Annotated in this window: 49 protein-coding genes and 2 pseudogenes (2 of these 51 only partly in view); 30 read left to right on the top strand and 21 right to left on the bottom strand. The window is 67.8% G+C overall.

Annotated elements, in window-relative coordinates; all coding sequences use genetic code 11:
- Positions 1 to 141, top strand: the end of a protein-coding gene (locus NP80_RS04075) for a hypothetical protein (protein ID WP_006404456.1). It extends 249 nt beyond the left edge of the window; 141 of the gene's 390 nt are visible here — the last part of the coding sequence; its start codon lies beyond the left edge, outside the window; it ends in the stop codon at positions 139 to 141.
- Between the two features lie 145 nt (positions 142 to 286).
- Here NP80_RS04075 and NP80_RS04080 read toward each other — a convergent pair whose 3' ends face one another.
- Positions 287 to 1765, bottom strand: coding sequence for an aminotransferase class V-fold PLP-dependent enzyme (locus NP80_RS04080; protein WP_035488005.1), 1479 nt, complete (start codon positions 1763 to 1765; stop codon positions 287 to 289).
- A gap of 537 nt (positions 1766 to 2302) precedes the next feature.
- Between NP80_RS04080 and NP80_RS31875 the strand changes: the two are divergent.
- Positions 2303 to 2474, top strand: a pseudogene (locus tag NP80_RS31875) (short-chain dehydrogenase); the annotation flags it as partial.
- A gap of 27 nt (positions 2475 to 2501) precedes the next feature.
- Here NP80_RS31875 and glmS read toward each other — a convergent pair.
- Entirely contained in the window at positions 2502 to 4331 is a 1830-nt protein-coding gene (gene glmS / locus NP80_RS04095; protein WP_035946418.1) for a glutamine--fructose-6-phosphate transaminase (isomerizing), read from the bottom strand.
- 157 nt (positions 4332 to 4488) lie between these two features.
- Between glmS and NP80_RS04100 the strand changes: the two genes are divergently transcribed.
- The gene (locus NP80_RS04100; protein ID WP_035946422.1) at positions 4489 to 4986 is read left to right on the top strand and encodes an Lrp/AsnC family transcriptional regulator; all 498 of its coding nucleotides are present in this window, start codon (positions 4489 to 4491) and stop codon (positions 4984 to 4986) included.
- Between the two features lie 40 nt (positions 4987 to 5026).
- Here NP80_RS04100 and NP80_RS04105 read toward each other — a convergent pair whose 3' ends face one another.
- Both NP80_RS04105 and NP80_RS04110 read right to left on the bottom strand, forming a co-directional pair.
- A complete protein-coding gene (locus NP80_RS04105) occupies positions 5027 to 5560 on the bottom strand; it encodes a methylated-DNA--[protein]-cysteine S-methyltransferase (RefSeq protein ID WP_006409685.1) in 534 nt (177 codons plus the stop codon).
- Positions 5557 to 7035 carry a DNA-3-methyladenine glycosylase 2 family protein gene (locus NP80_RS04110; RefSeq protein WP_045593096.1) on the bottom strand — a complete coding sequence of 493 codons (1479 nt, stop codon included), beginning with the start codon at positions 7033 to 7035 and terminating at the stop codon, positions 5557 to 5559. The genes NP80_RS04105 and NP80_RS04110 overlap by 4 nt, the downstream gene beginning before the upstream one ends.
- 326 nt (positions 7036 to 7361) lie before the next feature.
- Here NP80_RS04110 and NP80_RS04115 point away from each other — a divergent pair.
- A pseudogene (locus NP80_RS04115) lies at positions 7362 to 8659 on the top strand (MFS transporter).
- 49 nt (positions 8660 to 8708) lie between these two features.
- Here NP80_RS04115 and NP80_RS04120 read toward each other — a convergent pair.
- Positions 8709 to 9812: a LacI family DNA-binding transcriptional regulator gene (locus tag NP80_RS04120; protein WP_006411614.1), complete on the bottom strand. Its 1104-nt coding sequence runs from the start codon at positions 9810 to 9812 to the stop codon at positions 8709 to 8711.
- An 88-nt stretch (positions 9813 to 9900) separates the two neighbouring features.
- On the opposite strand from NP80_RS04120, the gene NP80_RS04125 reads away from it, so the two are divergent.
- Positions 9901 to 10734 carry an NAD-dependent epimerase/dehydratase family protein gene (locus NP80_RS04125; protein WP_006411618.1) on the top strand — a complete coding sequence of 278 codons (834 nt, stop codon included), beginning with the start codon at positions 9901 to 9903 and terminating at the stop codon, positions 10732 to 10734.
- A gap of 67 nt (positions 10735 to 10801) precedes the next feature.
- On the opposite strand, the gene NP80_RS04130 is transcribed toward NP80_RS04125, so the two are convergent.
- From NP80_RS04130 to NP80_RS04150, 4 genes are all read right to left on the bottom strand, one after another.
- Complete coding sequence (locus tag NP80_RS04130; RefSeq protein WP_006404446.1) at positions 10802 to 11122, bottom strand: DUF1330 domain-containing protein; 321 nt, start codon at positions 11120 to 11122, stop codon at positions 10802 to 10804.
- Positions 11123 to 11225: 103 nt separating this feature from the next.
- A complete protein-coding gene (locus tag NP80_RS04135; RefSeq protein ID WP_006397763.1) occupies positions 11226 to 11546 on the bottom strand; it encodes a hypothetical protein in 321 nt (106 codons plus the stop codon).
- A 524-nt stretch (positions 11547 to 12070) separates the two neighbouring features.
- Positions 12071 to 13699 carry an NADP-dependent glyceraldehyde-3-phosphate dehydrogenase gene (locus NP80_RS04145; protein WP_035948050.1) on the bottom strand — a complete coding sequence of 543 codons (1629 nt, stop codon included), beginning with the start codon at positions 13697 to 13699 and terminating at the stop codon, positions 12071 to 12073.
- 477 nt (positions 13700 to 14176) lie between these two features.
- A complete protein-coding gene (locus NP80_RS04150) occupies positions 14177 to 15130 on the bottom strand; it encodes a LysR family transcriptional regulator (RefSeq protein WP_006404443.1) in 954 nt (317 codons plus the stop codon).
- 220 nt (positions 15131 to 15350) lie between these two features.
- Here NP80_RS04150 and NP80_RS04155 point away from each other — a divergent pair, with 220 nt between their 5' ends.
- The gene (locus NP80_RS04155) at positions 15351 to 16379 is read left to right on the top strand and encodes a DUF1338 domain-containing protein (protein ID WP_006411605.1); all 1029 of its coding nucleotides are present in this window, start codon (positions 15351 to 15353) and stop codon (positions 16377 to 16379) included.
- 79 nt (positions 16380 to 16458) lie between these two features.
- On the opposite strand, the gene NP80_RS31205 is transcribed toward NP80_RS04155, so the two are convergent.
- From NP80_RS31205 to NP80_RS31360, 4 genes are read right to left on the bottom strand one after another with little or no spacing between them, the layout of a single operon-like run.
- Positions 16459 to 16617 carry a hypothetical protein gene (locus tag NP80_RS31205; protein WP_006411612.1) on the bottom strand — a complete coding sequence of 53 codons (159 nt, stop codon included), beginning with the start codon at positions 16615 to 16617 and terminating at the stop codon, positions 16459 to 16461.
- Positions 16607 to 16804: a CsbD family protein gene (locus NP80_RS04160; RefSeq protein WP_006397770.1), complete on the bottom strand. Its 198-nt coding sequence runs from the start codon at positions 16802 to 16804 to the stop codon at positions 16607 to 16609. Before NP80_RS04160 ends, NP80_RS31205 begins: the two co-directional genes overlap by 11 nt.
- Positions 16805 to 16860: 56 nt before the next feature.
- A complete protein-coding gene (locus NP80_RS04165; protein ID WP_006397771.1) occupies positions 16861 to 17208 on the bottom strand; it encodes a BON domain-containing protein in 348 nt (115 codons plus the stop codon).
- Positions 17209 to 17266: 58 nt separating this feature from the next.
- Entirely contained in the window at positions 17267 to 17428 is a 162-nt protein-coding gene (locus NP80_RS31360) for a hypothetical protein (protein ID WP_006404440.1), read from the bottom strand.
- Positions 17429 to 17670: 242 nt separating this feature from the next.
- Between NP80_RS31360 and NP80_RS31655 the strand changes: the two genes are divergently transcribed.
- The 5 genes from NP80_RS31655 to NP80_RS04190 all read left to right on the top strand — a co-directional run bounded on the left by NP80_RS31655 (position 17671) and on the right by NP80_RS04190 (position 22786).
- The gene (locus tag NP80_RS31655) at positions 17671 to 18024 is read left to right on the top strand and encodes a hypothetical protein (RefSeq protein ID WP_226823177.1); all 354 of its coding nucleotides are present in this window, start codon (positions 17671 to 17673) and stop codon (positions 18022 to 18024) included.
- Positions 18021 to 19553 (top strand): helix-turn-helix transcriptional regulator, encoded by a 1533-nt coding sequence (locus tag NP80_RS04175; protein ID WP_006404436.1) that lies wholly within the window; start codon positions 18021 to 18023, stop codon positions 19551 to 19553. Before NP80_RS31655 ends, NP80_RS04175 begins: the two co-directional genes overlap by 4 nt.
- A 189-nt stretch (positions 19554 to 19742) precedes the next feature.
- Complete coding sequence (locus tag NP80_RS04180; RefSeq protein ID WP_006397776.1) at positions 19743 to 19934, top strand: CsbD family protein; 192 nt, start codon at positions 19743 to 19745, stop codon at positions 19932 to 19934.
- 394 nt (positions 19935 to 20328) lie between these two features.
- Positions 20329 to 21480 carry a branched-chain amino acid ABC transporter substrate-binding protein gene (locus NP80_RS04185; protein ID WP_006404434.1) on the top strand — a complete coding sequence of 384 codons (1152 nt, stop codon included), beginning with the start codon at positions 20329 to 20331 and terminating at the stop codon, positions 21478 to 21480.
- A gap of 133 nt (positions 21481 to 21613) precedes the next feature.
- Positions 21614 to 22786 (top strand): NAD(P)/FAD-dependent oxidoreductase, encoded by a 1173-nt coding sequence (locus tag NP80_RS04190; protein WP_006404432.1) that lies wholly within the window; start codon positions 21614 to 21616, stop codon positions 22784 to 22786.
- A 152-nt stretch (positions 22787 to 22938) separates the two neighbouring features.
- Here the strand turns inward: NP80_RS04190 and NP80_RS04195 are convergent, their stop codons facing one another.
- Positions 22939 to 23736, bottom strand: a complete 798-nt coding sequence (locus tag NP80_RS04195; RefSeq protein WP_006404431.1) for a DinB family protein — start codon at positions 23734 to 23736, stop codon at positions 22939 to 22941.
- Between the two features lie 383 nt (positions 23737 to 24119).
- Between NP80_RS04195 and acnB the strand changes: the two genes are divergently transcribed.
- The 3 genes from acnB (at position 24120) to NP80_RS04210 (ending at position 28520) form a co-directional block, all read left to right on the top strand.
- Positions 24120 to 26705 (top strand): bifunctional aconitate hydratase 2/2-methylisocitrate dehydratase, encoded by a 2586-nt coding sequence (acnB, locus tag NP80_RS04200; RefSeq protein WP_006397781.1) that lies wholly within the window; start codon positions 24120 to 24122, stop codon positions 26703 to 26705.
- Between the two features lie 410 nt (positions 26706 to 27115).
- Positions 27116 to 28315, top strand: coding sequence for an aminotransferase-like domain-containing protein (locus tag NP80_RS04205; RefSeq protein WP_006404429.1), 1200 nt, complete (start codon positions 27116 to 27118; stop codon positions 28313 to 28315).
- A gap of 10 nt (positions 28316 to 28325) precedes the next feature.
- Positions 28326 to 28520 (top strand): hypothetical protein, encoded by a 195-nt coding sequence (locus NP80_RS04210; protein WP_006411615.1) that lies wholly within the window; start codon positions 28326 to 28328, stop codon positions 28518 to 28520.
- 21 nt (positions 28521 to 28541) lie between these two features.
- On the opposite strand, the gene gcvA is transcribed toward NP80_RS04210, so the two are convergent.
- Positions 28542 to 29435, bottom strand: coding sequence for a transcriptional regulator GcvA (gcvA, locus tag NP80_RS04215; RefSeq protein ID WP_006411619.1), 894 nt, complete (start codon positions 29433 to 29435; stop codon positions 28542 to 28544).
- A 134-nt stretch (positions 29436 to 29569) separates the two neighbouring features.
- Between gcvA and NP80_RS04220 the strand changes: the two genes are divergently transcribed.
- The 3 genes from NP80_RS04220 to NP80_RS04230 all read left to right on the top strand — a co-directional run bounded on the left by NP80_RS04220 (position 29570) and on the right by NP80_RS04230 (position 32128).
- Entirely contained in the window at positions 29570 to 30274 is a 705-nt protein-coding gene (locus tag NP80_RS04220) for an SDR family oxidoreductase (protein WP_006404426.1), read from the top strand.
- Between the two features lie 271 nt (positions 30275 to 30545).
- The gene (locus NP80_RS04225) at positions 30546 to 31589 is read left to right on the top strand and encodes an alpha/beta fold hydrolase (protein WP_035948047.1); all 1044 of its coding nucleotides are present in this window, start codon (positions 30546 to 30548) and stop codon (positions 31587 to 31589) included.
- A complete protein-coding gene (locus NP80_RS04230) occupies positions 31589 to 32128 on the top strand; it encodes a cytochrome P460 family protein (RefSeq protein ID WP_006411058.1) in 540 nt (179 codons plus the stop codon). Before NP80_RS04225 ends, NP80_RS04230 begins: the two co-directional genes overlap by 1 nt.
- Before the next feature lie 161 nt (positions 32129 to 32289).
- On the opposite strand, the gene NP80_RS04235 is transcribed toward NP80_RS04230, so the two are convergent.
- The gene (locus tag NP80_RS04235) at positions 32290 to 32904 is read right to left on the bottom strand and encodes a LysE family translocator (RefSeq protein ID WP_006411064.1); all 615 of its coding nucleotides are present in this window, start codon (positions 32902 to 32904) and stop codon (positions 32290 to 32292) included.
- Positions 32905 to 32959: 55 nt separating this feature from the next.
- Positions 32960 to 33913: a LysR substrate-binding domain-containing protein gene (locus NP80_RS04240; protein ID WP_035487990.1), complete on the bottom strand. Its 954-nt coding sequence runs from the start codon at positions 33911 to 33913 to the stop codon at positions 32960 to 32962.
- 143 nt (positions 33914 to 34056) lie between these two features.
- On the opposite strand from NP80_RS04240, the gene NP80_RS04245 reads away from it, so the two are divergent.
- The 3 genes from NP80_RS04245 (at position 34057) to NP80_RS04255 (ending at position 37387) form a co-directional block, all read left to right on the top strand.
- Positions 34057 to 35226 (top strand): M20 aminoacylase family protein, encoded by a 1170-nt coding sequence (locus tag NP80_RS04245; RefSeq protein ID WP_006411065.1) that lies wholly within the window; start codon positions 34057 to 34059, stop codon positions 35224 to 35226.
- Positions 35227 to 35296: 70 nt separating this feature from the next.
- On the top strand, positions 35297 to 36079 hold the full coding sequence (locus tag NP80_RS04250; protein ID WP_006411053.1) for an ABC transporter substrate-binding protein: 783 nt from the start codon (positions 35297 to 35299) through the stop codon (positions 36077 to 36079).
- 117 nt (positions 36080 to 36196) lie between these two features.
- Complete coding sequence (locus tag NP80_RS04255) at positions 36197 to 37387, top strand: porin (protein WP_006411059.1); 1191 nt, start codon at positions 36197 to 36199, stop codon at positions 37385 to 37387.
- A gap of 67 nt (positions 37388 to 37454) precedes the next feature.
- Here NP80_RS04255 and NP80_RS04260 read toward each other — a convergent pair whose 3' ends face one another.
- The gene (locus tag NP80_RS04260; RefSeq protein ID WP_006411047.1) at positions 37455 to 38474 is read right to left on the bottom strand and encodes a zinc-dependent alcohol dehydrogenase family protein; all 1020 of its coding nucleotides are present in this window, start codon (positions 38472 to 38474) and stop codon (positions 37455 to 37457) included.
- 127 nt (positions 38475 to 38601) lie between these two features.
- Between NP80_RS04260 and NP80_RS04265 the strand changes: the two genes are divergently transcribed.
- From NP80_RS04265 to NP80_RS04275, 3 genes are all read left to right on the top strand, one after another.
- The gene (locus NP80_RS04265) at positions 38602 to 39573 is read left to right on the top strand and encodes a LysR family transcriptional regulator (RefSeq protein WP_006411050.1); all 972 of its coding nucleotides are present in this window, start codon (positions 38602 to 38604) and stop codon (positions 39571 to 39573) included.
- 55 nt (positions 39574 to 39628) lie between these two features.
- The gene (locus tag NP80_RS04270; RefSeq protein ID WP_045593106.1) at positions 39629 to 40522 is read left to right on the top strand and encodes a DMT family transporter; all 894 of its coding nucleotides are present in this window, start codon (positions 39629 to 39631) and stop codon (positions 40520 to 40522) included.
- A gap of 217 nt (positions 40523 to 40739) precedes the next feature.
- A complete protein-coding gene (locus NP80_RS04275) occupies positions 40740 to 42050 on the top strand; it encodes an MFS transporter (RefSeq protein ID WP_035947583.1) in 1311 nt (436 codons plus the stop codon).
- Between the two features lie 139 nt (positions 42051 to 42189).
- Here the strand turns inward: NP80_RS04275 and NP80_RS04280 are convergent, their stop codons facing one another.
- Both NP80_RS04280 and NP80_RS04285 read right to left on the bottom strand, forming a co-directional pair.
- Complete coding sequence (locus NP80_RS04280; protein ID WP_006411063.1) at positions 42190 to 44121, bottom strand: filamentous hemagglutinin N-terminal domain-containing protein; 1932 nt, start codon at positions 44119 to 44121, stop codon at positions 42190 to 42192.
- A 146-nt stretch (positions 44122 to 44267) separates the two neighbouring features.
- A complete protein-coding gene (locus NP80_RS04285; RefSeq protein WP_006411060.1) occupies positions 44268 to 45968 on the bottom strand; it encodes a ShlB/FhaC/HecB family hemolysin secretion/activation protein in 1701 nt (566 codons plus the stop codon).
- A 452-nt stretch (positions 45969 to 46420) separates the two neighbouring features.
- On the opposite strand from NP80_RS04285, the gene NP80_RS04290 reads away from it, so the two are divergent.
- Genes NP80_RS04290 through NP80_RS04305 form a run of 4 tightly spaced genes read left to right on the top strand, consistent with a single transcriptional unit; the run spans position 46421 to position 51207 of the window.
- Entirely contained in the window at positions 46421 to 48370 is a 1950-nt protein-coding gene (locus tag NP80_RS04290; RefSeq protein ID WP_006411056.1) for an arylsulfatase, read from the top strand.
- Between the two features lie 10 nt (positions 48371 to 48380).
- Positions 48381 to 49424 (top strand): formylglycine-generating enzyme family protein, encoded by a 1044-nt coding sequence (locus NP80_RS04295; RefSeq protein WP_006404405.1) that lies wholly within the window; start codon positions 48381 to 48383, stop codon positions 49422 to 49424.
- On the top strand, positions 49421 to 50224 hold the full coding sequence (locus tag NP80_RS04300) for a MetQ/NlpA family lipoprotein (protein WP_006404404.1): 804 nt from the start codon (positions 49421 to 49423) through the stop codon (positions 50222 to 50224). Before NP80_RS04295 ends, NP80_RS04300 begins: the two co-directional genes overlap by 4 nt.
- Entirely contained in the window at positions 50218 to 51207 is a 990-nt protein-coding gene (locus NP80_RS04305) for a YkgJ family cysteine cluster protein (protein WP_006411062.1), read from the top strand. The genes NP80_RS04300 and NP80_RS04305 overlap by 7 nt, the downstream gene beginning before the upstream one ends.
- A gap of 69 nt (positions 51208 to 51276) precedes the next feature.
- Here NP80_RS04305 and NP80_RS04310 read toward each other — a convergent pair whose 3' ends face one another.
- Entirely contained in the window at positions 51277 to 52209 is a 933-nt protein-coding gene (locus NP80_RS04310; RefSeq protein ID WP_006397808.1) for a LysR family transcriptional regulator, read from the bottom strand.
- Positions 52210 to 52415: 206 nt separating this feature from the next.
- Here NP80_RS04310 and NP80_RS04315 point away from each other — a divergent pair, with 206 nt between their 5' ends.
- The 3 genes from NP80_RS04315 to NP80_RS04325 form a co-directional block, all read left to right on the top strand.
- Complete coding sequence (locus NP80_RS04315; RefSeq protein ID WP_035488206.1) at positions 52416 to 53189, top strand: putative hydro-lyase; 774 nt, start codon at positions 52416 to 52418, stop codon at positions 53187 to 53189.
- A 163-nt stretch (positions 53190 to 53352) separates the two neighbouring features.
- The gene (locus NP80_RS04320; RefSeq protein ID WP_006404401.1) at positions 53353 to 54651 is read left to right on the top strand and encodes an MFS transporter; all 1299 of its coding nucleotides are present in this window, start codon (positions 53353 to 53355) and stop codon (positions 54649 to 54651) included.
- Between the two features lie 119 nt (positions 54652 to 54770).
- Positions 54771 to 56794 carry the 5' portion of a hydantoinase B/oxoprolinase family protein gene (locus tag NP80_RS04325; protein WP_006411057.1) on the top strand. The gene runs 1615 nt beyond the window's last position, so the window shows 2024 of its 3639 coding nt (coding positions 1–2024); it begins with the start codon at positions 54771 to 54773; the stop codon falls past the right edge of the window.

Below are 56794 nucleotides of genomic sequence, written 5' to 3' on the forward strand. Positions count from 1 at the left end.
GCGCAGAGCAGCGGTCTCGGCTATATCGCCAAGCACTTCGACGAGATCGATGCGAAGCACACCGGACGCGTGACGATGAGCGACGTGCGGCAGTATCTGCAACAGCGGCAACTGCAGCAGCAACAGGAGCAGCAGGAGTGAGGTAGCGGTGACGGCGACCGGATGCGTCCGGTCGCCGTTCGATCAGCGCGCCGCGGAGCGACGGCGGCGGTTCGCGGTACGTGGTGCGTTGGAGCGCCGCGGCGCGGCGCATGCGGGACGCGCACGACGCGCTGAATGTGAGCGATTACGCGGCGCGGCGCATCGTCAGCCGATGCCACAGCATTCCGGCGCGGCTGCCGCTTCGGCAATACGCGAGCACGGGTTTCGGCAGCGCGTCGACGAGTGCCGCGAACGCTTCGACGTCCGCGTCGCCGATTTCGTCGCGGCGTACCGGCAGATAGCGTGCATCGAGGCCCAGCGCGCGTGCCGCTGCCGCGATTTCGGCGAACGCGGGTTGATCGGCTTCTTCGCCGTCCGGCCGGTTGCAGATGACGGCGCGATAGCCGGCGTCGCGAATCGCGGGCAGGTCGGCCGGCGTGATCTGGCGCGCCGCGGCGAAGCCGCTCGATGCGGCGGCGCGGCACTGTTCGATCGCGCGCCGGAAGCACGCGATCGCGGCGTCGATGTCCTGCTCGGTCGTGAAGCGGCCCAGGCTGACGCGCACGGTGCGGCTCGCGGCGCTCGCATCGAGGCCGATCGCGGTCAGCACATGCGAAGGTGCGCCGCTCGTCGAATTGCATGCGGACGTCGACGACACCGCCAGCGTGTCGCCCAGCATGAACGGCAAGAAGCCCGGGGCGTCGACCGTCAGGCTCAGCGTGTGCGGAATCCGCGCGGCGGCGGCCGCGTTGTGCGTGACGTCGCCGAGTGCGAGCACGGCATCCTTCAGGCGCGCGGCGAGCGCCGCGATGCGCGGGGCTTCGCTGTCGAGCTTTGCTGCCGCGAGTTCGCAGGCGACGCCCATGCCGACGATCTGATGCGTCGCGAGCGTGCCCGAGCGCAACCCGCGCTCATGGCCGCCGCCATGTATCTGCGGCGCGATCCGCTCGGCGATTTCGCGGCGCACGTACAGCGCGCCGATGCCTTTGGGACCGTAAACCTTGTGTGCGGACATCGACATCATGTCGATGCCGAGCGCGTGCACGTCGATCGGCGTCTTGCCGAGCGCTTGCGCGGCATCGACGTGCAGCAGCGCGCCAGCCGCGTGGACGATGCGCGCGATCGCGCCGACGTCGGTCAGCGTGCCGAGCTCGTTGTTCACGAGCATCAGCGAGACGAGGCCGGTATCGGGGCCGATCGCCGCGGCTACGGCGTCGGCCGTGATTTCGCCGTCCGGCGTGGGCGACAGATAGGTGACCGTCATCCCGCGTTTCGACAGGTTCGCCATCGTGTCGAGGATCGCCTTGTGTTCGATGCGGCTCGTGATCAGGTGGCGGCGGTCGCTTGCGGTGTCCGCGTAACCCTTCAGCGCGAGGTTGTTCGATTCGGTGGCGCCCGACGTCCAGACGATTTCGTCTGCGTCTGCGCCGATCAGCGCGGCGACCTGTTCGCGTGCGTGCTCGACTTTCTGTCTTGCGAGGCGGCCTGCGATGTGCGAACTGGAGGCCGGATTGCCAAAGATGCCGTCGAAGCCGAGGCAGGCGGTCATCGCTTCAATGACGCGGGAATCCGCGGGCGTGGTGGCGGCGTAGTCGAGGTAATGGAACGGGGTGCTGTCGCTCATGGTTTTCTGTTGCGCGTCGGAACGGCGAAATGATACGGCGCGCGCAGTGGAAAATGGCTCCAAAATGAGCTGTGCAATGGCGTAGGTGTGGAAATTGAATCTTTGAAGATGGGAATTTGGGGAATTTGTTTCTCTTGGCGGTCCTGCCATGCCTGTCTGCCGCGCGTTACGGCCGCGCGACCACGGCGCCGCAGGTATTGCCGGTCTCGGGAACGCGCTTCGACTAGCGCTGCTGACGCTGCGTCGGTCGCTGCTCGGCCCAAGTCAGCAGCGCGTCGAGGGCAGGGCAGAGTGACTGGCCCCTCGAGCACTGAGGCAGTGCGGCTATTGCTGCGTGGAATGCCGAAGTCATTGCCAAGTACGAATGCACGACCGAGCCGGTCTCGTGGCAGACCATCGGCGCGCAGAGGACGGTGATCGCAAACGTCAGCGGCAACTTCCCGGGTAGTCCTATCCGCCTTCGCTTTCGCTTTACCGTCGCGGGCGATCTCGTCATCCGACTGCGAATTTCGCCATGAGCTTCGATCTTGAACTCACGCGCCGGCCGGTGGCTTCGCCGCGCCGAGTGACGACGAGTGGCAGAAGGAGCTCGGCCTGAATCTGATGCCGGCCGTCAGGCTTGATCGCGCGCTTCTGCTCGTCGATGCTCGCACAAGGGTCGGGCGTCAGCGTGCATGTCACATCGATTCGGCATGTGCTGCCGCTTCCCGGGCCTTTGCAATGCCCACCGCCCCCCTCACTCCACCGTCACCGACTTCGCCAAATTCCTCGGCTTGTCGATATCCGTCCCTCTCGCCAGCGCCGCGTGATACGCGAGCAGTTGCATCGGAATCGTATGCAGGATCGGGGACAGCGGCCCATAGTACTCATTGAGCCGAATCACCTCGATCCCCTCGCTCGGCGACAACCCGCAATCCACATCCGCGAACACGAACAGCTTTCCGTTGCGCGCGCTGACCTCGTGCATGTTCGACCGCAGCTTCTCGAGCAGCGTGTCGTTCGGCGCGACCGCAATCACCGGCATCTCGTTGCTGACGAGCGCGAGCGGCCCGTGCTTGAGTTCGCCGGCCGGATACGCCTCCGCGTGGATATACGAAATCTCCTTCATCTTCAGCGCGCCCTCGAGCGCGATCGGGTAATGCATCCCGCGTCCGAGGAACAGCATGTCGTCGCGCCGCGCGAGCAGTTCCGACCAGCCCATGATCTGCGGCTCCAGCGCGAGCACCTTCGACATCGCGTCGGGCAGGTGGCGCAGCGCGCGCAGATGCGCGTGCTCGTCGTCGTCGCTCAGCCGGCCGCGGACCTGCGCGAGCGACAGCGTCAGCAGGAACAGCGCGACGAGCTGCGTCGTGAACGCCTTCGTCGATGCGACGCCGATCTCGATCCCCGCCCGCGTGACGAATTGCAGCGCGCATTCGCGCATCAGCGCACTCGTCGCGACGTTGCAGATCGCAAGCGTGTGCATCATCCCGCGTTGCTTCGCGACGTGTACCGCGCCGAGCACGTCGGCCGTCTCGCCGCTCTGCGATACCGCCACGACCAGCGTGCGCGGATTCGGCACGCTGTCGCGATAGCGGAATTCGCTCGCAATCTCGACGTTCGTCGGTAGCTTCGCGATGCTCTCGATCCAGTACTTCGCGGTGAGCGCCGCGTGGTAGCTGCCGCCGCAGGCGAGCAGCAGCACCGAATCGACGTCGTTGAACACGCGCCATGCGCCGTCGCCGAACAGCTCGGGCATGATCGACGCGACATCGAGCAACGTGTCCGCGACGGCCTGTGGCTGCTCGAAAATCTCCTTCTGCATGTAGTAGCGATACGAGCCGAGATCGGCCGCGCCGCTGTGCGCAGCCACCCGTTGCACCGGGCGTTCGACGCGCTGCCCGGTTGCGTCGACGATCCAGTAGCGATGCAGTTGGATATCGGCGACGTCGCCGTTCTCCAGATACGCGATGCGATCGGTGATGCCCGACAGCGCGATCGCGTCGGACGCGAGGAAGTTCTCGCCGTCGCCGACGCCGACGACGAGCGGCATCCCGTCGCGCGCGCCGACGATCCGGTGCGGCTCGTCGCGGCACATCACCGCGATCGCGTAGCTGCCGCGCAGACGTGCGGCGGCGCGCTGCACGGCATCGAACAGATCGCCGTCGTACAGATGATCGATCAGATGCGCGATCGCCTCGCTGTCGGTCTGGCTCGCGAACACATAGCCGTGCGTTTCGAGTTCCGCACGCAGCTGATCGCAGTTCTCGATGATTCCGTTGTGCGACAGCGCGATGCGTGCGCCGGTGTCGTTCGGCGAGAAATGCGGATGCGCATTTTGCGTGACGGGCGCACCGTGCGTCGCCCAGCGCGTATGCGCGATGCCGGTGTAGCCGGACAGTGCCTGCGTGGCGATGTCGCGCTGCAGGTTGGCGACGCGATCGACGCTACGCGCCCGCGCCAGCGCGCGGTCGCGGTAGACGACGACACCGCACGAGTCGTAGCCGCGGTATTCGAGCCGCTTCAGGCCGTCGACAAGGTTCGGCAGGATGTCCCGTTGGGCCACCGCCCCGACAATTCCACACATATCGCGCTCCCTAAAAGTCGTGTCTGAATCCGTGACAGCGATGGTAGGGGCGACATTGTGGAATTAAATTTCAAAATACCTTTCGAAGTGAAATAGGATGGCGATACGCTATGATTCTGAAATTAAATTTCACGTCGAAGCCAGCAAGGAGCCGCCGATGCCCGGCATCACCCTCGACGATCTCGACCTGCGCATTCTCGCGATCCTGCAGGACGACGCGTCGGTGTCGAACCTGCAACTCGCCGAACGCGCGCTGTCGTCGCCGCCTACCTGCATGCGCCGCGTGCGCCGCCTGACGGAAGCGGGTGTGATCCGCCGGCAGGTCGCGATGCTCGATCCGGTCGCGATCGGCACGGCCGTCACGGCAATCATCGAGATCAGCCTCGACCGGCAGACGGCCGAAGACTACGACGCTTTCGAAGCGTACGTCTGCGCGGAGCCGGCGGTCACGCAGTGCTACCGCGTGTCGCCGGGGCCCGATTTCGTCGTGGTCGCCGATCTGGCCGACGTCGCCGAATACGATGAATTCGCTCGCCGGCTGTTCACGGGCGCGTCGAACGTCCGCAATGTGCGGACGTTCTTCTCGACGCATCGCGCGAAATTCGAGACCAATGCGCGCGTCGGACATGCGATGCGCAAGCGCGGCGGGGAGTAGGGGAACACACGCGGCGAGCGACGAGCGGCGACCGAAGCAATCAGAAAGCCAGCACCTGCTGCCCCGAATACCACCCCCCATGCCCCAAGCCCGCACCTTCAAGCGACAGCAACGCGCGCTTGCGTTCGATGCCGCCCGCATAGCCGGTCAAGCTCCCCGAGGCACCGACGACGCGATGGCACGGCACGATGATCGACACGGGGTTCCGTCCGACCGCGCCACCGACGGCACGCGCGGCACTCGCCGGTAGTCCAACGCGCGCGGTCAGCTCGCCGTACGACACGAGCGTGCCAAACGGAATCGCGAGCAGTTCTTTCCACACGCTTCGCTGAAACGCGGTACCGCGCAGATGGACCGGCACCGAGAACGTCGTGCGCGCGCCGGCGAAGTATTCGGCTATCTCGTCGGCGACCGTGCGCGCAATGGGCGACGTGCGACGCACGTCTGTGCCCGACGCGATCGCGAGCGACGGATAGTACTTCTGCCCGACGAAGAACAGTCCGGTCAGCGCATCGTCCTCGATACGCACGGCGATGTCGCCCAATGGGCTCGGAATCAGATGAGCGGGCGTCATTGCAAAGCGTCTCCATGAAGGCGCCACACATGCAGGGCCGCATACGCGCGCCACGGCGCCCAACGGCTCGTACGCGGCAAGGATGATGCGACAGGCGGGCGATCGTCGGCCTGCGTCGCAAGCAACAACCGCTCATCCGCAGGGAACGCATTCGGCCACGCCATTGCGCGCATCGCGACGTACTGCACCGCGCGCTCGTCGAAGCCCGGCATCGCGCGCAGCGTGGCGAGCGTCGCGTCGAGCGGCGCCATCGGTTCCAGGGCGAGCGTGCCTTCGGCAACCGCCCGCGCGAGCGAAACGATCGCGTCTGCCGCGTCGCGCGCGACGCCGATCGACCGAAGCGCCGCGGGCGGCAACGCGGCGAGCGTCGACGCAGCAGGCATCGCGTGCGCGAGCGTCGGCGGCGCGCCGTCCACGCGTGCGCCGAAATGCGCGGCGAGGCGCGCGAGCACCGCATCGGCATGCGTCGTCGCGAGATGTTCGCCGACGATCGCACGGATCGCGATCTCGACGCCGTCGAACGCGCCCGGCACGCGCAGGCCCGGCGAGCCGTCGGCGAGTTCGCCGAGATGCGCGTCGATCACGTCGGGACGGCTGTCGAGGTCGAACAGCCGCCGCACGCGCGCGAGCACGGTCGGCACGACCGGCGTCAGCGCGGGCGACACGGTGACGGCGAGCGCGAACCGGTGCGGCACGTGCGAGACGGACACCCAGCCCGTCACGCGGCCGGTACCGCGCGGCGCTGGCAGGTCGACGGCGCGCAGATAGCGCTGCGCGTCGATCCATTCCACACCGTCGATCTGCCGCTGCGCGAGAAAGCGCATCAGCTCATGCCAGGCGAACGGCGGGCGGTACGGCAGCGGGAATGTCATGTCGCCGCCGGCCGACGCGCCCGCCGCAGCGCTTTTGCGCAAGCGCAGCGGGTTCAGCCCATAGCGCTGCAGGAACAGATCGTTGAAGCGGCGGACGCTGCCGAACCCGGCCGTCGACGCGACGACGGCCACGGGCAATGCGGTGTCGGTCAGCAATCGCTTCGCCATCAATAGCCGCTGCGTCTGCGCGAATTCCACAGGCGATACGCCGAACCGCGCGGCGAAGATCCGGCGTAGATGGCGCTCGGTCACGCCGACGCGCTGCGCGAGTGCGTGGACGGAGCGGCCGTTCAGGAACCCGTCGTCGATCAGCGTCGCGGCGGCATTCGCGAGATTGACCGACACGTCGAGCAGGCCGTGGCCCGGCGCGAGCTCGGGGCGACAACGCATGCACGGACGGAAGCCGGCCTTCTCGGCGGCCGCCGCGGTCGGAAAGTAGCGGCAGTTCTGCGCTTTCGGCGGCTTCACGGGGCAAACGGGGCGGCAGTACACGCCGGTCGTGCGCACGCCGACGAAGAACCAGCCGTCGAAACGGCGGTTTCGCGCCAGCAGGGCGTCGTAGCAAATGTCGGGGTCGAGGCGCATGCGACGACTGTAAACCATCCGCCTCGTCGATTCTGGCTGAAATCGGACATGTGTATCGGTCCTCCGGGCAGGCCGCGCGCACCCCGGAAAACCGCCGAAAAAACGGTTAATGCCACACTGCGAAACAGTCGTCTCTTTTCGGCGCCGACAAATTGAGATGACTCATCGAAATCCCCGACTGACAGCGCGCCGCCCGACACCCTATTCTTTGAAAAACGTTTTCCCAACATCGATCGGCGACCGGCCGCGCCGTGCAAGCGATGCGCCGCCGCCCGCCCCGGCGCCTGTCGCCGGTCAGGTCATACCGTGCGGCCCGACAGGCGCGGCCGCGCATGGAGACATTCATGCAATCTGCCGTCATCGGCGTCGCGCGCGCCGCCAGCCGCTACCGCTGGACCGTCTGCGCGCTGCTGTTCTTCGCGACCGTCATCAACTACATGGATCGGCAGATCCTCGGCCTGCTCGCACCGATGCTGCAGCACGACATCGGCTGGACGCAGGTGCAGTACGGCCGGATCGTCATGGCGTTCTCGGCGTTCTATGCGATCGGCCTGCTCGGGTTCGGGCGCATCGTCGACTGGCTCGGCACGCGCATCTCGTATGCGGTCGCGATGCTGGTATGGAGCATTGCCGCGATGCTGCACGCGGCGGTCGGCTCGGTGGCCGGTTTCGCGTTCGTGCGGGCGCTGCTCGGCATCGGCGAGGGCGGCAACTTCCCGGCCGCGATCAAGACGACCGCCGAATGGTTTCCGGGTTTCCGCGCCGCGAACGCGCGCTCGCGACCGGCATCTTCAACTCGGGCGCGAACATCGGTGCGGTGTTCGCGCCGGCGATCATTCCGGCGATCGCGGTCGCGTACGGCTGGCGTGCGGCGTTCGTGATCGTCGGCGCCATCGGCATCGTCTGGCTCGCGGTGTGGCTCGTGTTCTACCGCGCGGCCGATACGCGCGCACTCGCCGCCGAATACGACGAGCCGCGCGACGAGGCCGAGGCGCTCGACGCCGCGAACGCCGACGCCGGTGCGCCGCGCTGGCGCGAACTGATCCGCAAGCGCGAGACGTGGGCGTTCCTGATCGGCAAGTTCCTGACCGACCCGGTCTGGTGGTTCTATCTGTTCTGGCTGCCGAAGTGGCTGAACGAATCGCGCGGGATGGACATGCAGCACATCGGCCTGCCGCTCGTCTGCATCTACGCGCTGACGACGGTCGGCAGCATCGGCGGCGGCTGGATTTCGTCGATGCTGCTGCGTGCGGGTTGGAGCGTGAACCGCGCGCGCAAGACGGCGATGCTGATCTGCGCATGCTGCGTGCTGCCGATCGCATTCGTGTCGCAGGTGCAGAACCTGTGGGCGGCGGTGCTGATCGTCGGTCTCGCGGCCGCTGCGCATCAGGGCTGGTCGGCGAACCTGTTCACGACGGCGTCCGATCTGTTTCCGCGCCGCGCGGTGGCATCGGTGGTCGGGATCGGCGGGATGGCCGGCTCGATCGGCGGCGTGCTGTTCTCCGAAGTGATCGGGCAGGTGCTGCAGCGTACCGGCCACTACTGGGTGCTGTTCGCGATCGGCGCGCTCGCGTATCTGCTCGCGCTCGCGATCATGCATGCGCTGACGCCGAAGATGAAGCCGGCGAAGCTCGATGCATGACGGTAGTCGTTCGCGCGTGCGCGCCGCGATAGGCGGCGCACGCGCCACTTCACGCGGCCGGCGCCGTCGATGCGCGCACGATCAGCCGCGGCTCGAACGTCGAGTAGCTCGCGTCGGTGCGGCCCGCGAGCGCATCGATCAGCTTTTGCATCGCGAGTTCGCCCATGTTCTCGCTCTGGATGTCGACGGTGGTCAGCGCGGGCGCCGCGTATTCGCCGTACGGCACGTTGTCGACGCCGGTGACGGAGACGTCCTGCGGCAGCCGGAAACCGAGCGACGCCGCTTCCTTCATGAAGCCGAGCGCGATCAGGTCGTTGTAGCAGATCACGGCCTGCGGCCGCTGCGGCCCGAGCATCACGCGCGAGCAGGCGCGCTCGCCGGCTTCGGCGGTCGGCGCGTGCGCATCGTAGACGTCGAGCGTCAGGCCGGCTTCCGCGAGACAGTCGCGTGCGCCTTCGATCCGCTCGTCGTTCACGCGCGCGGGCCCGAAGCCGAGATAGGCGATACGCGTGTGTCCGAGGTTCAGCAGATGACGCGCGAGCATGTACGTCGACAGCCGGTTGTCGATGCCGACGCTCGGAATCGGCAGGCCCGGGCTGCGCCGCAGCAGCACGAGCGGCTTGTGCAAATCGAGCATCCAGCCCGCTTCTTCGTCGGGCATTCGCGTGCTGACGATCAGCCCGTCGACGCGCTGCGCGAGCGCCTCGATCAGCGAGCGTTCGCGCGCCTGGTTTTCCTCGGTATCGACGAGCAGCAGCGTGTAGTCATGCTGCAGGGCGACGCGGTTCGCGCCTTTCACGACGTTCGTGAAGTGCGGGTTGCTGATGTCGAGGATGACGAGGCCGATCGTGCGCGTGCGGCCGGTGATCATCGAGCGCGCGAGCGGATTCGACCGATAGCCGAGCCGCTCGATCGCTTCCTTGAGCCGCGCCTCGACGCTCGGCGAAAAGCGCTGCGTGCCGTTCACATACTTCGACACCGTCGCGACCGATACGCCGGCTTCCGCGGCGACGTCCCGGATCGTCGGGGAAACTTTTTTCATTCGAAGGGTAACGTTTTCTTGCGATAACGCGGATTGTGGCAGAAAAAATGCGTGCAAGACACGCCGCGCCCGCTCGGGAAAATGCGGATGCGGCCGAACCGCATTCGCCATTGACGCGCCGAATTTGTCCCGCGTATAGTTGGAAAACGTTTTCCGCCTCAAAGCGATTCAACCGCAACAACCGATTCAAGGAGATTCGATGAACGCCTCAACCACCGGTACGCGCAAACCGTTCCGGCGCCTGCTGCTGACGGGCGCGGCCGGCAACCTCGGCCGCCAGCTGCGCGGCGCGCTAGCGGAATGGGCCGACATCGTGCGCGTCAGCGACATCGCGTCGCTCGGCGAAGCCGCTGCACACGAAGAAACGCAGGTCGTCGACCTGGCCGACCGGCCGGCCGTGATGCATCTCGTCGAGGGCGTCGACGCGATCGTGCATCTCGGCGGCATCTCGGTGGATGCGCCGTTCGACGATCTGGTCGGTGCCAACATCACCGGCACGTACAACATTTACGAAGCCGCGCGCCGGCATGGCGTGAAGCGGATCGTGTTCGCGAGCTCGAACCATGCGATCGGCTTCCATCCCGTCACCGAAGTGCTCGACGCCGATGCGCCGCAGCGCCCGGACAGCCTGTACGGCGTGACGAAATGCTTCGGCGAGGCGCTGTCGCGCTACTACTTCGATCGCTTCGGAATCGAAACGGTGTGCCTGCGGATCGGTTCGTCGTTCGAGGAGCCGAAGAATCCGCGCATGCTCGTCACGTTCCTCAGCTATCGCGACTTCATCGAGCTCGTGCGCTGCTCGCTGCTGACGAACCGCGTCGGACACGCGATCGTGTACGGCGTGTCCGACAACCCGGTGAAGTGGTGGGACAACACGAAGGCCGGCTTTCTCGGCTTCCGGCCGCGCGACAGCTCCGCGCAGTTCGCGGGCCTGTTCCCGATCGCCGCGCCGACGGCCGATTACGACGATCCCGCGCAGCGGTTCCAGGGCGGCGCGTTCGTCGTCGGCGAGCCGATGGAGCGGCGTGCGTGAAGCCGCGCCGATAAAGCGGCCCCGGGGTGCGCGATCGCTGCGCTGCCGCGGCGATCGGTGCAGCGCGTCAGCGCAGGATGTCGGTCGCCTTGTGATGTTCGTCGACGCCGTCGATCAGGATCAGTGGCCCGCTCGCATGTCGTGCGCGCAGCGGCTGGATCTGCCGATACGCGTCCGACTCGTACCACGCGCGCGCGGTTGTCATGTCCGCGAACGCGATGGCGATCAGGTCGCCGTGCCACGTGCCCTCGCGCACGTCGGGCCGTGCGCCGTGAATCGCGAAGCGGCCGCCGAACGGCGCGAGCGTGTCGTCGATGCGCTCCAGGTACTCGACGATGTCGTCGCACATCTCGACGTCGTGCAGGTGAGCGATGGCATAGGCGGTCATGAGGGGCTCCTTCGCATGATGCGGTTCGGTGGGCGATGGAGCGATGATCGGCCGCGCGGCGTCGCGCGTCGATTACCTGCGACGTAATGAGAATGCACCCGGCTCAGACCGGATAGGCGTCGTCGACTTTCAGGTTGGCGAGCCGGAACAGCGTGCGCAGCGTCTGCGGATGGATGTCGCGGCGCGCAGCGAGCGACGTCAGGATGAAGTCGAGCACCTTCGAATAGCGCAGCAGCACGAGGCAGCGTGCGAGATCGGTGCTGCCGCGCAGGCTTTCCGCGAGACGCACCATCTCGGTCGACAGCGCGCGCGCCATCTCCAGTTCCATCTGCTGTTTCTCGGTCCACTCGGGCAGCGGCTGTTCCAGCAGTTTCGCGAGAAAGATCTGGAACGACGTATCGGACGAATTCGGCAGCGCATCCATCATGACCTCGTTGCTGGCTCGGATCGACGGCACGCGGCGCATGGCGGCGGCGCGCGATCGCGGGATCGCACCGCGCGCGGTGGCGGCGCGGCGTTTCCTTCAGCAGGATGCAGATTCCGTACCAGCGTCGCGATACGCTGGCGGCGCGACGCGCGCAAGCCCCGGCCGATCGGGCTGCGCGGCCCGCCCGGCGCGGGCTGCGCGCCGAAACGCGCGTGCACGGCCGTGCGCGACGAGGCGCGTCGTTTGACGCGCGCGTGCGTGCGACATCGCGAAATGCTTCACGCATGTAACGTAACGTCGACACGAGAGGCACGCGACGTTTCGGCACGGACGCACACACGCGCAACCGGTGCCGTATCGACGCGCGTACGCTGCGGCGCAGACGCCGCGATGTTTCATCGGCGAGACGGCGCGTGTGCAGCGAACGGCGCCGCGCGTCGCCGCATCCGTCGGACGAAAAAAATCCGCTGCACGCGGCGTGCAGCGGATCGGGTGCGCGCAAGACGACGCGCGCGTCGGAGTCAGAAGATGAAGCCGGTGTTGATGAACTTCGAGTGGTGATCGGACACGATCGTATCGAGCAACTGCTTGCTGCTTTCCGTTTGCTTCGCGGCGACCATCGAGCGAATCGAGAATGCGCGCAGCGCGTCGGTCACGGACAGCGTGCCTTCGGCCGAATCCTTGCGGCCGGCGAACGGGAACACGTCGGGGCCGCGCTGACACTGGCAGTTGATGTTCACGCGGCACACCTGGTTCACGAGCGGATCGACGAGTGCGCCGATCTGCGCCGGGTCGGAGCCGAAGATGCTGACCTGCTGGCCATGCTCGGACGTCGTCACGTAGTCGAGCGCCGTCTCGACGTCGTCGAACGGCGCGACCGGAATGATCGGCCCGAACTGCTCCTCGCGATACAGCTTCATCCCTTCGGCGACCGGATAGACGACGGCCGGATAGAACAGCGTCTTGCAGAACACGCCGCCCGATTCGTTGACGACCTGCGCGCCCTTCGCCTTCGCATCGTCGATCGCGTCGGTCATGTAGGCGGTGCGATGCATGCCCGGCAGCGGCGTGATCGATACGCCTTTCTCCCATGGCATGCCGATCTTCAGCTGCTCGAGCGCGGCGGTGAAGCGCTTGAGGAATTCGTCGACGATCGAGCGGTGCACGAGCAGCATCTTCAGCGCGGTACAGCGCTGCCCGTTGAACGACAGCGCGCCGAGCAGGCATTCGTTGACGGTCAGGTCGAGATCGGCGTCGGGCAGCACGATCGCCGCGTTCTTCGCGTCCAGGCCGAGGATCGCGCGCAGCCGATGCGATTTCGGATGCTGTTTCTTCAGATGGTCGGCGACCTTGCTCGAACCGATCAGCGCGAGCACGTTGATCTTGCCCGACGCGAGCATGTGCGGCACGACCACCGCGCCCGGTGCGTAGATCGTGTTGATCACGCCCTTCGGGAACGCGTCGCGGAACGCTTCGAGCAGCGGCTCGAACAGCAGCGTGCCGTACTGCGGCGGCTTGAACACGACGGTATTGCCCATCAGCAGCGCGGGGATCAGCGTCGCGAACGTCTCGTTCAGCGGATAGTTGTACGGCCCCATGCACAGCACGACGCCGAGCGGCGTGCGGCGGATCTGGCCGATCGTGCCTTCGGCGATCACGAAGCGCGAGTTCGCGTTGTCGAGCTCCTTCAGCGCCTCGATCGTCTGCGCCATGTACGTGACGGTGCGATCGAATTCCTTCTGCGAGTCGGCGAGGCTCTTGCCGATTTCCCACATGATCAGGTTCACGACGAGCTCGCGCTGCGCGACCATCCGCTTGATGAAGTCCTGCATGCACGCGATGCGCTGCTCGACCTTCATCGTCGGCCACTCGCCGCGGCCGGCGTCATACGCACGCACGGCGGCGTCGAGCGCCGCGTCGCTTTCCGCTTCGCCCATCACCGGATAACTGCCGATCTCGACCTGCTCGACGCTGCCGTCCGGCTGCCGGGCGCATACCGGCGACAGCACGGTTTTGGTCGCGCCATCCCACGGTCGCAGCTCGCCGTCGACGAGCGACACGCGCTGGTGGATCGGCGCACTCGGCCGGAATTCGGCGGGAATCTGGTCTAGGGCGGGAAACAACTGCTGCAGGGAAGCGGAATCGGGCATGACGGTCTCGTTTGACGGGTGTCCGGAAGGACGGGCGATGCGGAATCCTGAGCTGAACGATCCTCGATCCTGAATCGGCATGATGACGCGCGCAGCGTGGCGCGTCACGCGAAACCTCGGCCGAAACACGGAATGGAACCAGTTCCATTAAAAAGGAACGTCACATCGAATGCAAGCCGCGCCGCGCGGATTCGCATCTCGCGAAAGAAAAATGTAAGAGTGTGTCGTAATGCCGGGGATAAGGCGTTTTTGCGGTGCGCAAACGTTTGACATTGCCCGGTTTGGGGCGATAATGGCGCCGCGCGGCCAAGTAAAAAATGCACGGAACCTGAGAGAAAAGACGCAGTGAACGACGAAAGTGCCGCCGCGCTGCCGAAGCGAGGTCGGCTGCCCGGAGCGCCGGGTCGGGGTTACCCGGCCCGGCGCGCGCCGGACCAGGGGCGCGCCGGCTGGTCCGGATGCCCGCGCATCGCGCTGCTACTCGACATCCTCGTCATCCTCCGCATCGGTCTCCACCGTCACGGCGTCGTGCCGCGGCGCCGCATAAGCGCTCGCCTGTTCGAGCAGCCATGCGCGAAACAACTCCAGCGGCTTGCTGTGACTGAACTCCGTGGGATACACGAGGTAGTACGCCGAGTCGCCGACCGTCGCGGCGTCGCACGGCACGACGAGCCCGAGCTGCTGCAGCTGCCCTTCGACGAAGAACTTCGGCACGAGCGCGACGCCGAGGCCCGCCGCCGCCGCGCTGATCAGCATCGTATGCAGTTCGTAGCGCACGCCCTGCATCGTGCGGATGTCCTCGACGCCGTGCGCCTCGAACCACTGCGCCCACGCGCCGGGGCGCGTCGTCGAGTGCAGCAGCGGATACGCAAGCAGGTCGTCGACACGCGTCACGGGCCCGTCGAGCAGCGCCGGCGAGCAGATCGGCACGACTTCCTCGCCGAACAGATAGTCGGACGACGTGCCCGGCCAGGTCGGCTTTCCGTAGTGGATCGCCGCTTCGAAATGGGTGTCCTCGAACGAGAACAGATCGGTGCGGCTGCCCATGTTCACGCGCACGTCCGGCGTGCGATCGTAGAAGCTCTTGATGCGCGGAATCAGCCAGTGCGACGCGAAGGTCGGCAGCACGGCGAGTTCCAGATACCCGCCGCCGCTGCCGTGCGCGATGATCGACAGCGTGTCGCGATCGAGCGCCTCGAGCGCGCGCCGCACCTGCGTGCCGTAGAGCTTGCCCGCGCGCGTGAGTACGACGCGCTGCTTCACGCGTGCGAACAGCCGCACGCCGAGGCTCGATTCGAGCGTCGCGATCTGCCGCGAGACGGCGCTTTCGGTCAGGAACAGTTCCTTGGCCGCGTGCGTGAAGCTTTCATGACGCGCGGCCGCTTCGAAGGCCACGAGCGCGCCCATGTTCGGGATCTTGAATTTGCGCATGATGCTCGATTCGTCTGATCGACGGAAGCGCCCCGAACGACAGGGCGGCGGCCCGCGAATAATTCCAAAAACTCATTACGTGTCAATTTAATCTCGCTTTACGCACCGCTGCAACCCTTTGAATAATGCATCCCACGCAAGGCCCGGCGCCCGCGCGGCTGCCGGCCCGCCCCGTTTTGCCGGCTGCGCCGCGCCGGCCGATCCGACACGAGAGATCCTGATGCGCAATCCGAATATCGACAGCCTGCTGACGAAGCTGCTGGGACAGGCGAAAACCGACGCGCTGTTCGCGACCCTCAACATGCCGTCCATCTTCGACGAATGGGAAACCGGCGTCGTCACGCGCGCCGAAATCGCGCAGGCGATGAACATGGCGCTGTTCGAAGGGCTGCTCGAGCGTTCGCCGAACGGCCGCGCCTACACGGCGGAAGCGGTCGAAAAGGGCGGCTCCGTGTATTTCGATCACGGCGCGCTGCGCACGGTGCGCTGGCCGCACAACGGCGCGTTGCCGCCGGGCGAAGCGGCGTTCACGCGCATTCTGCGTCCGCTCGGCTTCCGGCTGAACGGCCGCTATCCGCTCGACAAGCTGGGGATGACGGGGCGCGCGTATGCGCACGAGGACGCGCCCGACGAGATCGCGCAGTTCTTCGTCAGCGAACTGCATCCGGAGCGTTTCTCGAAGGAGTTCCAGCAGGCTGTGACAAACGTGATCGGTTCGTCGCGCGATCCGCTGTCGCCGGCCGCCGTCGCGCTGCTGTGGGAAGTCGAGCGCGAGGGCTGGCTGCCGCTCGACGCCGCGCACGACCTGCTGCCCGCGATCGTCGGCGCGTTCGCGCGCCAGCACGACGTGCCGAGCGAGCTCGACTACGAGACGCTGCTGCTCGAATCCGCCGAGATGGCGTGGATCGCGACGGAAGGCAACGCGTTCAACCATGCGACCGATCGCGTCGCCGACGTATTCGCGCTGTCCGACGAAGAAAAGGCGAAGGGCCGGCCGATGAAGCCGGAAGTCGAGCGCTCGCGCTCGGGCCGCGTGTTCCAGACCGCGTACCGCGCCGACATCGTCGAGCGCGAGTTCCGCACGCGCGACGGCGGCATCGTTAAGCGCAACGTGCCGGGTTCCTTCTACGAATTCATCACGCGCCGGCGTACGTTCGATCAGGCGCAGCGCCGCTGGGTCACCGACCTGCGCTTCGATGCGGGCAACGCGCAGGGCATCTTCAAGATGACGGCGAACGCGTCGCGGTAAACGCGAAACGCGCGCCGCGTGGCGCGCGAGCGGCCGCGTCGGCGGCGGGAACGACGCTATCGCATACGCGGCCGCGTCGTCAGAACAGGTGCGTGAACAGGTAGAACAGCACCAGCAGTCCGGCCGGCACGCCGAGCAGCCACGCGATCAGGTATTTGCCCATCTCGTCCTCCTGACGAATGACCGCGGCGCTCGCGGCGCCGCGGCCGGTTTGTTTCAACGCGCGATTACAGCTCACGGTCGAAATCGGTCAGCTGGCGTTCGGCTTCGTCGCGCGCGATCCCGTAACGCTCCTGGATCTTGCCGACCAGATAGTCGCGATTGCCTTCGGCGACTGCGAGATCGTCATCGGTCAGCTTGCCCCACTTTGCCTTCAGCTTGCCGGTGAGCTGCTTCCATTGACCCTTGATCTTGTCTTCGTTCATCGTGCGCTCCTTGGTGTCGTGGCGGAAAAAAGGCGCGGCCGCTCGCCGCGCGGAGGTCAGGCCTTCGCCTTCAGGCCGGATGCATCGACGTGCTTGACGCCCTTGATCGAACGCGTGACGGCAATCGCCTTCTTCACCGCGATCTTGGTCGGCAGCACGCCCGTCAGCGTGACGACGCCGTCGACCGTCTTGACGTCGATATCCATGCTCTTCACGCCGTCGGTCGTCGCGAGTTCGCTCTTCACCTTCGTCGTGATCCACGTATCGGTGACGGGCTGATTCGACTCGGCCTTCGTGTCGCCCGTGGCCGAAGCCTGTGCGTACGCATTGCTCAGCGGCGCAGCGCCGAGCAGAAAGGCCGCGCTGGCGGCGAGCAGCGTCGAAAGGTGTTGGGGCTTGTTCATTGATGTTCTCCCTTGGTTGACGTGAAAAAAACGTGACGGCAGCGTGACGCGCAACGCGTCATTGCGCGATCGGCGTGTCGTAGCCGGGCTCGCGCGGCGGCATGTCCGGCCGCGGAATGTCGGGCGGCAGCGGGACCGGCGGGTCGGTGCCCGGCGCCGGCTCGGGCGGATGATCCGGCGGTTCCTGCGGCGTCGGATCGGGTGTCTGATGCAGCTTCATCGTCGTACTCCTCTCCTTGAATGTCGGGTGGCAGCGCGTGAGCGCCGATGCAACTCCAGCGTACCGATGCGCGAACGGCCCGGCATCGCGCAAATTCACCTGATCGACTAGTGCGTTTGCACGGGAAAAGTGCCTGGCCCCGATGCGTCGTGCGCGGCCGATCGGTGCGTCGGCGCGCCGAACGGCGGACTGCCGCACGGTCCGTGCGCCGCGCGCGGTTACTATTGCGGCTACGCCTGTTCATGCCGATGACGGGCTCGCGAACGCGCGTCTACCCAACCGATGTCGGCGCAGACGACGCGCACGGCCCGTATAGCGACGGCCGCGACAAACGACGCGGCAATGCAGTCGCAAGACGCGTTCCTCCTGTTTCGCAAATTTCATGCGTGGCGACGAGCGAGCGGAAAGAGGCGCGGCGCATCGCCGCTGCGGCCGGCGGCTGCGCGGTCGCCGCGCAGGCCGTCATCGGCGTGAACAGACACGCGTGTATCGCGCAGGCTGCGCTGCACGCGAACGCCGCCGCATGCGCCGGCCTGCGCGTGCGGCAACAGGCGCAGGCCGATGGCCAGGCTGACGACGGGATAACCATTCGATGAACGAGCAAGTAAACGAACAGGCGCTGAAGTCGCATACCGACAGACGCCAGCTGCATCAGATCATCGCGGGCCTTACCGAGGGCGTGATTCTGATCGAACCCGATCAACGCATCGTCTGGGCGAACGAGGCCGCCCTCGCGATGCACGGCGTGACGGAACTGAAGGCGCTCGGCGACAACGTCACCGAGTATCGCGAGCGTTTCCGGCTGCGCTACCGGAACAATCATCCGGTGCGCGACGGCCACTATCCGATGGACCGCGTGATCGCCGGCGAAGAATTCAGCGACGTGACGGTCGAGGTGGAATCGGCCGCCGACGACAACGTTACCTGGGTACACCGGATCCGCAGCCTCGTGCTGACGAATGCGGCGGGCGAGCCCGACTGTCTCGCGCTCGTGCTGCACGACGCGACCGAGTGGGCGAGCGCGGAGGAGCGCTTCGAGCGCACGTTCAATGCGAACCCGGCGCCGGCCGTGATCTGCCGGCTCGAGGATCTGCGTTACGTGAAGGTGAATCAGGGCTTTCTCGACATGACGGGCCATACGCGCGACGACGTGCTCGGGCGCTCCGTCTACGAAGTCGACGTGCTCGAGCAGGCCGAGCGGCGCGAACTCGCGATCGAGCGCTTGACCGAAGGCGCGACGATTCCGCAGATGGAGGCCGTGCTCAAGCGCGCGGACGGCACACCGAACGCGGTCGTCGTGGCCGGCCAGCCGATCGACATGAACGGCGAAGCGTGCATGCTGTTTACGTTCATGGATCTGGAGCCGCGCAAGCTCGCGGAGCGCGCGTTGCGGCAGAGCGAGGAGCGCTTCGCGACCGCGTTCCGGATGGCGCCGGTCGCGACCGCGATCGTCACGGCGGACCGCTTCGAACTGCTCGACGTGAACGATGCGTTCGTTGCGATGACGGGCCATCCGCAGGAGGAACTGCTCGGCAAGGCCGCGGACGAGATCGGTCTGTGGGCCGAGCGCGGCGCGCGGCAGCGCATCGACGCGCAGCTCGCGAAGGACGGCATCGTGCGCAACGCGGACGTGCAGATCCGCACGCGCGACGGCGACGTGCGCGATTGCGTGGTCTCCGCCGATTCGGTCGCGATCCACGGACAGGACTGCCTGCTGATCGCGCTGCTCGACATCAGCGATCGCAAGCGTACGGAAATGGAGCTCGTCTATGCGATCGAGACCGCGATGCAGGACGCGTCGTGGTTCAGCCGCACGCTGATCGAGAAGCTCGCGAACGTGCGCCGCGCAAATGCGCCGGACGCCGGCGCGCAATTGTCGGATCTGACCGCGCGCGAGCGCGACGTGTTCGATCTGTTGTGCCACGGCCTCGCGGACAAGGAGATCGCGGGCCGTCTCGGGCTCGCGCCGAACACGGTGCGCAATCACGTCGCGACGATCTACGCGAAGCTCGACGTGCATAGCCGCGGCGAAGCGATCGTCTGGGCGCGCGAACGCGGGATCGTCGGTTCCGTCGACATGAACGGCGCGCGCGGCGACAAGGGCACGAAGCGCGACGACGACTGAGCGACCGCGCCGCGCCGCGCGATGCCGGCGCGCGGTGCGCGGCGCCACGGTCGGGTGCGGATGCACCAGACGCGCTGGTGCATCCGCATCTGACGCAGGCGGCCGGCGTTTGCGATCCTGTCCGTTCGACGGCGCGGCGCCGGCGTGCCGCGCCCGTCGGCTCTAGGTCGAACATCACGGGAGACGACGATGGACAGAAATCGCATCGAAGGCAGGCGCAAGCAGATTCGCGGTTCGGTCAAGGAAGCGCTCGGCAAGGTGACCGGCGACCGCGAGACCGAAGCGGAAGGCGTGGCCGAGCAGAAGGCCGGCCGCATGCAGGAGCAGGCCGGCGAAGCGGCCGATGCGCTGCGCTCGCGCACGAATCGCGAACGCGACTGACGCGCACGAGCGTGACGCGCGGCGCCGCGCGCGGCTCACGCTCGTGCGCGGCGACGCGGCGTGGCTCGATGCCGCGTTCGCATGACCGGCGCGATTCGGCACCGCTGCGCAGCCCGGCGCCGGCGCGCGGCAGGCGTTTCGTCGATTCGTCGGCAGTCAGCCGACGCGTGCCGCGCGGGCGGTCGCGCCATCGTGACTTGATGACGATTACGCACAACATAGTTCCGATATTTCGTTTGCCGCTCGGGTATTGGCTACCCACAATCCTTTCACCTCCCTCGCGGTGAAAGGTTCCCGGAGACCGGACCGCAGACCGCTCGGTCGACGCGCGGGAGGCGCGCCGACGCGCAGCCGCGCGTCGCATTTCGACGCTCAGAACAAGAGGACTGCCCCGATGACGTTCCGCCTCCGCCTGCTTTCCGCCGCCGCGCTGACCGTTGCGAACCTCGCGCTCCCGACGGGCGCGGCCCATGCGCAGGAAGCGATCGTCAAGGTCGGCGTGGCCGTGCCGCTGACAGGCGGCGGCGCCGCATACGGGAAGGACATCGAGAACGGCGTGCGGATGGCCGTGGACGAAGCGAACGCGGCGCGCACGACGATCGGCGGCAAGCCGGTGAAGTTCGTCGTGACGTCGCAGGACGACCAGAGCGATCCGCGCATCGGCGTACAGGCCGCGCAGCAGCTGACGGACGGACAGGTCGCGGTCGTGATCGGCCACTTCAACTCGGGCACGACGCTGCCCGCCTCGAAGATCTACGCGAAGGCCGGCATTCCGATGATCACGCCGTCGGCGACCAATCCGGACATCACGCGCGCGGGCCTCGGCACCGTCTATCGCGTGATCGCGACCGACACGCAGAACGCCGGCAACGCGGGCGCGTATGCGGCGAGCATCACGAAGGCCAAGCGCATCGCGATCATCGACGATCGCACCGCGTTCGGCCAGGGCGAGGCCGACGAGTTCGAGAAGGCCGTGAAGGCGAACGGCGGCACGATCGTCGCGCGCGAATTCACGAACGACAAGGCCGTCGACTTCAGCGCGCAGCTCACGAAGATCAAGAGCGTGAACGCCGATCTGGTGTTTTTCGGCGGATTGGACGCGCAGTCCGCCATGCTGGTGAAGCGGATGCGCCAGCTCGGCATTCGCGCGCAGTTCCTCGCGGGCGGCGGCGTGATGAACGCGAACTTCATCAAGCTCGCCGGCAGTGCGGCGGAAGGCGCGGCCGTGTGGGAGTACGGACAGCCGCTGTCGCGACTCGCGAAGGGCAAGCTGTTCGAGACGAAATTCAAGCAGAAGTACGGCGTCGACATGCTCGCGTATGCGCCGTTCGCGTACGACGCGACGTGGATCGCGATCAACGCGATGCAGAAGGCGAACTCGACGAAGCCGGCCGATTTCAATGCGGCGCTCAAGCGCACGCAGTACGACGGCATCACCGGCACGATCGCGTTCACCGAGACGGGCGACCTCAAGAATCCGAGCTCGACGCTCTACGAAGTGAAGAACGCCGCGTGGCAGCCCGTCACGACGAAATCGGCGGACTGAACGCGCCGCGCGCCGCTTTCGCGGCGCCGACGGACATGCTGAAATACCGTCGGCGACCGGACGCGGACGCGAGCGCAACCTCTTTCGGGCGCGGCCGGCCGGTCGCGCCTTTTACGTCAAACCGGAGTCAGTCGTGAGTTCTCAAATCGTCATCGTCGGCGGTGGCGTGATCGGCAGCTCGATCGCCTACTTTCTGCGCGCCACCGATCCGACGGTCGCCGTGACCGTCATCGAGCGCGATCCGTCGTACGCGAAGTCGTCGTCGGCACTGTCGGCCGCCTCGATCCGTCAGCAGTTTTCGACGCCGCTGTCGATCGAGATGTCGCTGTTCGGGATCGAGTTTCTGCGCACGCTCGGCGAGCGGCTCGAAGTGGACGGCAACCGGCCGTCGATCGATCTGCACGAGGGTGGCTACCTGTTTCTCGCGACGCCGGCCGGCGACGCGACGCTGCGCGAGAACCATGCGCTGCAGACGCGCCTCGGCGCCGATATCCGGCTGATGGACCGCGACGCGCTGCGCGCGAAGTTCCCCTGGCTGAACGTCGACGATCTCGTGTCGGGCGCGTACGGCGCCAGCGGCGAAGGCTGGTTCGACGGCTACGGGCTCGTGCAGGCGCTGCGCAAGAAGGCGCAGGCGCTCGGCGCGCGCTACGTCGCCTCCGACGTGACGGGCGTCGTGCGCGACGGCCGCAGGATCACGCACGTCGTCACGAAGGACGGCGAGCGCTACGCGTGCGACACGCTGGTCAATGCGGCCGGCGCGTGGACGCGTGCGCTGTCCGCGATGATGGGGATCGACATCCCCGTGTACGCGCGGCGCCGCAGCATCTTCAACGTATCGTCGCCGGCGAAGCTCGCCGACTGCCCGCTGCTGATCGATCCGACCGGCGTGTATTTCCGGCCGGAAGGGCGCACGTATATCTGCGGCACGTCGCCGAGCGCGGACAACGATCCGGACGATCTGCCGCTCGACGAGGTCGATCACGCGCTATTCGACGACGTAATCTGGCCGACGCTGGCGCATCGCGTGCCCGGGTTCGAGGCGCTGCGCGTCGAAAACTGCTGGTCCGGCTATTACGAATACAACGTCTTCGATCACAACGCGATCATCGGCTATCACCCCGATCTGGACAATGTCGTGTTCGCGAACGGCTATAGCGGCCACGGCTTGCAGCAGGGCCCGGCGACCGGCCGCGGCGTCAGCGAACTGATTCTCGGCGGCCGCTATGCGACGCTCGACCTGTCGCCGCTCGGCTGGTCGCGCGTGCTCGAAAACCGGCCGATCGTCGAAAAGAACGTCGTGTAGTGCGGCGGGAACGCCCGATGTGGCGGGCGGGATTCTCCTTGTTTCTACCCATTGGCCCGACTGTGTCGGGCTTTTTTTCTGTGGGTTCGCGGGCAGCGGGAGGGGCGGTTGGCGACGCGCGGTCGCTGTGCAAACCTGCGACGTCTGTTTCGCTATTCGACGGCCGCTGGCGCGCAGCCGAGCTCGCACGCCAGCTCGTCGAGCTCAAGACAATGCGTGCGATCGTGATCGAGCAGTTCGCGTACGAGCTCTTCGAGCGTCATGCGACGCACGCCGTCGCGCAGCCCGCAGCGCGCGAGCTGTTCGGGCGCGAGTTGGCTCAGTGCGCCGCAAAGCCGCTTGCGCGAGCGCGCGAATGCCGCCTGCGCGTCGCGCAGATCCTGTTCGAGATAGTTGAGCCGTTTCGCGAGCGCCGTGCCGTCCACCGACTCGAGAATCGGTAACGCCGTCGTTCGGACCGCGTCGATTCTTCGCGCGAACACGACGTCCAGATCGCGCAGATGGCACACGTGCTCGACAAGAGAGAAGCCGGTGCCGTCCGGCCGCGTCGTCCATTGCGCGGCCGGGAACCGCGCGACGTATTCGGCGAGCGTGTCCGGCATGCGCGAGAGTGCGTCGACCACCTTGTCGAACGACAACGCGATCGGCCGCGGGCTGAACACCGCGCCGTACGTGAATAGCGGCCCGCCGATCCGACCGCGCGCCTGGACCAGTTCATGACCGTGACGCCGCATCACGTCGGCGACCATCGCGCCGCAGAACTGCCGCGCCGTCGTATCCGCTTCGATTTCGGGAAATTTCTGCGCGACCTCGTCGGCGATCGCGGCGATGGCGGCGACGCCGGCGCGGGACAGCGCCGCGAACTCGATATAACGCGTCGGCGAGTCGATCAGTGCCTCCAATTGCGTGCCGACGGGGGTCGCCCGAAAACGGTCGAAGCGTGAGTGCATGGCGGTAAGGTATCGAAACGTAACGTTTCAAAACGATACGTTAACGTTCGTAAGCCGTCAACCGCGGGAGCGGTTCGCATCGGACCGCTGCGGCGTTCGCGACAGGCCTTCGGTTGTCCGCTGGAGAGGCGCCGCCTGCGCGAAAGGTCGATTCACGTATCGCAATACAGACGCCGCCCCCGCTCCGCCCCGCTTCCCCCCAAACCCCGCAACGACCCATTGCGCCCGACGCCGTTTCCGCCGGCTTTCAACTCTTATATAAGACATAAGACATTTGACGCTCCCCGTCATTGCGATTAGAATCGGCGTCGATGCAGTGCCCGGAACAGCCTCGGAGCGCCTGAAAAGCCTTCCCCTGAAACGCAACATCAGCAGGTCCCCCCATGCTTGAAAACTTTCGTGCTCACGTGGCCGCCCGCGCCGCGCTCGGTATTCCCCCCCTGCCGCTGACGGCCCAGCAAACCGCCGAACTGGTGGAACTGCTGACGAACCCGCCGGCCGGCGAAGAGCAGACGCTGCTCGATCTGATCACCCATCGCGTGCCGGCAGGCGTCGACGAAGCGGCGCGCGTGAAGGCCGGCTTCCTCGCGGCCGTCGCGAAGGGCGAGACCGCTTGCCCGCTGATCTCGCGTGCGCGTGCGACCGAACTGCTCGGCACGATGCTCGGCGGCTACAACATTCAGCCGCTGATCGAGCTGCTGTCCGACGCCGAAGTCGGCGCGGTCGCCGCCGATGCCCTGAAGAAAACGCTGCTGATGTTCGACCAGTTCCACGACGTGAAGGAACTCGCCGACAAGGGCAACGCGAACGCGAAGGCCGTGATGCAGAGCTGGGCCGACGCCGAATGGTTCACGAGCCGTCCGGAAGTGCCGGAAAGCCTCACGGTCACCGTGTTCAAGGTGCCGGGCGAAACCAACACCGACGATCTGTCGCCGGCGCCGGATGCGACCACGCGCCCGGACATCCCGCTGCACGCGCTCGCGATGCTGAAGAACGCGCGCCCCGGCATCACGCCGGAAGAAGACGGCAAGCGCGGCCCGGTCAAGTTCATCGAATCGCTGAAGGAAAAGGGCCATCTCGTCGCGTACGTCGGCGACGTGGTCGGCACGGGCTCGTCGCGCAAGTCGGCCACCAATTCGGTGCTGTGGTTCACCGGCCAGGACATTCCGTACGTGCCGAACAAGCGCTTCGGCGGCGTGTGTCTCGGCGGCAAGATCGCGCCGATCTTCTACAACACGATGGAAGACGCCGGCGCGCTGCCGATCGAGCTCGACGTGTCGAAGATGGAAATGGGCGACGTCATCGAGCTGCGTCCGTACGAAGGCAAGGCGCTGAAGAACGGCGAAGTGATCGCCGAATTCCAGGTCAAGTCCGACGTGCTGTTCGATGAAGTGCGCGCAGGCGGCCGCATTCCGCTGATCATCGGCCGCGGGCTCACGGCGAAGGCGCGCGAAGCGCTCGGTCTGCCGCCGTCGACGCTGTTCCGTCTGCCGCATCAGCCGGCCGACAGCGGCAAGGGCTTCACGCTCGCGCAGAAGATGGTCGGCCGCGCATGCGGTCTGCCGGAAGGCAAGGGCGTGCGTCCGGGCACGTACTGCGAACCGAAGATGACCTCGGTCGGCTCGCAGGACACGACGGGCCCGATGACGCGCGACGAGCTGAAGGATCTCGCGTGCCTCGGCTTCTCGGCCGATCTCGTGATGCAGTCGTTCTGCCACACGGCCGCGTATCCGAAGCCGGTCGACGTGAAGACGCACCAGACGCTGCCGAACTTCATCAGCACGCGCGGCGGCATTTCGCTGCGTCCGGGCGACGGCGTGATCCACTCGTGGCTGAACCGCATGCTGCTGCCCGACACCGTCGGCACCGGCGGCGACTCGCACACGCGCTTCCCGATCGGCATCAGCTTCCCGGCAGGTTCGGGCCTCGTCGCGTTCGCGGCGGCCACCGGCACGATGCCGCTCGACATGCCGGAATCGGTGCTGGTCCGCTTCAAGGGCAAGATGCAGCCGGGCGTGACGCTGCGCGATCTGGTCAACGCGATTCCGCTGTACGCGATCAAGCAGGGCATGCTGACGGTCGCGAAGCAGGGCAAGAAGAACATCTTCTCGGGCCGCATTCTCGAGATCGAAGGCCTGCCGGATCTGAAGGTCGAACAGGCGTTCGAGCTGTCGGATGCGTCGGCCGAGCGTTCGGCGGCCGGCTGCACGGTGCGTCTGAACAAGGAACCGATCATCGAGTACCTGAACAGCAACATCACGCTGCTGAAGTGGATGATCGCGCAGGGCTATCAGGATGCGCGCAGCCTGCAGCGCCGGATCGCGGCGATGGAGCAATGGCTCGCCGATCCGAAGCTGCTCGAGCCGGACGCGGACGCAGAATACGCTGCCGTGATCGAGATCGACCTCGCGGACATCCACGAGCCGATCGTCGCCTGCCCGAACGATCCGGACGACGTGAAGACGCTGTCCGACGTCGCCGGCGCGAAGATCGACGAAGTGTTCATCGGTTCGTGCATGACCAACATCGGCCACTTCCGTGCGGCATCGAAGCTGCTCGAAGGCAAGCGCGACATTCCGGTCAAGCTGTGGGTCGCCCCGCCGACCAAGATGGACCAGAAGCAGCTGACCGAGGAAGGTCACTACGGCGTGTTCGGCACGGCCGGCGCGCGTACCGAAATGCCGGGCTGCTCGCTCTGCATGGGTAACCAGGCGCAGGTGCGCGAAGGCGCGACGGTCATGTCGACGTCGACCCGCAACTTCCCGAACCGTCTCGGCAAGAACACGAACGTGTATCTCGGCTCGGCGGAACTGGCGGCGATCTGCTCGCGACTCGGCCGGATCCCGACGAAGGAGGAGTACATGGCCGACATCGGCGTGATCAACGCGAACGGCGACAAGATCTACAAGTACATGAACTTCGACCAGATCGAAGACTTCAAGGAAGTCGCCGACACCGTGCAGGTCTAAGCACGCAGTCGGGCTGCGGCGATGCAGGTTCGCCGCAGCGTCCGCGACAGGGCGCCGCCAGGGAAACCGGGCGGCGCCTTCTTTTTTGGGACACGTCGACGTTTTGCCGCCGACGTCGCGTGTCGCCGTGCGCCGCGCGGAAGGCGCGGCAGCGCAGATCCACCGACGCGGATCGCGAAGCGCTTCGACGATCGGCGGCAGCGCCCGCGGCCGCACCGCGTTTCGGAACGCCGCGCCACCGCGACGTGATGACCAAAGCGCAAGACCTAGTGCATAGATATCGTTTGCGGCGGCCTTAATGACTGTCGACAATCGTGGCTCGAATTCGCCGTCCGCGGCGCGCGATGCGCCGCGCCGGCCGGCCCGCGGCGGCCATCCCGGCCGTTCGCCGCCATTGAGCCCACGACGACATGTACGCGTTCACTCCCTCGTTTCAGCATCCCGCCGGCTCGCCGATTCGCGAGCTGTTCAAGTATCTCGCCGAGCCGGGGATGATCTCCTTCGCGGGCGGCTATCCGGCCAGCGACCTGTTCGATACGGACGGCCTCGCCGCGGCCGCCGCACGCGCGTATGCAGAGCCGGTGCGCTGTCTGCAGTACGGGCCGACCGACGGGCTCGCCGAACTCAAGCAGCAGCTGATCGCGCTGATGGCGCGGCGCGGCGTTGCGTGCACGCCGGCCGAATTGCTCGTCACGACCGGCTCGCAGCAGGGGCTCGACCTGCTGCTGCGCGTGCTGGTGTCGCCGGGCGACGTCGTGCTGACCGAACAGCCCGCCTATCCGGCGACGCTGCAGGCCATGCGTCTGCAGCAGGCGCACATCGTCACGATTCCGGTCGACGGTGAAGGCGTCGACGTCGATCGGCTCGCCGCGCGGCTCGCCGACGGCACGATCGCGCAGCCGAAGCTGCTCTACACGGTGCCGACCTTCGCGAATCCGACGGGCGCGACGCTCACGCGCGAGCGTCGCCTGAAGCTGCTGCGCCTTGCCGTGCAGCACCGGTTCCTGATCGTCGAGGACGATCCGTACGGCGACCTGCGTTTTGCCGGCGAAGCGGTGCCGTCGATGCTCGCGCTCGCCGCCGAAGTCGACGGCGCACGCGACTGGATCGTGCATTTCGCGAGCCTGTCGAAGATCGTCGCGCCGGGACTGCGTGTCGGCTGGACGATTGCGCCGCCCGAAATCGCGCGGCGCTGCGTGATCGCGAAGCAGACGGTCGACCTCTGCAGCACGCCGTGGACGCAGGCGAGCGCCGCCGAGTATCTCGCGGACGGCGCGCTCGAACGTCATCTGCCGCGCATCGCCGCTGCATATCGGCGCAAGTGCGACGCGATGTGCGATGCGCTGCGCGACGGCTTCGGCGACGCGATCGAATTCCACCGGCCCGAAGGCGGGATGTTCGTCTGGGCGCGGCTCGGTGCGGTGTCGTCGGCGGCGCTGCTGCAGCAGGCGATCGCGAACAAGGTCGTGTTCGTGCCGGGCAACGCGTTCTTCGCGGACAACCCGGACGACGCATCGCTGCGCCTGTCGTTCGCCGCGCCGGACGTCGAGGCGATCCGGGAAGGCGTCGCGCGTCTCGCGCGCGCCTATCGCGCGGCGCTGGCCGCTTGAGGAGAACAGCATGAACGTCATCGTCGACGACACCGCCACCGCCAACGCGCGCCATTCGGCCCGCCTGCGCCCTGTCGAGCATCGGTCGTCGCAGATCAGCGCGGGCCCGCAGTACGTCGCCGACGTGCTCGGCCGTTTCGGCGCCGAATCAGCCGACGCGGCCGACGCGGGCGACGCTGCGCCGGCCGTGCTCGGCTACAACTGACGCGACGGCGCGACCGCGCGTTCACTCGCGCGGGTCCGACGCGGCCGCGCCGATCATCCAGTCGCGCATCACTGCGATCGCGTCGTCGTCGCGCCGCTCGGCCGGGTACACGAGATAGAACCCGACCGACAGCGGAAACGCGAAATCGAACGGCTTGCACAGTCGTCCGGCGGCGACGTCGCGTTCGACGAGCGGATCGGTCGCGAGCGCAATACCTTGCCCCGCGACGGCCGCATCGATCGCGAGCGACGTCTGGTTGAAGCGCAGCCCTTTGTGCGGATCGACGTCGACGGGCTCGGGCAGCGCCGCGATGAACGCGGGCCACAAGTCGTGCGCATCGTGCAGCAGCACGTGGCCGGCCAGCGCGCGCGGCGACGCAGGCGCGGCGAGCAGCGCGGGGCTGCATACGGCGCATACGTCGAGCGGAAACAGCGCGTGCGCGGCGAGGTGCTTGCCGAACGGCGGCTTTCCATAGCGGATCGCGAGATCGACGCCGTCGTGACGGAACGTCGCGAGCTGCTGATCGGCGATCACGCGCACGTCGATATCCGGATGCGCGTCGGTGAACTGCGCGAGCCGCGGGATCAGCCACTTCGACGCGAACGACGGCGTCGTGCTGATCGTCAGCGTCGCGCGGCGCTTCACGAGCCGGTCGGTCGCGTCGGCGATCGCATGCAGCGCGCGCTGCACGTCCGAGAAATACGCGGCGCCGTCGTGCGTGAGCGCGAGCCCGCGCGGCAGGCGCTCGAACAGCTTCAGTCCCAGCACGTCCTCCAGATGGCGCACTTGCTGCGCGACCGCGCCCTGCGTGACGCCGATCTCGTCGGCGGCTGCGCGGAAATTCAGATGGCGCGCCGCGACTTCGAAGGCGCGAAGCGCATTGAGCGGCGGCAGACGGGAAATGCGGGGCGGCATCGAATGACTGTAGAAAATCTATTGGCGGTGCGCAGAAATACTGGTTCGACAGCGATGCGCGATGCGCCTACATTACCACCGAGGCGCGCCGGCTGGCGGCTGCGCGGCGAAAGCATCGTGACGAGGAGCACATCGTGACTGTAGAAAAAGTGGCGCTGATCACGGCGGCGGGCAAGGGCATGGGCGCGGCGATCGCGCGCGAACTGGCGGCGGGCGGGTATCGCGTCGCGCTGATGTCGCCGTCCGGCAGCGCGGTCGCGCTCGGCGACGAACTCGGCGGCTTCGGAATCCGCGGGTCGGTCACCGAGGAAGCCGATATCGAACGGCTCGTGCAGGACACGCTCGCGCGCTATGGCCGGATCGACGCGGTCGTGAACAACACGGGCCATCCGCCGAAGGGCGATCTGCTGTCGATTACCGACGACAACTGGCATGCGGGGCTCGACTTGATCCTGCTGAACGTCGTGCGCGTCATGCGCCGCGTGACGCCGGTGTTCCAGAAGCAGGGCGGCGGAGCGGTCGTCAATATCTCGAGCTTCGCGGCCGATGCGCCGGAGCAGCCGATGCCGGTGTCGTCGGCATTGCGCGCGGCGCTGAGCGCGTGGACGCGTCTCTATGCGGAGCGCTACGCGGGCGACAACATCCGCATGAATGCCGTGCTGCCCGGCTTCATCGACAGCTGGCCGGAAACGCCGGAGATCGTCGCGCGGATTCCTGCCGGCCGCTTCGGCAAGACGGCCGAGATCGCGAAGACGGTCGCGTTCCTGCTGTCCGACGGTGCCGGCTACATCACCGGCCAGAACATTCGCGTCGACGGCGCGATCGTGAAGGCGCTCTGAGCGCAGCGGCCGCGCCGGCTCATGCGCGAGCCGGCACCGCGCCGATTCTCCGGAAAGCGTCGTTTCGCCGCGATTTTTGAATCGCTGTGTGTCGTGCGCAAAGCCGGATACGGTGAGATACAAACCGTCCGGATCGTTCGGATATAAAACCGGTGAAGCGTCGTGCACGCCTGCCGCGGTCGCTCGGCGACGCGGCGGCGAACGACGCAGTCGACGCGTTCGCAGGACGCCGCCGACCCTTTCCCGACCGATCGACCCTGGAGAACGAGTGATGTCCGACACCGTGAACACCCGCCGCCGCCTGATTCTCGGCACGGCGCTCGCGAGCCTGAGCCTGGCCGACCTTGGATTCGGCGACTTCGCGCATGCGCAGGGCGCGCCCGACTCAGCCGCGCAGCCGCGTGCGGCGGGCGGCGCCGCGTTCGGCCCGATCCGTCAGATCGACGCCGGTTTGCTGAACGTCGGCTATGCGGACGTCGGCCCCGCAAACGGCCCCGTCGTGTTTCTGCTGCACGGCTGGCCGTACGACATCCACAGCTACGCGGAAGTCGCGCCGCTGCTCGCGGCCGCCGGGTATCGCGTGATCGTGCCGTACCTGCGCGGTTACGGGTCGACGACGTTCCGCTCGGCGGACACGATGCGCAACGGTCAGCAGGCGGTGACGGCCGTCGACATCGTCGCGCTGATGGATGCGCTGAAGATCGACCGTGCGGTGTTCGGCGGCTACGACTGGGGCGCGCGCACGGCGGACATCATCGCTGCGCTGTGGCCGCAGCGCGTGAAGGCGCTCGTCTCGGTGAGCGGCTACCTGATCGGCAGCCAGGACGCGAACCGCAAGCCGTTGCCGCCGCAGGCCGAACTGCAGTGGTGGTATCAGTTCTACTTCGCGACCGAGCGCGGCGCGCTGGGCTACGCGGCGAACTGCGATGCGTTCAACAAGCTGATCTGGCAGCTCGCATCGCCGAAGTGGGCCTTCTCGGACGACACGTTCGCGCGCAGCGCCGCGTCGTTCCGGAATCCCGATCATGTGGCCGTCGTGATTCACAACTATCGTTGGCGGCTCGGCCTCGCGAACGGCGAGGCGCAATACGACGAGATCGAGCGGCGCCTCGCGGCAGGGCCCGCGATTACCGTGCCGACGATCACGATGGAAGGCGACGCGAACGGCGCGCCGCATCCTGCACCGGCCGCCTATGCGAAGAAATTCACCGGCAAGTATCAGCATCGGACGATTACCGGCGGCATCGGCCACAACCTGCCGCAGGAAGCGCCGCAGGCATTCGCCGATGCGATCCTGCACGTGGAGCGTCTGTGATGCGCGCGGCAGCAGGCACGTCGGGGCGCGGCCGCGCGATCGCCGCACGGATGCTGATCGCGGCCGCGTGGGCGGCGAGCGCGTCGGTTGCGTGCGCGGAGCAGACCGTCCCGTCGAAACCGGCCGCGTCGCCGATCTACGGCGTGACGATTCCGCCCGGCTATCGCAAATGGGAAATGGTCGCGCCGGCCGAGGAAGCAGCGCCGCTCGACGAGTTGCGCGTCGTGCTCGGCAATCCGGTCGCGATCCGTGCGCTCGAGCGGGCGACGCTGCCGTTTCCGGACGGCACGATCCTCGTGAAACTCGCCTACAAGCGCAAGCAGTCCGACGAGTTCGCGCCCGCGACGGTGCCCGGTCAGGCGACGACCGTGCAGGTGATGGTGAAGGATTCGCGCCGCTACGCATCGACGGGCGGCTGGGGCTTCGGACGCTTCATCGACGGCGTGCCGGCCGACATTGGCCAGCACCAGACGTGCTTTGCGTGCCATCAGGCGCGCGTGAAGCAGCACGACTACGTGTTCACGCGGCTTGCGCCTTGACGCGATTCGATGCGAGCAGTCTCGCGTAACGGCCCTGCTGCGCGCGGCACGTTGTTTTCATTGCGTTGCGACGGCGCGCCGCGAGCGAACGGCTCGCGAGCTGCCGCCGCATCGCGCAGCGCGCAGCGTCGCGGAACGCGCGCGCTGCACCGCGCCGTGCGTCACCGCCCGGCCAGCATCTTTCCGCCGAGCCCCATCAGCAGCACGCCGGCCGTCGTATCGAGCACGGCCTTGCGCCGGATCAGCAGCCGGCGCACCGTCGGATGCGACGCGAGCAGCGCCATTGCGCCGTACCATGCGCCCGAGATCGCAATCGAGATGCCGACGACGGCCGGCGCGAACCACGCCGGCGCGTGCGCGGGCACCATCAGCGCAAACACGCTCCCGTAGAACGCGACGGCCTTCGGATTGGTCATGCTGACCACGTAGCCGTTGCGCGCGGCGCGCCAGCCCGAGCGGCCGGGCTCGGACGACAGGGCGAGCGGCCGCCGCGCGGTCGCGATCATCTTCGCGCCGAGCCACAGCAGATAAGTTGCGCCCGCGATCCGCAGCGCGGTATGCACCCACGCGACATGCGTGACGAGCAGGCTCAGCCCGGCGATCGCGATGGCCGCCCACGTGCCGGACGCGGCCGCGAGGCCGACGCTCGTCATCACGCCCGCGCGTCGCGATGCGACGGCCGTCGACGTGACGATCACGAAGTTCGGTCCGGGGCTGACGACGCTCAGCAGCAGCACGCCGGCGAGCGGCAGCAACAGGTGGAGGTGGGCAGGCATCGGAACTCCTCGGCGGACGCGGGCAAGGCTTCCATCTTAACCGTTCGGTGGCGCGTCAGATCAGCAGCGACACGGTCTTGAACAGCGCGAGGTCTTCCTTGCGCGCCGACCGCGCATGCCGCCGGATCACGTGCAGCAGGCACTCGATGAAGCAGCGCGCGGCCTCGCTGAGCGTACTGCTGCGGCGCGTGACGACACCGAGCTCGCGCGGCTCGAAGGTCTCCTTCAGCGACAGCGCGCGCATCCGTTCGCCGAACGACGGCACCGCGGCGAGGATCGTCGGGCACCACGTGCACATGTCGGCCTGCTCGAGCATCGTCTGCAGCATCGACACCGACTGCGCGCGCACGATGCGCCGCTCGTCGATGCGCGCGCCGTGCCGCGTGAACAGATAGTCGACGAGCGCCGTCTGACCGTCGGCCGTCGAATTGAGCACCCAGTCGTCGTCGAGCAGATCGTGGATCGAGCGTGCGCGCTCGCGCGGATGCCCCGCGCGCACCATCACCGCCGTCTCGTAGCGCAGCATCGGCTCGAATGCGAATTCCTGCGCGCCGCTGCCGGGGTGGACGTGGCCCAGTGCGAAATCCATGCTGCCGTCCCGCAGCAGCGGTTGCGCGACGGCCATCAGCGCTTCGTAGAGTTCGAGACGCACGTCCGGCATCCGTTCGCGAAAGCGCAGGACCGTCTCCGCGAGAAACGTCAGCGTGAGCCACGGCGTCACGCCGATGCTCAGCCGCCCGTCGACGCGGCCGCGCATCCGCGCGAGATCGTCGTGCGCCTGCTCGAGCTGTTTCAGTACGAGTTTCGCGTGCGTGAGCAGCGCCTTGCCGTATTCGGTGAAGCCGATCCCTTCCGGCGCGCGCACGAGCAGCGGCAGCCGCTCGGCGGCCTCCAGCTCGCGCAGCGCGCGCGTGACCGCGGCCTGCGACAAGCCGAGCGTGCGCGCCGCGCCGCGGATGCTGCCGGCCTCGGCGCTCGCGACGAGCGCCTGCAACTGATGCAGTTTCATGGTCCGACACCCGATACCCGACAACGAAAGGTTGTCATCATAACGAAACCGCGGCTGTTCGCCGGGATTTTCGCTGCATACGATCGCGCCACGATCCGTCATCCCGGCGATCGGCAACGACACGGCATCGAGGAGTATCCAGGGTGAATCCAGCACGCATTCCACCGGAAATGGCGGCGATCGAGGCGGAGATGATCGCGCTGCGCCGCCGGCTGCACGCACATCCGGAGCTCGGCTTCGAAGAGCATGCGACGAGCGACCTCGTCGCGACGTGCCTGACAACGTGGGGTTATCGCGTGACGCGCGGGCTCGGCGGCACGGGCGTCGTCGGCACGCTCGCGCGCGGCGACGGGAAGCGGCTCGGCCTGCGCGCGGACATGGACGCGCTGCCGATCGTCGAGACCACCGGGCTGCCGCATGCGAGCCGGCACGACGGCGTGATGCACGCGTGCGGTCACGACGGCCATACGGCGATGCTGCTGGCCGCCGCGCGCTGTCTTGCGCAGCGCGCGCGTTTCACCGGCACGCTGAACCTGATCTTTCAACCGGCCGAGGAAGGGCTCGGCGGCGCGAAGCGAATGATCGACGACGGGCTGTTCGAGCAGTTTCCGTGCGATGCGATCTTCGCGATGCATAACGTGCCGGGCCTGCCGACCGGCGTGCTCGGCTTCTGCGACGGCGCCGCGATGGCGTCCGCCGACGAAGTGCGCGTACGCGTGACCGGCCGCGGCGGCCACGGCGCGGCGCCGCATACGACGGTCGATCCGGTCGTCGTCTGCGCGTCGATCGTGATGGCGCTGCAGACGGTCGTATCGCGCAACGTGAATCCGCAGGAGCTGGCGATCGTCACGGCCGGCTCGATCCATGCAGGCACCGCATCGAACGTGATTCCGTCGCACGCGGAGCTGGCGTTGAGCGTGCGTGCGCTGTCGCCGGACGTGCGCGCGCTGCTGGAGCGGCGTATCCACGAGATCGTGCACGGGCAGGCCGCGAGCTACGGCGCGACGGCCGAGATCGATTACCGGCACGGCTATCCGGTGCTCGTCAATCACGCGGAGGAGACGGCGTTCGCGCGCGAGGTCGCGCGCGAATGGGGCGGCGACGGCGCCTTGATTCCGCATCTGCGACCGATCGCGGCGAGCGAGGACTTCGCGTTCATGCTGAATGCGTGCCGCGGCAGCTACCTGTCGATCGGCAACGGCGAGGGCGCGGCCGGCTGCGCGCTGCACAACTCCGGCTACGACTTCAACGACGCAAGCCTCGCGATCGGCGCGAGCTACTGGATCGCGCTCGCCGAGCGCTATCTGGCGTGATGTCGCGCACGCGCGGCAGCCGGGCCGCCGATGCGGCCGCACGATTTCGGTTCATACAAGGAGACTGGCAATGAAGAAGTGGACGATGGCGCTCGTGGCGGCGCTGGCGGCGGGCGCCGCGCATGCAGGCGACTGGACGGGCAAGGAAATTCGGCTCGCGGTCGATCCGACCTATCCGCCGCTCGAGTACAAGCTGCCGGACGGCACGTTGACCGGCTTCGGCGTCGACATCACAAATGCGCTGTGCGCCGAGCTGCATGCACGATGCGTCTGGGTCGAGTCGAGCTTCGACGGGATGATTCCGGGGCTGCTCGCACGCAAGTTCGACGTGATCGCCTCGTCGATGACGATCACGCCGAAGCGGATGCAGCAGATCGCGTTCACGAACCGCATCTCGAACGCGCCTGCGCGGCTGATTGCGCGCAAGGGCTCGCCGCTGCTGCCGACGGCCGCAGCGCTGAAGGGCAAGCGCGTCGGCGTCGAACAGGGCTCGGCGCAGGCCGACTACGCGATCGCGAACTGGCAGCCCGCCGGCGCGCAGATCGTGTCGTACCAGAACCAAGATCAGGTGTACGCCGACCTCGTGACCGGGCGGCTCGACGCCGCGTTCCAGGCGTCGATCGCGGCCAGCGACGGCTTCCTGAAAAAGCCGCAGGGCAAGGACTTCGCGTTCGTCGGCGCACCGATCGAGGACGCGAAGTACTTCGGCCAGGGCGACGGCCTCGGGCTGCGCAAGCAGGACAGCGAACTGCGCGAAGCGTTCAACCGCGCGCTCGCGACGATTCTCGCGAACGGCACGTATCAGCGGATCAACCGCAAGTACTTCGACTTCGACATCTACGGCGCGAAGTAAACGAACGGGCGCCGCGCAGCCACGACGCGCGGCGCATCGCAACGCCGCAGACGACGCGACGCCTCGCATCGCGCGCTCGCATCGCGTGCGGCATAACCACACCCATAAGGAAAAAAGATGAACTGGAGATCGGCTTTCGTCGCGATTCCGGCGCTGTGCGCCGCACCCGCCTTCACGTTCGCGCAGAGCAGCGTGACGCTGTACGGCCTCGTCGATGCGGGGATCGACTATACGAACAACGTCGGCGGTCATGCCGCATGGCAGATGGCGAGCGGCTTCGCGCAGGGCAGCCGGTGGGGGCTGAAGGGTAGCGAAGAGCTCGGCGGCGGCTACCGCGCGCTGTTCCAGATCGAGAACGGCTTCAACGTGAACAGCGGCACGCTCGCGCAGGGCGGCCGGATGTTCGGCCGGCAGGCATACGTCGGGCTCGCCAGCACGCGCTTCGGCACCGTGACGCTCGGCCGCCAGTACGATTCGCTCGTCGACTATCTCGCGCCGACGACCGCGAACGGGAGCTGGGGCGTGTATCCGTTCTCGCATCCGCTCGACAACGACAACACCGGCAACACGTTCCGCGTGAACAACACCGTGAAATACGCGAGCCCCGAGTTCGCGGGCTTCTCGTTCGGCGGCACGTACAGCTTCAGCAACGAGACGGGCTTTGCGCGGAACCGGCAGTGGAGCGTTGGCGCGCAGTACGAGCAGGGCGGGCTGCTGATCGGCGCGGCGTTCCTGAACGCGAACGACCCCGGCGCGACGTCGGGCGGCGCGATTGCGGGTTCCGGTTCGGTCGGCGCCGATGCGAACTTCGCGTCCGCGCGGCTGCGGATCTTCGGCGCGGGCATCAACTACACGGCCGGGCCGGCGACGGTCGGGTTCGCCTACACGAACAGCAACGTCACGCGGCCGAGCGCGAACGTCGGCTACCTGTTCGGCGACGAGACGATCCAGCCGGTGACGGGGCCGCTCGCGGGCGGGACCGTCACGTCGATCAAGTATCAGAACTTCGAAGTCAACGGCAAATACCAGTTCACGCCCGCGTTCTTCGTCGGCGCGCAGTACGTGTACACGACGGTGCGCTACGACGCGACGAAGGGCAGTGCAAAGCCGAAGATCCATTCGGTCGGCTTGATGGCGGACTACAACCTGTCGAAACGCACGGACGTCTACGTGATGGGCGCGTACCAGCGCGTGGCCGGCGACGCGACCGGCTCGTCGCTCGATCAGGCCTATATCCCGGGCGCGGCCGATTTGTCGTCGACGTCGAAGCAGGTCATGGTGCACGCGGGGATTCGACACAAGTTCTGACGAGCACACGCGGCAGTCGAGCACGGGGCGGGCGGCGCGAGTCGTCCGCCCCGTTCCGTTTGTTGCTTTATTGCGCGACGCGGATCACGACCTTGCCGAAGTGCTGCCCCGACTGCAGGTGCGCATAGGCGGCCGGCGCCTCGTCGAAGCCGAACACGCGATCGACGATCGGGCGGAGCTGCTTTCTGTCGAACAACTGCACGACTTCGTCGAGCATCGAGCGGCTGCCGACCATGATGCCGTGCAGCCGGCGGATGCCGCCGATCAGCGACAGCAATCCGAGGTCGGGGCCGCCGAAGCCGCTGACGCCGCCGATCACCGACACGACGCCGCCCAGCCTGGTCGCCGCGACCGAGCGCGGCAAGGTGTCCTTGCCGCCGACTTCGACGACCAGATCGGCGCCCGCGCCGTCCGTGAGCCGCAGCACTTCGTGCTGCCAGTCGGGCGTCGCGCGATAGTTGATCGTCTCGTCGGCGCCGAGCGCGCGGGCGCGCTCGAGCTTCGCGTCGCTCGAGGACGTGATGATCGTGCGCAGCCCCGCCGCGTGCGCGAGCTGCAGCGCGACGATCGATACGCCGCCGGTGCCGAGCAGCACGACGGTCGAACCGGGCGTCAGGCCGCCGTCGGCGAACAGCGCATTCCATGCGGTGATGCCCGCGCATGAAAGCGTCGATGCCTCGTCGTAATCGAGATGCGCAGGGATCGCGACCAGTGCGGCTTCGTCCGTGACGAAGCGCTCGGCGAGCACGCCGTCGAACTGCGCGCCGGGCGAACCGGCGACTTTCGACGGCGTGGGCGGGCCGTCGATCCAGCGCGGGAAATACGTGTTGATCACGCGATCGCCGGGCTTGAAGCGCGTGACGTCGCGGCCGATCTCGACCACTTCGCCGGCGCCGTCCGCGACCGGAATCAACGGTGCGTCGCCGATGCCGACGTAGTCGCCGCGCGCGAACATCAGATCCCGATAGTTCAGCGATACCGAATGGATCTTCACGACGACGTCGGTCGGTCCGACCGGCCGGTGCGTCGCATCGATGCGGCGAAGTCCGGCGAGGCCGTCGCCCGGTGCCTGTTGCCATGCTTGCATGTCGACTCCTTGTTCGTGAGTGTCCGGACTATCATAGTGTTGCTTGACGGGACGCATTGACGAGAATCGGGACACTGACTGTCGCCAATGCGGAAACAAATGCGCGCATGCAACGGAGTGACATCGCATGGACGAGCGGTTAAGGGGTGTCGCCGAATTCGTCGAGGTCGTGGAATCGGGCAGCTTCGCCGCGGCGGCGTTGCGCATCGGCGTCACGCGCTCGGCGGTGGCGAAGGTCGTCGCGCGGCTCGAACGCCGGCTCGGCGTGCGGCTGTTGCAGCGCACGACGCGGCAGCTCAACTTGACCGACGAAGGACATCTGTACTACGAGCAATGCCGGCGGCTGCTGGCCGAACTCGGCGACACGGAAGCCGCGCTCGACGCGGGCCGCCGCGAGCCGGCCGGGCGGCTGCGCATCAGCGTGCCGGTGCTGTTCGGCAGGCAATGCGTGGCGCCCGTCATGCGGCGGCTCGTCGAGCGTCATCCGCGGCTCGAGGTCGACATGTCGTTCAGCGATCGCGTCGCCGACCTGATCGACGACGGTTTCGACATCGCGGTGCGCATCGGTGTGCTCGCGGACACGACGGCGCTGGTCGGCCGGCGGCTCGGCGTGCAGCGGATGGGCATCTGCGCGTCGCCCGCGTATCTCGACCGGCACGGCTGGCCGTCGGGGCCGGACGCACTCGCGTCGCACGTCGGCATCGCCTATGCGCGCGGCGGCCAGCCCGTGCCGTGGCGGATCATCGGCGCGGACGGCGAGGTGCGCGAGCATCGCGTGGCCGGGCGCCTGCGCTTCGACGACCTGCAAGCGATCGCGGAGGCCGCGGCGGCCGGCGCGGGCCTCGCATGGCTGCCGTGCTGGCTGATGGCGCCGTACCTGCGCGACGGCCGTCTCGCGCTCGTGATGGACAGCAACAGCGTGTCGGGCGCCGACGTGTCGGCGGTGCGGCCGAAGGCGCGGCACGTACCGTCGAAGGTGCGTGTGGCGATCGATGCGCTCGTCGACGAGATTCCGCGCATGCTGGCGTCGGACGGCGTTGCGCCGCCGGCGCCGACACCGCCGCGTTCGCGTGCGCGACGTGCGCGTTCCGCCGCCTGACGTGCGGTTGCGCCGGCGCGTATGATGGCCGCATCGTGAGCGTTTCGGACAATCCATGAGCGTGATCGGCGCGTCGGATCGCGGTGGCAAGCCCGGCTGGCTGCGGGCGGCGCCCGCGCTGTTCCTGCTGCTGTGGTCGAGCGGCTTCGTGTTCCTGAAGCTCGGCTTGCGCGATGCCGATCCGCTGACGTTTCTCGCGCTGCGCTATGCGTGCGTGGTCGCGCTGCTCGCCGGGCCGTTTCTGTGGCTGCGGCCCGCGATGCCGCGTACGCGCCGCGCATGGCTGAATCTGATCGTCGTCGGCCTGTTGCTGCAGGCCGGCTATTTTTCGTTTACGTATCTGAGCCTGAAGCTCGGCATGTCGGCCGGTGCGGTCGCGCTCGTCACGTCGCAGCAGCCGATCCTCGTCGGCCTGCTCGCGCCGGTGCTCGCCGGCGAGCGCGTCGGCGCGCTGCGCTGGGTCGGACTCGCGCTCGGCGCGGCCGGCGCGGTGCTCGTGATCCTCGCGCGCGGTTCGGTCGCGGTCGCATCGCCGTGGGCGCTCGCGTTCGCGCTGCTGGCGCTCGCGTGCATCACGGGCGGCACGTTGTGGGAAAAGCGCTTCGGCACCGACGTCCATCCGGTCGGCGCAAATCTCGTGCAATATGCGGTCGGCCTCGCGGTGAGCGCGCCGCTCGCGTTCGCGCTCGAACCGATGCATGTGCACTGGAGCGCCGGTCTCGCCGGCTCGCTCGCGTATCTCGTGATCTGCAATTCGCTGATCGCGATCTCGCTGCTGCTCGCGATGGTTCGGCATGGCGAAGCGTCGCGCGTGTCGGCGTTGTTCTTCCTGATTCCGCCGGCCACCTCGTTGATCGCGCTCGCGGTGCTCGGCGAGACGATCGGTGCGCTTGCCTGGCCCGGCATGGCGCTGGCGGCCGCCGGACTGTATCTCGTGATGCGTTACTGAGCGCTATGCATGCGGTGCGCGTGCACATAGGCCGGCCCTGCACGGCGGCGGGTCGATATCTCACATATCGAGACGGCTTCCCGATAATTGACGCTGTTTTCGCGCGACTGCTACGGTGTATCGGACAGACAGAAGCGTCGCGCTCACGCGGCGCAACGATGCCGCGCGCCGTGCAACGCGTGCGCGCGGCAATCGACTCGATCCAGGAGACATGCCGATGACCGCTGCCGCCCCGCCGTTGCACGCCGCGACGATGCGCCGCCTGAACCTGCGGCTGATACCGTTCCTGATGCTGCTCTATCTCGTCGCGTACATCGACCGCTCGAACATCTCGGTCGCCGCGCTGCAGATGAACGCCGATCTCGGCCTGAGCGCGGAAATGTACGGGCTCGGCGCGGGGCTGTTCTATGTCACGTACATTCTGTTCGAGGTGCCGAGCAACCTGTTCCTTGCGCGGGTCGGCGCGCGCCGCTGGATCGCGCGCATCATGATCACGTGGGGCGTGATCGCGGCGGGGATGAGCGCCGTGCATACGCCCGGACAGCTGTATGCGATGCGTCTGCTGCTCGGTGCGGCCGAGGCCGGCTTTACGCCGGGCATCATCTACTACCTGTCCGCGTGGTATCCGGCGAGCGATCGCGCACGCGCGATGTCGTTCTTCTATATCGGCGCGACGCTCGCGTCGGTGATCGGGCTACCGCTGTCCGGCGCGCTGCTGAACCTGAACGGCGTGTTCGGCGTCGAAGGCTGGCGCTGGCTGTTCCTGCTCGAAGGCCTGCCCGCACTGCTGCTCGGCATCGTCGTGCTGCGCCGCCTGCCCGATACGCCGGCCGATGCACGCTGGCTGCCGGCCGACGAGCGCGCGTGGCTCGAAGCGACGCTGCGCGATACCGCGCCGCGCGAGCATCTGTCGCATGGCGCCGCGCTGCGTCGCGCGTTCGGCGATCGCAACGTGTGGGCGCTCGCTGCGTTCTGGCTGCTGCAGGCGTTCGGCACGATCGGCCTCACGCTGTTTTTGCCGCTGCTCGTGAAGAGCCTGTCGGGGCAGTCGAGTTTCGCGGTGGGCAGCTTGTCCGCGTTGCCGTTCCTGTTCGCGTGCGTCGCGATGTATGGGAACGGCCGGCATTCGGATCTCGGCGGCGAGCGCGCGCTGCATCTCGGCGTGCCGATGCTGCTCGCGGGCGCGCTGCTCATCGGCGCGATCTATGTGCATGTGCTGCCGATCGCGTATGCGCTGCTCGTGCTCGCGGTCGGCTTCAACTGGGCCGCGACGCCGGTGTTCTGGGCCGTGACGACCGAGTACGTGTCGGGGCTGACTGCTGCGGCGTCCATTGCGCTGATCAATGCCGTCGCGAATATCGCGGGGCTCGCGTTGCCGCCGGTGATGGGGCGGATCAAGGACGTCACGCATTCGTACGATCTCGCCCTGCTGCTCGTCGCGGTCGCGCTGCTCGTCGGCGGCGTGCTCGGGCTGCGGATCGCGTCGCGTCGGCGGGCGATGCCGATGGCCGCGCGGCGGGCGGGATAGCTCGGCGTGCTTCCGTGCCGCGTGCGGCGGCGCTGCGATGAAGCGCGCGCGACGCGTGTGCGATAAGGCGCATGCGTCGCGCGCGGTGCGTTCGCCGCGAATCGTGGTCGGCGGTGGGCCGACTATCGCATGCGCGTGATCAGACGCGCGATGCCAGCGTGAGCGAGAACGCCGGCATCGGCGCGAACATCGTCGGTCGCGGGATCAGGCCGAATGTCGGCAGCGCGGGCGGCGCGATCGGCGAAAACGCAAACGTCGGGAAGCCGATCGGACGAATCGGCGCGATCGTGATCGACGGAATCGTGATCGGCGGAATGAAGATCGGCGCAAAGGCCGCGATCGTCGGCGGGAACGGTTTGGCGGCGATCGGTGCGGTCGGCCGGGCCGGCCGAGGCGGTTTGTTTTCCGCGACGACGGGTGCGGCCGGTGCGACGGGCTTTTCCGTACCCGGCTTAGGAACGTCGGGCTGAGTCGGCTTGCTTTCTGCGATAACCGGTACTGTCGGTGGGACAGGCTTCTCGGTGATCGGCGTCGGAACGTTCGGCCGAGTCGGTTTGTTCTCAGCGACGACCGGCGCGGTCGGCGCGACGGGCTTTTCCGTGGCGGGCGTCGAGACTTCAGGCACAACCGGCTTGTTTTCCACGATGATCGGTGCGGTCGGTGCGACGGGCTTCTCCGTGATCGGCGTCGAAAGTTCAGGCAGAGCCGGCTTGTTTTCCGCGACGACCGGCGCGGTCGGCGCGACAGGCTTCTCCACAACCGCCGTCGCCCCTTCCGATGCACCCACGCCGTTCCCCGCAACACCCGCCGGCGCCGTCGACGCCGGCTTATCCTCCACCGGCGTCACCGTAGGCCGCGGCGCGAACTGAACGAGTTCTCCCGCATTGTTCACGTGTCCCATTTGACTGATCCGTCCGTAGCTGCTGATGCGCGCGCCGCGCTCGTTCGTGAGCGCACCCATCAGCGACATCGTGGCGTCTGCATGCAGCGTGCCTGCATTGCGCACGCTGCCCATCGACGACAGCGTGCCGCCGCTTTCGATCCGGCCGCCCGCGCGGTTGTGCAACGTGCCCATGGCGCTCAGCGCGCGGCCCGCCCGTACGCTGCCCGCGTTGTCGAGGTTGCCGTTGATCGACAGACGGTCGGCCGTCAGGCTGCCGCCGTCCTGCACCTTCACGATCCCGCCCGACGAAATCGCGATGCCGCCGGTGACCGCATCGACCTTGCCCGCAAGATTCACGCCGACACCGGCCGACGACCCGTGCATCGTGATCGCCGACGCGTGCATGCTGCCGAGCTTCGACACGTCGATCGCGACGTCGGGCATCGCGCCGTCGCCTTGACTCGACAACTGATGACTGCCCGGCTGTTCGACGTTCGCGGTACCGCGCTGCGCGACGGCCGTCACGCGGCGCGCGTGCAGCGCGGCATTGACCTGCAGCGTGCGCGACACGAGATCGAGCTGGTCGACGTCGCGCGCATCGAGCCCCGCGCCGTCGATCGCGATGCGGCCGTGCTCGGTGCGGAACTGTCGGATCGCACCCTGCTCGTCGAATTCGACGGCACCGGCGACGAGCGACACGTGATTCGCGTTGATGAAGCTGCCGCCGTTCACGCCGATTCCGTTCGGATTCGCGACGATCACGCGCGCGGCCTGCCCGGCGACTTCCGTCGCGCCGGCCAGCATCGACGCATTGCCGCCCGTCACCTGGTTGAGGATCACCGACGCGGGCTTGCCGCCGAGCAGCGCGTTGCCGTCGATGCGGCCCGCGAGCTGCGTGTCGACCGCGTGCGCGCTGTTGTTCAGCACGAGGCCCGCGGCATTCACGTTGTACTCGGTGAAGCGGTTGTGCGAGAGGCCCGCGCCGTCGGGCGTCGCGATATTGACGATCGGCGTGCCGTTCGCGCCATTCGCGAGCGTCGGACGATGGGCGGCCGACGGATCGACGACGAGCGGCGCATTCTGCGCATGCGCGGCGAACAGCGGCATCGCGCACGCGAGTGCCGCGACGAGCGCGCGACGCGCGCATGGCTGCGCGGAAGGGAGATGTGGTTGACGAGTGTGTTGCATGGTCTTCCCGATAGTGAAGGTTCGAAACGGGCGGCACGGCGCAGGCCGGGCCGGAACGGACCGCGATGCGGCGCGGCCGTGACGGGCGAACGATTTACATGGCGTGATCCTCCATGACGAACGGCGCGTGCGGACGCGCACGCGCATCAGAAACGGGCGGTCAGCGATACGTCGAGCGCGACCGCCGCCGTGTTCAGCAGCGCGGGCTTGTGCAGCGGCGCGCCGAGCGCGACGTCGTAGCCGACGAGCCGATAGCCGCCGCGTACGCCGACCGACGTGCCGACGAGCGTGCGTCCGCCGCGGCCTGCGCCTTCGGCCGCTCCGGCGCCCGACACGCGGCCGGCGTCGAGCGCCGCATAGATTTCGTTCGCGCCGAACGCGCCGGTGGCGAGTTCGTTGCGCCAGATCCAGCCGTTCGCGCCCGCGAGCGTCTGATTGCCGTCGAAGCCGCGCACCGTGTAGCGGCCGCCGATCTGGAGAAACTCGGTGGACGGTGCGGCGCCCGGTGCGTGCTGCACGCGCAACGTGCCGCGATAGCCGAAGCGACGCGCGCCGATACGAAAGCGCGCGTCAGCCGCGAGCGTCGCGGTGAAGAGGCGATAGCGGCCGTCCCACGCGGGCCGATCGTTGACGCGCCCCGGATGCGCGCTGAGCGCGGAGATGCTGCCGCGCATGCCGAAGCCGGCGTCGAGCGCGCTGTCGGCGAGCTTCTCGCGATGCGCGATGCCGAGGTCGTAACCGACGATGTCGCGCCGATACACGTCGAGTTCGGTCGAACCGAGCCGGCTCCGGTCGTCGCGGCGCGACAGCGTGAAGCGCAGCGTCGTCTTGCCGTGGCTCGTCCGGTACGGCACGACGCGCAGCGCGGCCTCGTAGCGCCGCGTGCGCTGTGCGAGCGACAGCGCGGCTTCGCCGCCGGCAGTGGCGGGCAGTGTCTGCCGCGACGTCCATTCGCTGATGCCGACCGACACCGACGCATAGCCGATCGGCACGTTCCACGCGGCGCTTCTGGCTTGCGAGCCGAGCGTCTTGTTGCCGCGCGCGGCATCGGTGTTGTACGTGACGACGAGCTGATCGTAGAGATGGAGCGGCGAATCGACCGCGACGATCGCGCCGAGCTGGTTGCGTCCCGTTGCATCGAGACCGGCGTTGTCGGCGGTCGCGAGTACGCGCACGCGGCGCGCCTCCGCCGGATGACGGACGACGATGTCGGTGTCGCCGAGCGCCGCGCCCGGTATGAGATCGAACGCGGTCGCGGCCTGGCCCGGCAGACGCCGCACGTTTTCGAGCGCCTGGTCGAGATCGCGCACGTTCAGCAACCCGTGCGCATGCCGCGGGAACAGCGGCGCGGGCCAGCCGATGCGGCCGCCCGCGTCGCGAATCGTGCCGACGCGGCCGGGCACGATCTCGACGACGAGCCGGCCGCCGGACAGATCCTGTTCGGGAATGACGGCGGCGGAGGTGATATAGCCGTGTGCGATCAGCCGGCGCGTGGCCCAGTCGCGCAGCGCCCGCAAGCCTTGCGGCCCGATGCACGCGCGCTCGACGGCCGCTTCGCGCGGCAGCCAGGGAAACGCTTCGGCGTGCCGCCATTCGATCGTATGGATCGCAAAACAATCGGCTTCGGCCGGCAGCGACAAGCGGTCGGTCGCGCGCGGCGGCCGTGCGGACAGCGCGTCGGTCGGCGGCGCGAGCTGCTCGCGCAGATGATCGATCTGTTCGGCCTGGCGATGGGCGGTGTCGGCAGGCGGCGCATAGGAACGCGTGTCCTGCGCGATGGAGATAACGCAGCGCAACAGCAGGGCGACAGTGCATAGCGTTCGCACTGCATAAATCGGGTTGCGCATGTCCGGATCGATTGAGGCGGTGAAATCGACCGGATTCTATATGCGTAAAGGGAGTTTGAACGGCATCTGCTTTTGTTGATTAAATCGAGATAATTTCGTATGTCGATGAATCGGATGGAATTTGTGCGTGATATAGAGATTGGCGGCGGTCCAGAGTGTTGTATTTATGCGAGTATTTTGGCGAGCGTGTCGATACGCGAAACGCGCCGAGTTTTTATGACAAATTCGAAACAACATCGCGAATATGGCAAATACACCTTCGTTCAATGACGAATTATTGAGGCGATCAAATAAGACAAATACGAATTAACACCGCCCACCGAAAATCCGCCCGCCGTGTCAGCGATCCGTTATCCCGATATTCCGCCTGCCTGTTAGCTTGTGACGATTTCGACTTTGGACCCCGCATGCCGGACGCTACCATCGCCGCTCCGTCCCTCAGGTGATAAAGCATGAGCATGTCCGCGTCACGTTCGGTCCCGTTCCGTCTTCGCGTCGTATGCGCGATCGCTGCCGGTGCGCTGTCGCTCGCGTCGTGCGGCGGCGTCGACGGCAACCCGCCTCCGCAGGCCGACGCGACGCCATCGGCGAAGCGCCCGAACATCCTCTACATCATGGCCGACGATCTCGGCTATTCCGACATCCACGCGTTCGGCGGCGAGATCAACACGCCGAACCTCGACGCGCTCGTCGCGTCGGGCCGCATCCTGTCGAACCACCATACCGGCACCGTGTGTGCGATCACGCGCGCGATGCTGATTTCGGGCACCGATCATCATCTGGTCGGCGAAGGCACGATGGGCGTGCCGACCGACGAGCGGCGCGGGCTGCCGGGCTACGAGGGCTATCTGAACGATCGCGCGCTGTCGTTCGCGCAGCTGCTGAAGGATGCCGGCTATCACACGTATATCGCGGGCAAGTGGCACATCGGCTCGGGCATCGTCGGCAGCGCGACGGGCAGCGGGCAGACGCCCGATCAATGGGGCTTCGAGCGCAGCTACGTGCTGCTTGGCGGTGCGGCGACGAATCACTTCGCGCACGAGCCGGCCGGCTCGTCGAACTACACGGAGGACGGCCGCTACGTGCAGCCGGGCCAGCCCGGGCAGCCGGGCGGCGCGGGCGGCAATCCCGCGGTGTTCTATTCGACGAATTTTTATACGCAGAAGCTGATCCAGTACATCGATGCGAATCACAGCGACGGCAAGCCGTTCTTCGCATATGCGGCGTACACGTCGCCGCACTGGCCGCTGCAGGTGCCCGATCCGTGGCTGCACAAGTACGCGGGCGTCTACGACGCCGGCTACGACGCGATCCGCAACGCGCGGATCGCGCGGCAGAAGGCGCTCGGCCTGATTCCGGCCGACTTCAAGCCGTTCGACGGATTGCCCGAGACGACGGTCGCGTCGCCCGCGACGGCGAACGACGGCACCGCCAACGCGAAATACGTCAGCGCCGTGCATGCGGCGGCCGACGGCTACCGCGACTACGGCGCGGGCAAGGTCGACAAGCTGTGGTCGAGCCTGAGCCCGGCCGAACGCAAGGCGCAGGCGCGCTACATGGAGATCTACGCAGGGATGGTCGAGAACCTCGACTACAACATCGGCCTGCTGATCCAGCACCTGAAGGACATCGGCGAATACGAGAACACGTTCATCATGTTCCAGTCCGACAACGGCGCCGAAGGCTGGCCGATCGATTCGGGCGCGGACCCGACCGCGACCGATACCGCGAACGCGCAGGAACCGACGTATTCGGCGCTCGGTACCGACAACGGCAAGCAGAACGCGCAGCGGCTGCAGTACGGGCTGCGCTGGGCCGAGGTGAGCGCGACGCCGTTCCGGCTCACGAAGGGCTATTCGGCCGAAGGCGGCGTTTCGACGCCGACGATCGTTCATCTGCCGGGCCAGACGCAGCAGCTGCCGACGCTGCGCGCGTTCACGCACGTGACCGACAACACGGCGACGTTCCTGGCCGTGGCGGGCGTGACGCCGCCGTCGCAGCCGGCGCCGCCGCTGATCAACACGCTGACGGGCGTCGATCAGAACAAGGGCAAGGTCGTATACGGCAACCGCTACGTCTATCCGGTCACCGGTCAGTCGCTGCTGCCGGTCCTGACCGGCGCGGCGAACGGCGAAGTGCACACCGCGCCGTTCGGCGACGAAGCCTACGGCCGCGCGTATCTGCGCAGCGCCGACGGCCGCTGGAAGGCGCTGTGGACGGAGCCGCCGCTCGGGCCGCTCGACGGTCACTGGCAGCTGTACGACCTCACGACGGACCGCGGCGAGACGACCGACGTGTCCGCGCAGAATCCGTCGGTAGTCAGCACGCTGATCGACCAGTGGAAGGCGTACATGAGCAACGTCGGCGGCGTCGAGCCGCTGCGTCCGCGCGGCTACTACTGAGGATTCGGCGATGCGGTTCTGGACGATCGGCGCGGCGCTCGCCGCCGCACTGTTCGGCGCGGCGTTCGCGGCCGGTTATACACACGGGCCGGCGGCGCCGGACAGCGCGTTCGACGACGCGAATCGCGACCGACCGCTCGCGGCGCTCGGCTCCGAGCAGCAGTGCGCGCGCTATTCGGGGCTGCCGGCGAACTGGCGCGACGATCCGAAGGCGGGAATGGTGCACCTGCGCGGCGGCACGTTCGTGTTCGGCAGCACGCGCGGCTATCAGGACGAACGTCCGGCCGGCGACGGCCGCACGCGCGTCGGCGGTTTCTGGATCGACCAGACCGACGTGACGGTCGCGCAGTTCGCCGCGTTCGTGCAGGCGACCGGCTACGTGACCGAGGCCGAGCAGCAGGGCGGCGCGGCCGTCTTTCACGTGCCGACGCGCGATGAACTGAACGCGCGCGACCTCGCCTGGTGGTCGTGGGTGAAGGGCGCGTCGTGGCGCCATCCGCGCGGCCCCGGCAGCGACGTCGAAGGACGCGGCAACCTGCCCGTCACGCTCGTCACGCAGCGCGATGCGCTCGCGTATGCGCGCTGGCTCGGCCGCGACCTGCCGACCGAAGCCGAATGGGAATACGCGGGCAAGGCCGGCCGCGACGATGCGTCGCTCGACGCGGCGCCGCGCGATGCGCGCGGCAAGCCGGCCGCCAATTACTGGCAGGGCCCGTTCCCCGTGCTCGACACCGCCGAGGACGGGCACGCGGGGCTCGCGCCGGTCGGCTGCTACGCGGCGAACGGCTTCCGGCTCTACGACATGATCGGCAACGCCTGGCAGTGGACGAAGGACGCGTACACCGGCCCGCACCAGTCGCATACGAACGGCGACACGGCGGCCGTCGCACCGGCCGCGCGCCGTCACGACACGCCGATGGTGATCAAGGGCGGCTCGTTCCTGTGCTCGCGCGACTACTGCGTGCGCTATCGCGCGTCGTCGCGAGAACGGCAGGAAGCCGATCTCGCCGCATCGCACATCGGATTCCGCACGATCCTGAGGGATCCGGCATGATCCGCTTCGCGCGTTTCGTGACGGCCGTCGCGCTCGCGGCGGCCGGCTTCGCCGGCATGCACGGCGCGTGCGCGGCCGAGGGGCCGGCGCTGCGCGTCGGCGTCACGCGCGGCGTGCATGCGCAGATCATGGACGAAGTCCGGCGCGTAGCCGCGTCGCGCGGATTGAACGTCGACGTCGTCGTGTTCGACGACGCATCGCGCATCGATGCGGCGCTGGCCGGCGGACGAATCGATGCGGCCAGTTTCGAGGATGCGCAGCAACTCGCGGCAACGCGCGCCGCGCACCGCTATGCGCTGACGCCTGTCGCGCCGACCGTGACGCTGCCGATGGCGCTCTATTCGCGCAAGCTGACGAATCTCAACGCGCTGCAGCCCGGCGCGACGATCGCGATTCCGGCCGACGCGCGCGGGATGGCGCGTGCGCTCGTGCTGCTGCAGAACGACACGCTGATCACGCTGCGCGAACGGGCCGGGCTTCATGCGACGCTGCGCGACGTGACCGGCAACCGGCTCGGGCTGAAGATCGTCGCGTTGCGCGGCGATCGGCTCTACGCGGCGCTCGATACGGTCGCGTTCGCGGCGATCGACAACGACGACGCGGCGCGCGCGGGCCTGCAGCCGGCACGCGACAGCATCGGCATCGAGGACGCGCGTTCGCCGTATGCGGGCGTGCTGACCGTGCGCGATGCCGATCGCACGAAGCCGTGGGTCGCGCAGCTTGTCGCCGCGTACCACTCCGACGACGTGGCGCGCTTCATCCTGACGCGCTACCAGGACTCGGTGCGACGGCCGTGGTAGACACCTACGCGCTGGCCTGCAACGCATGCGGGCGCTGCTGCAACAGCGCGCCGACGCTAGCGCTGCGCGAACTGTTCCGGCATCGCGAGCGATTCGTCGGTGCGCTGACGATCCATCGCGTGCCGAAGCGGCAGATCGGCGAGCGCTGGCGCGCGGGCGAACGCGAGCACGCGCTCGATGCGGACGACGTCGCGGCATGCGATGCGCTCGCCGACCGGCTGTTTCACCGGTTCGGCGGCGCGAGCGGCGACTGGGCCGCGCTGACGCTGCAGGGCTACGACTATCCGTCGCTCGGCCGCTGTCCCGCGCTCGCGGACGACGGACGGTGCAGCGTGCACGCGGACAAACCGTCGATCTGCGGCGCGGTGCCGCTCGATCCGCTGCTGCCCGACCGCCTGCAGGCGCGCGTGCTGGCCGCGCGGCGCGACGACGCGGTGCGGTTCGGCAGCCGCTGCATCGTCGACGAGACGCAAGCGCGACACGCTGCCGCGCACGCGGTGCCGTCGATCGCGCTCGTGCGCGCGACGGAGGTCATGGACCGCGCCGCGCTCGATGCGTGCCGCGATGCGCTCGCGTTCGAGCGCGCGGTGTGGCGCGATGCGGCGTTCGCGTCGCTGATCGACGGCGGGCAGCCGATGCGCGAAGCATGGTCGCGGCTCGCGCCGGGTGCGTATCTGACGCTGCCGATCGCGCCCGTGCTGCTGATCGTCGCGTCGCTTTCCGCGCATTGCCGCGCGCTCTGCCTGAACTTCATCGACGCGCAGCTTGCATTGATCGACGCACGCATCGAAGCGGCGCTTGCGCGCCGGCGTCTCGACGATCGGCCGGCGACGCGCGAGCTGCGCGGTTTCGCGCAGGCACTCGAGCGCGCGCGGCAGGTGCTGCTCGCAACGCCGGCACGGTCGACTCATCCGCACCGTGACGCAGCGGCCATCGAGGCGTGGCTCGACGGCCGGCAGGCAACCGATCCGCAACCTGCCTGACTCGTCGCGCGGCATCGCGTCGCGCGATTCCGCCGCTGACCGCACGAGCCGGCGCGACCGCGCACCGCCTCAAAGCGCCTCGACCAGCCGCCGGTGACTCTTCTCGCAATACTCGTGACACGCGGCACGCGCCGCGATCGACGCACCGTGCACGAAGCGCGGCGCATCGACGCGCCGCGACATCGACACGACGATCGACGGCGGCGACGGCTGCAGCGGTAGCTCGACCACTTCGCCGCTTTCGATCAGCGCATCGACGAACAGGCTCGGAATCGCGGCGACGCCGAAGCCGTCGCGCACGAGCTGCACGATCACCGAGATCGACGGCGAGCCGGTGATCCGCGTCTCCGACAGCGGCACGCCGTGCGCATGCGCGAGCGTGCGCACGATGTCCTCGAGCGCGCGGTGCGGCGCGGTCCCGCGCCCGTACGTGAGGATCGGCTGCCGCAGCACCTGGCGCGCGAGGCCCGTGCGCGTGGCCGGCAGCAGCCCCGCGCGCGCGATCCAGCGCACCGGATAGTTCGCGAGCGCATCGCAGACCACCGCCGGCTCGTCGCTGCCCTCGACGCGAATGATCAGATCGAGTTCGCCCGCCATCAGCCGGCGCTGCAGCACGACGCTGACGTCGACGGTCAGATCGACTTCGAGTTGCGGATAGTCGGCCGCGAGGCGGCGCAGGTAGTGCGGCAGCCAGCTGTGCACGACGGTCTCTATCACGCCGAGCCGCAGCTTGCCGCGCAGCGCGCTTTCGCCGGACGCGGCCGCCTGCAGCTCGTGCGTCGCCTCGACGACTGCCTGCGCATAGGCGAGCAGATACTCGCCGTGCGGCGTGAGCCGGAATTCGCGGCTGTCGCGATCGACGAGCACGGTCTGCAGCTCGTCCTCGAGCGCCTTGATCCGTTGCGAGATCGCGGCCGGCGTCGCGTGCAGCGCGGCGGCCGTCGTGCGGAAATTGCGCAGCTTTGCGAGCGTGACGAAGGTTTCGAGAAATCGCGTGTTCATGGGCGGCGGACGGGGCGGGGCGCGCAAAGCTTGCCCGTTACGAAAACTGAACGGGACCGGGGAAAACCCGATAGTTCGTTAAGAAATTCTATACACCGGCCGTAAAAAAACTCGTTGGCGGCCAAAATTTTTCTTTTCTATTCTTCGGCGTATCCCATCCACGCGACACCGTCGCTCGCCTGCTCCCCGATCCGCCGATGAACCCGATCACGCCTTCCGAATTCCGTCAGTCCGTGCGCCGCGGCGCATTCCGCGGCCCGACCGCCGGCCACTGCGGCCCGTTCGCGCAAGCGAACCTCGCGATCCTGCCCGATGCGTATGCGCACGATTTCCTGCGCTTCTGCCAGGCGAACCCGAAGGCATGCCCGCTGCTCGGCGTCGGCGAGCCCGGCGCGTTCCGGCTCGACGTGCTCGGCGACGATCTCGACATCCGCACCGACGTGCCGAGCTACAACGTCTATCGCGACGGACGCCTGACCGAGCGCGTCGACTCGCTCGAAGCGCTGTGGCGCGACGATTTCGTCGTATTCGCGATCGGCTGCTCGTTCTCGTTCGAGGACATGCTCGCACGCGAAGGGATCGCGCTCCGTCATGTCGAGGAAGGCCGCAACGTGCCGATGTATCGCACGTCGATTCCGAACCGCCGAGCGGGCGTGTTTGGCGGCCAGCTCGTCGTATCGATGCGGCCGATGCGCGGCGCCGACGCGATTCGCGCGGTGCAGATCACGAGCCGGTTTCCGGGCGTGCACGGCGCGCCGATCCATCTCGGCGATCCGCGCGAACTCGGCATCGCCGATCTCGGCGCGCCCGATTTCGGCGACGCCGTGACGATCCGCGAAGGCGAACTGCCGGTGTTCTGGGCGTGCGGCGTGACGCCGCAAACCGCGCTGATGGAAGCGAAGCTGCCGCTCGCGATCGCGCATACGCCGGGCCACATGCTGATGACGGACATCACGAACGCGTCGCTGGCCGTGTTCTGACGCAACGCGGCGGCCCGCCGGCCGCCGGCTCGATACCGTCGCGGCGAACGCCGCGACCGACGGACGATCCGCCCCGGCCGGAGGGCGGCGCGCATCCGCGCGGCGTGCCGCGCGGTTCGGCGCGGCACGACTTTGACGGCGCTTAACGACAGGAGCCACCACCATGGAAAGCAAGACCCTCGCGGCGGGAACCGCCGAGCCCGAGCGCCCCGCGCGCAGCGGCCTGTTCTCGTGGTATGCCGACGCGCAGCCGCGCGAGCGCCGCGCGTTCTGGAGCTGCAAGGTCGGCTACATGCTCGACGGGATGGACACGCAGATGCTGTCGTTCGTGATTCCGACGCTCGTCGCGACCTGGGGCATCTCGCTCGCCGATGCAGGCTTCATCGGCACGATCACGCTGCTCGCCTCGGCGGCCGGCGGCTGGCTCGCCGGGCTGCTGTCCGACCGGATCGGCCGCGTGCGCACGCTGCAGCTCACGGTGCTCTGGTTCGCGGTGTTCACCGCGCTGTGTGGGCTCGCGCAGAACTATCATCAGTTGGTCGCCGCGCGCGCGCTGATGGGCTTCGGCTTCGGCGGCGAATGGACGGCCGGCGCCGTGCTGATCGGCGAAGTGATCCGCGCGCGCGATCGCGGCAAGGCGGTCGGCCTCGTGCAGTCGGGCTGGGCAATCGGCTGGGGACTCTGCGCGCTGCTGTATGCGCTGCTGTTCTCGGTGCTGCCCGCCGAGCTCGCGTGGCGTGCGCTGTTTCTCGTCGGGCTCGCGCCGGCGCTGCTCGTCGTCGTGATTCGCCGCTACGTGAAGGAGCCGGACGTCTACCAGAAGGAGAAGGCCGCGCAGGCACGCGAAGCCGATGCGCCGCGCTTCACCGAGATCTTCGCGCCGAAGCTGATCACGACGACGCTGCGCGCGGCGCTGCTGACGACCGGCGCACAAGGCGGCTACTACGCGATCACGACGTGGCTGCCGACGTTTCTGAAGACGGAGCGCCATCTGACCGTGATGGGCACGGGCGGCTATCTCGCGATGATCATCCTCGGCTCGTGGGTCGGCTATCTGACGAGCGCGTACCTGACCGACCGCCTCGGCCGCAAGCCGAACTTCATCCTGTTCGCGCTCGGCTCGATGGCGATCGCGTTCGCGTACACGTCGCTGCATCTGACCGATACGTCGATGCTGTTCCTCGGTTTCCCGCTCGGCTTCTTCGCATCGGGCATCTTCTCCGGCATGGGCGCATTTCTCACCGAGCTGTTCCCGACGCGCGTGCGCGGCTCGGGGCAGGGCTTCTGCTACAACGTCGGCCGCGCGATCGGCGCCTTGTTTCCGTTCCTGATCGGCGCGCTCGCGAAACACTACGGGCTCGGCGCGAGCATCGGCATCTTCGCGGTCGCCGCGTACGGCGTGATGATCGTCGCCGCGCTGACGCTGCCCGAGACGCGCGGCCGCGAACTCGACGCCGCGTAAGCGGCGCACCGCCCGCCCGTTCGTTCTTTCCCGTTTTCACCGCTTCGTCACGCGGCGCGCGATGCGCGCCGTGCGGCGGCGCTCGTCCTCCGATTCAACGACGCATCGAGTTCATCGCCATGACTGACCGACAGACTTCCCCCGTTTCCTCCGACGCCGCGCGCTGGCAATTCTGGATCGACCGCGGCGGCACGTTCACCGACATCGTCGCGCGCCGGCCCGACGGCACGCTCGTCACGCACAAGCTGCTGTCGGAGAACCCCGAGCAGTATCGCGACGCGGCCGTGGCCGGCATCCGCCATCTGCTCGGCCTCGCCGACGGCGAACCGATTACGCCCGAACGCGTCGACATGGTGAAGATGGGCACGACCGTCGCGACCAACGCGCTGCTCGAGCGCAAAGGCGAACGCACGGCGCTCGCGACGACGCGCGGCTTTCGCGACGTGCTGCGCATCGCGTACCAGAACCGGCCGCGGCTGTTCGATCTCGACATCGTGCTGCCCGATGCGCTGTACGAGACCGTCGTCGAGATCGACGAACGCGTCGGCGCGCACGGCGAGGTCGTGTCGCCGCTCGATCTCGCCGGCGCCGAGGCGGCGCTGCGCCGCGTGTTCGACGACGGCGTGCGCGCGCTCGCGATCGTGCTGATCCACGGCTATCGCTACACCGCGCACGAACGCGCGCTCGCGCAACTCGCGCGGCGCATCGGCTTCACGCAGGTGTCGGCGTCGCACGAGGTGTCGCCGCTGATGAAGATGGTGTCGCGCGGCGACACGACGGTCGTCGACGCGTATCTGTCGCCGATCCTGCGCCGCTACGTCGAACAGGTCGCGCACGAGATGCCGGGCGTGAACCTGCAGTTCATGCAGAGCAGCGGCGGTCTCACGCGCGCCGATGCATTCCAGGGCAAGGACGCGATCCTGTCGGGCCCGGCGGGCGGCATCGTCGGCATGGTGCGCGCGGCGCGCGCGGCCGGCTTCGAGCGCGTGATCGGCTTCGACATGGGCGGCACGTCGACCGACGTGTCGCACTACAACGGCGAGTTCGAGCGCGTGTTCGAGACGCAGGTGGCCGGCGTGCGGATGCGCGCGCCGATGATGAGCATCCATACGGTCGCGGCGGGCGGCGGCTCGGTGCTGAGCTTCGACGGCGCGCGGCTGCGTGTCGGTCCCGAATCGGCCGGCGCGAATCCGGGGCCGGCCGCATACCGGCGCGGCGGCCCGCTGACCGTGACCGACTGCAACGTGATGCTCGGCAAGATCCAGCCCGACTATTTCCCGCGCGTGTTCGGCCCGCATGCCGACGAGCCGCTCGATCGCGACGGCGTGGTCGCGAAGTTCCGCGCGCTCGCCGACGAGATCCATGCGGCGACCGGCCGGCGCGAGACGCCCGAGGCACTCGCGGAAGGCTTCCTCGAGATTGCGATCGGCAGCATGGCGAACGCGATCAAGAAGATTTCGGTGCAGCGCGGCCACGACGTGTCGCGCTATGTGCTGACGACGTTCGGCGGCGCGGGCGGCCAGCATGCGTGCGGCGTTGCCGACGCGCTCGGCATGACGCAGGTGTTCGCGCATCCGCTTGCCGGCGTGCTGTCGGCCTACGGAATGGGGCTCGCGGATCAGACCGCGATGCGCGAGCGCGCGATCGAGGCCGTGCTGTCGGACGACTCGCTTCCGGCGCTGAACGCGGCGCTCGACCGGCTGACCGACGAGGCGGTCGGCGCGCTGCTTGAACAGGGCGTGCCGCCCGAGCGCATTGCGACCGAACGGCGCGTGCATCTGCGCTACCAGGGCACCGATTCGGCGCTCGACGTACCGGCCGGCAGCGTCGACGCGATGCAGCGCGCGTTCGAAGCCGCCTATCGGCAGCGCTATGCGTTCCTGATGCCGGGCACGCCGCTCGTCGTCGAACTCGCGTCGGTCGAGGCGATCGGCCGCTCCGACGCGCCGGTCGAGATCGCACCGCTCGCGCCGCGCGGCGACGGCGACGCGCCGCGCGCCGATACCGTCGCGCGCTTCTATTCCGGCGGCGCATGGCACGACGCCGCGCTGTACGTGCGCGACACGCTGCTCGCCGGCGACGCGATCGACGGCCCCGCGATCATCGCCGAGCGCAACGGCACGACCGTCGTCGAGCCCGGCTG

The sequence above is a fragment of the Burkholderia multivorans ATCC BAA-247 genome, assembly GCF_000959525.1.
GTDB lineage: Bacteria > Pseudomonadota > Gammaproteobacteria > Burkholderiales > Burkholderiaceae > Burkholderia > Burkholderia multivorans.

Excerpts from the sequence above, each read along its gene's own strand:
- gcvA (WP_006411619.1), bottom strand. The coding sequence starts at position 29,435 with ATGCCGCCCCGCATTTCCCGTCTGCCGCCGCTCAATGCGCTTCGCGCC.
- NP80_RS04145 (WP_035948050.1), bottom strand. The coding sequence starts at position 13,699 with ATGCCCGATTCCGCTTCCCTGCAGCAGTTGTTTCCCGCCCTAGACCAG.
- glmS (WP_035946418.1), bottom strand. The coding sequence starts at position 4,331 with ATGTGTGGAATTGTCGGGGCGGTGGCCCAACGGGACATCCTGCCGAAC.
- NP80_RS04260 (WP_006411047.1), bottom strand. The coding sequence starts at position 38,474 with ATGCAAGCATGGCAACAGGCACCGGGCGACGGCCTCGCCGGACTTCGC.
- NP80_RS04235 (WP_006411064.1), bottom strand. The coding sequence starts at position 32,904 with ATGCCTGCCCACCTCCACCTGTTGCTGCCGCTCGCCGGCGTGCTGCTG.
- NP80_RS04175 (WP_006404436.1), top strand. The coding sequence starts at position 18,021 with ATGAACGAGCAAGTAAACGAACAGGCGCTGAAGTCGCATACCGACAGA.
- NP80_RS04310 (WP_006397808.1), bottom strand. The coding sequence starts at position 52,209 with ATGAACACGCGATTTCTCGAAACCTTCGTCACGCTCGCAAAGCTGCGC.
- NP80_RS04290 (WP_006411056.1), top strand. The coding sequence starts at position 46,421 with ATGAGCATGTCCGCGTCACGTTCGGTCCCGTTCCGTCTTCGCGTCGTA.
- NP80_RS04250 (WP_006411053.1), top strand. The coding sequence starts at position 35,297 with ATGAAGAAGTGGACGATGGCGCTCGTGGCGGCGCTGGCGGCGGGCGCC.
- NP80_RS04280 (WP_006411063.1), bottom strand. The coding sequence starts at position 44,121 with ATGCAACACACTCGTCAACCACATCTCCCTTCCGCGCAGCCATGCGCG.
- NP80_RS04205 (WP_006404429.1), top strand. The coding sequence starts at position 27,116 with ATGTACGCGTTCACTCCCTCGTTTCAGCATCCCGCCGGCTCGCCGATT.
- NP80_RS04165 (WP_006397771.1), bottom strand. The coding sequence starts at position 17,208 with ATGAACAAGCCCCAACACCTTTCGACGCTGCTCGCCGCCAGCGCGGCC.
- NP80_RS04125 (WP_006411618.1), top strand. The coding sequence starts at position 9,901 with ATGAACGCCTCAACCACCGGTACGCGCAAACCGTTCCGGCGCCTGCTG.
- NP80_RS04320 (WP_006404401.1), top strand. The coding sequence starts at position 53,353 with ATGGAAAGCAAGACCCTCGCGGCGGGAACCGCCGAGCCCGAGCGCCCC.
- NP80_RS04225 (WP_035948047.1), top strand. The coding sequence starts at position 30,546 with ATGTCCGACACCGTGAACACCCGCCGCCGCCTGATTCTCGGCACGGCG.
- NP80_RS04210 (WP_006411615.1), top strand. The coding sequence starts at position 28,326 with ATGAACGTCATCGTCGACGACACCGCCACCGCCAACGCGCGCCATTCG.
- NP80_RS04120 (WP_006411614.1), bottom strand. The coding sequence starts at position 9,812 with ATGGCGAATGCGGTTCGGCCGCATCCGCATTTTCCCGAGCGGGCGCGG.
- NP80_RS04255 (WP_006411059.1), top strand. The coding sequence starts at position 36,197 with ATGAACTGGAGATCGGCTTTCGTCGCGATTCCGGCGCTGTGCGCCGCA.
- NP80_RS04180 (WP_006397776.1), top strand. The coding sequence starts at position 19,743 with ATGGACAGAAATCGCATCGAAGGCAGGCGCAAGCAGATTCGCGGTTCG.
- NP80_RS04135 (WP_006397763.1), bottom strand. The coding sequence starts at position 11,546 with ATGGATGCGCTGCCGAATTCGTCCGATACGTCGTTCCAGATCTTTCTC.
- NP80_RS04300 (WP_006404404.1), top strand. The coding sequence starts at position 49,421 with ATGATCCGCTTCGCGCGTTTCGTGACGGCCGTCGCGCTCGCGGCGGCC.
- NP80_RS04285 (WP_006411060.1), bottom strand. The coding sequence starts at position 45,968 with ATGCGCAACCCGATTTATGCAGTGCGAACGCTATGCACTGTCGCCCTG.
- NP80_RS04105 (WP_006409685.1), bottom strand. The coding sequence starts at position 5,560 with ATGACGCCCGCTCATCTGATTCCGAGCCCATTGGGCGACATCGCCGTG.
- NP80_RS31360 (WP_006404440.1), bottom strand. The coding sequence starts at position 17,428 with ATGAAGCTGCATCAGACACCCGATCCGACGCCGCAGGAACCGCCGGAT.
- NP80_RS04150 (WP_006404443.1), bottom strand. The coding sequence starts at position 15,130 with ATGCGCAAATTCAAGATCCCGAACATGGGCGCGCTCGTGGCCTTCGAA.
- NP80_RS04160 (WP_006397770.1), bottom strand. The coding sequence starts at position 16,804 with ATGAACGAAGACAAGATCAAGGGTCAATGGAAGCAGCTCACCGGCAAG.
- NP80_RS04195 (WP_006404431.1), bottom strand. The coding sequence starts at position 23,736 with ATGCACTCACGCTTCGACCGTTTTCGGGCGACCCCCGTCGGCACGCAA.
- NP80_RS04080 (WP_035488005.1), bottom strand. The coding sequence starts at position 1,765 with ATGAGCGACAGCACCCCGTTCCATTACCTCGACTACGCCGCCACCACG.
- NP80_RS04130 (WP_006404446.1), bottom strand. The coding sequence starts at position 11,122 with ATGACCGCCTATGCCATCGCTCACCTGCACGACGTCGAGATGTGCGAC.
- NP80_RS04275 (WP_035947583.1), top strand. The coding sequence starts at position 40,740 with ATGACCGCTGCCGCCCCGCCGTTGCACGCCGCGACGATGCGCCGCCTG.
- NP80_RS04185 (WP_006404434.1), top strand. The coding sequence starts at position 20,329 with ATGACGTTCCGCCTCCGCCTGCTTTCCGCCGCCGCGCTGACCGTTGCG.
- NP80_RS04295 (WP_006404405.1), top strand. The coding sequence starts at position 48,381 with ATGCGGTTCTGGACGATCGGCGCGGCGCTCGCCGCCGCACTGTTCGGC.
- NP80_RS04240 (WP_035487990.1), bottom strand. The coding sequence starts at position 33,913 with ATGAAACTGCATCAGTTGCAGGCGCTCGTCGCGAGCGCCGAGGCCGGC.
- NP80_RS04110 (WP_045593096.1), bottom strand. The coding sequence starts at position 7,035 with ATGGTTTACAGTCGTCGCATGCGCCTCGACCCCGACATTTGCTACGAC.
- NP80_RS31655 (WP_226823177.1), top strand. The coding sequence starts at position 17,671 with ATGCCGATGACGGGCTCGCGAACGCGCGTCTACCCAACCGATGTCGGC.
- NP80_RS04265 (WP_006411050.1), top strand. The coding sequence starts at position 38,602 with ATGGACGAGCGGTTAAGGGGTGTCGCCGAATTCGTCGAGGTCGTGGAA.
- NP80_RS04100 (WP_035946422.1), top strand. The coding sequence starts at position 4,489 with ATGCCCGGCATCACCCTCGACGATCTCGACCTGCGCATTCTCGCGATC.
- NP80_RS04155 (WP_006411605.1), top strand. The coding sequence starts at position 15,351 with ATGCGCAATCCGAATATCGACAGCCTGCTGACGAAGCTGCTGGGACAG.
- acnB (WP_006397781.1), top strand. The coding sequence starts at position 24,120 with ATGCTTGAAAACTTTCGTGCTCACGTGGCCGCCCGCGCCGCGCTCGGT.
- NP80_RS04270 (WP_045593106.1), top strand. The coding sequence starts at position 39,629 with ATGAGCGTGATCGGCGCGTCGGATCGCGGTGGCAAGCCCGGCTGGCTG.
- NP80_RS04230 (WP_006411058.1), top strand. The coding sequence starts at position 31,589 with ATGCGCGCGGCAGCAGGCACGTCGGGGCGCGGCCGCGCGATCGCCGCA.